Here is a 57516-nt window from a genome sequence, read left to right on the forward strand (position 1 = left end):
TCGCCAAGGCGCCTCCGTTCAGCCCCGGGTCAGTTTGCGGTGCGTCACTCGGTGCGGACGGGCCGCTTCCGCGCCCAGCCTATCGATCTTGTTCTGCTCGTAGCCCTCGAAGTTGCCCTCGAACCAGAACCACTTCGCCGGGTTCTCCTCATCGCCCTCCCAGGCGAGGATGTGGGTGGCGACGCGGTCCAGGAACCAGCGGTCGTGGGAGATGACCACGGCGCAGCCGGGGAACTGCTCGAGCGCGTTCTCCAGCGAGCTGAGGGTCTCCACGTCCAGGTCGTTGGTCGGCTCGTCCAGCAGGATCAGGTTGCCGCCCTTCTTGAGCGTCAACGCCAGGTTCAGCCGGTTGCGCTCACCACCAGAGAGCACGCCCGCCGGCTTCTGCTGGTCCGGGCCCTTGAAGCCGAACGCGCTCACGTAAGCGCGCGACGGCATCTCGACCTGGCCGACCTGGATGTAGTCCAGCCCGTCGGAGACGACCTGCCACACGGTCTTCTCCGGGTCGATGTTCGCCCGGTTCTGGTCCACGTAGGACAGCTTGACGGTGTCGCCGATCTTGACCGTGCCCGAGTCCGGCTCCTCCAGACCCACGATGGTCTTGAACAGCGTCGTCTTGCCGACACCGTTCGGACCGATCACGCCCACGATGCCGTTGCGCGGCAGGGTGAACGACAGGTCGTCGATGAGCAGCTCGTCGAAGCCCTTCTTGAGGTTCTCCACCTCGACCACGACGTTGCCCATCCGCGGGCCCGGCGGGATCTGGATCTCCTCGAAGTCGAGCTTGCGGGTCTTCTCCGCCTCGGCGGCCATCTCCTCGTAGCGGTTCAACCGGGACCGCGACTTGGTCTGGCGGGCCTTGGCGTTGGAGCGGACCCACTCCAGCTCGTCCTTGAGGCGCTTCTGCAGCTTGGCGTCCCGCTTGCCCTGGACCGCCAGCCGCTCGGCCTTCTTCTCCAGGTACGTCGAGTAGTTGCCCTCGTACGGGAAGGTCCGACCGCGGTCCAGCTCCAGGATCCAGCCGGCGACGTTGTCCAGGAAGTACCGGTCGTGGGTCACGGCGAGCACGGCGCCCGGGTAGTTGGCGAGGAACTGCTCCAGCCACAGCACGCTCTCGGCGTCCAGGTGGTTGGTCGGCTCGTCGAGCAGCAGCAGGTCCGGCTTGCTCAGCAGCAGCTTGCACAGGGCGACCCGGCGGCGCTCACCACCGGAGAGGTTCTTGACCTCCGCGTCCGGCGGCGGGCACCGCAGCGCGTCCATCGCCTGCTCCAGCTGGGAGTCCAGCTCCCACGCGTCGGCGTGGTCCAGGTCCTCCTGGAGCTTGCCCATCTCCTCCATCAGCTCGTCGGAGTAGTCGGTCGCGAGCTGCTCGGCGATCTCGTTGAAGCGGTTGAGCTTCTGCTTGATCTCCCCGACGCCCTCCTCGACGTTGCCGAGGACCGTCTTCTCCTCGTTGAGCGGAGGTTCCTGCTGCATGATGCCGACCGTGTAGCCCGGCGACAGGAACGCTTCGCCGTTGTTCGGCTGGTCGAGTCCCGCCATGATGCGCAGCACGGTCGACTTGCCAGCCCCATTCGGCCCGACGACGCCGATCTTGGCGCCCGGGTAGAACTGGATCGTCGCGTTGTCGAGGATGACCTTGTCACCATGCGTCTTGCGCACGTTTTTCATGGTGTAAATGAACTCGGCCATACCCCGAATCGTAGTTGCGGCCCGTGTCGGCCCGCGCACGCGGTCCCCAAGCGGTGCCCGGTCGATCACTGTCCCGCCTCTCCGCGATTCGCACAGGTGGTCGTGTTCGCTGTTCGTCTGGCGGTTTCGAGGCTTCTTGTGGCTGAGTTGCGTCACGGTCCCCTGAGGTGCGGTTGAGATGTGTCCCAACCGCTCCCAAAGTCGCTCATCACTCCGCCTCGTCGGCATTCCTGCTCCGACAGCGGCGGTCAACCGCCAGGTGACGCAACGCCCGCGGGTGCCAGCGCCCGCACCTCGGCCTGGGGCGGTGGCTCCGCGCGCGCCAGGTCCAGCCCGACCGCGCTCGCCTCCACCTCGACGGCGGTGCGCCACTGCCCGCCCGACTCGTACTCGCGGGTGCGCAGCCGACCGGTGGCCACCACCGGATCGCCCTTGGTCAGCGCCCCGGCCACCCCGTCGGCGAGCCGCCGCCAGCAGTTCACCGTGGTGAGGAAGCGGTCGCCGTCGACCCACTGGGCGGTCCCCTGGTCGAACCGGCGCGAGGTGGCCGCCACCCGGAAGCTGACCAGCCGGTTGCCGCCCGCGGTCTCGCGTACGACCGGTTCCGTGATGACGTAGCCGACCACGGTCACCTGGGTCTCGAACATCTCCGTCGCCCTCCGTTCCGCGCAGCGCTCGACCGGCGCTGCTGCCTCGGGAATTCGCGGCCGGTCCTCCGGCCACCACCCGAGGTTGCCGGAAGATCGCCACTCAGCGCGACGGATTTACCACCCTCCGTGCGGATTCCGGCCGATCGGCCAGGTCAACTACTCCGCTGGTTGTCCTTCTCGGCGAGTCGTCTGAGCATCTCGTTGTAGGCGTTCAGCTCCGCGTCGCCGTCCGCATCGGCCTTCCGGTCGATCCTGCGCGCGGCGCGGTTGTCCGCCCGCGACCACTGGACCAGCAGCGCGAGCATCACCACCACCAGCGGGACCTCGCCGGACGCCCACGCCAGCCCGCCGCCCAGCCGCTGGTCGGCGAGCAGGTCGGTCATCCACCCCAGGTCGAGGCCGCGGTAGAAGTCCCCGCCGATCACGGTGGAGGACATCATCAGCGCGATCCCGAAGAAGGCGTGGAACGGCATGGAGGCGAAGACCAGCCCGACCTTGCCCATCGGCGGCAGCGGCCGCGGCGCCGGGTCCACGCCGATCACCGGCCAGTAGAAGATGTAGCCGACCAGCAGGAAGTGCGCGTTCATCGCCAGGTGCGCCCAGTGCTGCGTCAGCGCGACGTCGAACAGGCCGGTGAAGTACAGGGCGTAGAACGAGCCCACGAACAGCACCAGGGCGACGATCGGGTTGGTCAGCACCCGCGTGACCGGCGAGTGCACGAAGGCCAGCAGCCACTCCCGCGGCCCCGGCGGCTGCTCCTTGCCCGCGGGCTTGAACACCCGCAGCGCCAGCGACGTCGGACCGGCCAGCACCAGGAACACCGGCGCCAGCATGGACAGCAGCATGTGCTGGCCCATGTGCACGCTGAACACCGCGGGCGCGTACTTGCCGATCCCGGACGAGGTCGCCACCAGCAGCGTCGCGCAGCCGCACAGCCAGGCGATGGTCCGCCCGACCGGCCAGCTGTCGCCGCGCTGCCGCAACCGGCGCACGCCCAGCAGGTACAGCGCGGCCAAGGCCAGCGCGAGCGTGCCGTAGACCAGGTCGAACCGGCCGTCGAACAGCAGCCGGAACGCGGTCGGCGGCTCCGGCAGCGGGTAGCCGATCAGCAGCTCGGCCCGGTCCGGGATGTCCCTGGTCACCCCGTCCGGCGGCGGGGTGCGCCCGAGCGCGACGGCGATGCCGATCGTGGCGAACATGACCAGCGCCTCGACCGCGCCGAGGCGCAGCAGCGCGGCCACCCCGGCGCGCTCCTCGATGCGCTGCACCGCGCTGCGCCGCTGGAAGTAGCCGAAGACGCCGAGCACCACCAGAGCGGCGATCTTGAGCAGCATCAGCAGGCCGTAGGTGGTGGTGAACAGCTGCTCCGGGGTCATCCGCACGAACGCGTTGATCAACCCGGACAGCGCCATCGCCACCCACGACACCAGCGCGATCAGCGAGTACCGCCGCGCGACCACCGGCAGGTGCGCGCCCCGGCGGGCGGCGTGCGCCACCAGCGCGACCAGGCCGCCGACCCACAGCGCCGCGCCGAAGAGGTGGAACAGCAGGCTGTTGGTGGCGACGTCGTGCGAACCGCCGGAAGCGGAGTGACCGGTGGCGACCACCGGGAACAGGGCCAGCAGGCTCAGGCCGAAGGTGACCACCGTCCAGCCCCACGACAGCACGGTCCGGCAGGCCAGCACGACCACGAACGCGACGACCGCGGTGATCAGCCACGCCTTGGCCTGCTCCAGCGCGTCCACCAGGCCGAACAGGACCTCGGTGTTGAGCACGTCGCCGACCGGCCGCCCGGTGGCGTCAGCGGCGAGGAACGGCACCACCAGGACCGCACCCACGCACCACACGGCGGCCGCCCAGCCCGCCGTGCGGACCGCGGCGTACCCGTCCGCGGCCAGCGCTCCCGAGCGCTGCGCGGGGATGCAGAACGCGGCGAACAGCAGCGACCCGATGCACACGACCGCGCCGGATTCGGCGATCACCCGGACGACCGGCAACCCGTACTGCGTCAGCGGCCCCGGATCCGGCAACCCCAGCAGGGCGTAGGAAGCGCCTGCGGAGAGAGCGGTGAGCGCGGCGGCGACGATGGCCGCCAGCACTGCGGCGGTGACGATCAGCACGCCCACGGAGCTGGACGGGCCGCGCCGTGCCGGTTCGTTTTCCAGAGCGGTCTCGGGTGGCACAAACCGAGCGTAACCGCCGATTTGAATCATTCAGTTCGCAGGCCGCCCGGTCGACGCGTGATCTCCGACCGGGGCGACCGCTACGGTTACGCCGTGACCGTCGTCCGTCGCTGTGCGCTCATGGCGCCGATGCTGCTCCTGTGCACCGCCACCGCCTGTTCCCCGCCGGTGCCCGGCGAGCCGGTTCCGGCCGCCGGGTTCCGCGACGAACCGACGACGAGCTCCGCCGGTCAGACCAACGTCACGTCCCCGCGCGATGCGGCCGGGATCGACCCGTGCACCCTGCTGACCCCGCAGGACCTGGCGGCGCTCGGCGGCCCCGTGGGCCCGCCCCACCCGGACCAGCCGGTGCCGGGCGCGTGCTCCCACGCGCTGACCAGCGGACCGGAGAACGCCGCCGCGGCGGGCTTCTACGACCCGCTCCGGGTGGTCGCCGAGCGCCAGCCGCGCGGGGTGGCGGTCGAGGTCGAGGGCCGATCGGCGTGGCTGTACTGCGAACTGGTCGACGCGCACCAGACGTGCACGGCGGCCACCGAGCTCGGACCGGACCGCTCCCTGCTGACCATGCTGACCCTCCGGGACGCCTCCGCCGCGGACACCACCGACCACCTGTTCGGGTTGACCACGGCGGCGTTGCACCGCCTTCCCAAGTCCTGACCTGCGGTAACGTTCGCCGTTACGGTTCCGGTTGTCGATCAGCTTGCCGTTCGGTACCGGCTCGGCAACGGTGCGGCGTCGATGCCACGGGCCCGACCGCGTACCGCTACCCTGCATGCTTGCAGCTCAGCGGAACATGCCCCCATAGCTCAGCTGGATAGAGCAAAGGACTTCTAATCCTTAGGTCGCAGGTTCGAGTCCTGCTGGGGGCGCACGAGCGGTGGGGGTTGATCCACTTCGGATCAGCCCCCTTCTTCGTGCGCGGAACATCTCGTCGGTGAAGCGGGTTCCTGGGTGTGAACGTTCGGGTCTCGGCCGGGCGCGGCGACCGCTGCGGGGCGATGGTCGAGGCGTTGCGCACCTGCCAGGAGGGCGATCATGACCGCTTCCCCGTTCGATCCGCGCGAGTTGCTCGCGGAGAGCCGACTCGGCGTGCTCGCCACGATCAAGTCCAGCGGGCTGCCGCAGCTCTCCCCCGTCATGCCCTACTACGACCCGCAGGCCGAGGTCCTGCTCATCTCGACGTCGGAGGGGTTGGCCAAGACGGCGAACCTGCGCCGGGATCCGCGGGCCGCGCTGGAGGTCACCAGCTCCGACGGGTTGTCCTGGGCCACCGCCGAGGGTTCGGTGACGCTCACCGGGCCGGGCACCGATCCGCACGGGCCCGAGGTCGGGGCGCTGGTGGACTACTACCGGCGCGCCGCGGGCGAGCACCCGGACTGGGACGAGTACCGGTCGGTGATGGTGGCTGACCGGCGGGTGCTGATCACCATGGCTGTCGAGCGCGTCTACGGCGCCACCATCCGCTGAGCATCGCTCAGGCGAACGGGAGACCGCCCCTGGAAGCCCGCTGCACGCATCGACGACCTACCGAACGGCGTAGGTGAGCTGCACCATCCCGTTGCTGAAGCGGCGCTCCCGCTCCAGGGCGAGGTCGATGCGGAGCCCGTCCGGCAGGACCGGTGCGCCTCCTCCGACGACGACGGGGCAGATCAGGAGCTGGACCACGTCGACGAGGCCGAGCCGGAGGGCGCTGTGGGCCAGGGTCGGTCCTTCCACCGTCAGGTCCCCGGGCGCTTCCGACCGGGCCTGCTCCACCACCTCGGGCGTCAGCTCCCGCTCCAGCCTGGTGCGCTCCGTCCAGACCTCGGGGAGGGTGGCGGAGAAGACGATCTTCTGCGCGGCCTGCCAGGTGGCCGCGAACACCGCCGACTCCGGGGTTTGGGCGGCGAAGGCGGGGTCGGTCTCCCAGCCCGCCATCTCCTCGTAGATCCGCCGCCCGTAGAGGTAGGTGCTCACCTCGCCCATGTCCGCGTTGATCGCCGCGATGACCTCCTCGCCCGGGTAGGCCCAGGAGTAGTCGCCCTGGGCGTCGGTGTTGTAGCCGTCCAGCGAGGACACGACCGAGTAGATGATCCGGGACATCGACGAACCCCTTCCGCTCGAACCGAGGAACCTGCAGTGCAGACCACCGCGGCGGGCGAAGGTCATCGGTCGGGTCAGAACGAGTCGAGCGCGGCGTCCAGTTCGGCGAAGCGGGTGACCTCTCGCATGTTACTGGACGGTAGCACCGCTGGTCAGAAGAGCGGCGGGACGCACGAGGCGCGCAGCTCCCCGCGGATCGAGATCTGCCCGTCCCTCCCGGCCACGAACACCATGCTCAGCGTCGGCGAGCCCGGTCCGGTTTCGGCCGGGCGGTAGTCGACTTCCGCCCACCGGGCCGATCCGTCGACCGCCCCCTCCCGGACCTCGAACCGCCAGTCCGGCCCAGCGGCGGCGCGCAGCCGTTCGACGGTTCCGCCGATATCGCCCCGCACCTCCCAGCCGGTCGGCTCCCCGAGGGACTTGCTCCAGCCGAGCCCGTCCTCCCCCGGTCATCACGGCAGCTGGGCGGGTCGAACCGCTCCCAACCGATCGGCTCGAACGACGGCGCGGGAACTCCCGACGCCGCGGCGAACGAGTAGGCAGCGGCCCGCCCCTCCGCAACCCCGTCCTCCAGCGTGCGACGCTGCACTTCGGTCCACTGCGGACCGTTGAACTCCGCGCTGATCGGGGACCGTCCGTGGTCGTCGACCTTGCACGAGGTCTCCGAGACGACCTCGATGCTGAGCCCGCCGGGGCGGGGAAGCGCCCACAGCGCGAGGTCGGTGGATTCCGGGGCCCGGCTCCGCTCGTCCGGGCTGACGCTCACCAGCACCGCGCCGTCGGGCTCGCTCGGCGTGTAGGGCTGCCAGCCCGCACGCATGCCCGCCTCGATCAGCGCTTCTGACAGCTGCTTCGGATCGCCTTGCAGTTCGGCGGAAGCATGCCAGTACCACGGTTTGTGGATGTCGGCGATGCTCGACCGGCAGTCGGTGCCCTGGAACTCCACCTCGACGTGCGGGGCCACCGGGCGCAGCGCCGCGAGCACCTTGTCCTGGACCTGCGGTGGCACATCGGGCGGGATCAGGCCGCACCCGGCGACCAGCGCACCGACCAGCACCACGACTCCGACGCATTCTCCCCCAGCTGTTCCCATCGCGCCGATTCTCGCCCGGAATCGGCGCGTGCACTGGCGTTTTCGCGGGAAGTCGACCGCGTATCCCGTCCGGCAGATGTGCCCGGCTCGGGTCTTCGGCGATGCTGGCGGGATGCGTGATGTTGTGCGCTGGTGGCGGCGGCTGACCGATCGCACCCAGGACGTCCTGCTCGCGGCCCTGGCCGCTGCGGTCTCGCTCTGCCTGCCGCTGCTCGATGCCACCGCGGACATCGGTTCCCTCGGCCCGACGTGGGTGCTGCTCGTGCTCGGGGCTTGCGCGCCGCTGGCCTTCCGCCGCCGAGTCCCGCTGACCGCCGCAGCGGCTTCCGCAGGCGTGGTGAGCCTCGGCGTCGTGCTGGACCAGCCGCAGACCGGCGTGGTGGTGGCGCTGGCCACTATCGGCTCAGCCGCGTACCGCCGGGAGGGGCGTCGACTGGTGCTCGCCGTCGGCGCGATCATCTGGCTGCTGTTCAACATCGTGCTGGCCTACGAGCCGCTGCAGCCGCTGGACCTGCTCGCCGTCGCTGGCACCGCTGTCGCGCCCGTCGCGCTCGGGTACGCGCTGCGGTTGCAGAAGAGCCGCGCCGAGCAGCTGGCGCGGCTCCGAGAAGCGCAGGTCAGGCAGGCTTGGGCGGAGGAACGCGCCCAGCTCGCCCGCGACGTGCACGACGTCGTCGGGCACCACCTGAGCGCGATCCGGATGCAGGCCGTCGGGTCCCGCAAGGCGCTCGCGGGCGCCGACGCGGAGGCGGACCGCGCGCTGACCACCATCGCGGAGCTGTCCGGCGAAGCGCTGCAGGAGATCCGCCAGCTCCTGGACGACAACGAGGAACCACCCGACCTGAACGCGCTCGTGGCCAGGCTGCCCGGCCCGCGGATCAACCTGCACGGCACCCTGCCAGCAGATCTCCCCCGCGACGTCCGGCACTGCGCCTACCGCATCGTGCAGGAGGCGCTGACCAACGTGACCAGGCATTCCGGCGCCGAGGAGGCCGATGTGCGCGTCGAGGACGGCGAGGACGATCTGGTGATCACAGTGGACGACGATGGCGGCGGTGGTCCGCCCAACACCGATGGGCGCGGGTTGCGCGGCATGCGGGAGCGCGTGGAGTCCCTCGGCGGCAGCTTCGCCGCGGGGCCGCGCGATCCGCACGGCTGGCGGGTGCGCGCCCGGATCCCGACGCGCGGAGGAGCGGCATGACCAGGGTGCTGATCGCCGACGACCAGGCACCGACGCGCGACGGCCTCCGGATGCTGCTGACCGGAGAACCCGACATCGAGGTGATCGGCGCGGCGGTGGACGGGGCAGATCTCGTCGCGCTGGCCGAACGCCGCAAGCCCGACGTGGTGCTCACCGACATCCGCATGCCGCGCATGGACGGCCTGGCCGCGATCCGGCGGCTGATGTCGCTCACCCCGTGCCCGGCGGTCATCGCGCTGACCACGTTCGACCTGGACGAGTACCTGTTCGGCGCGCTGCAGGCGGGCGCGGTCGGCTTCCTGCTCAAGGACAGCGACCCGGCGCTGTTCGTCGAGGCCGTCCGGGCCGCGGAGCGCGGGCAGGGGCTGATCGACCCGCAGGTGACCCGCCGCCTGGTGCACCGCTTCGCGGCCACGTCGCCGCGACCGGCCACGGCGGAGCTCGACGAGCTGACCGCGCGGGAGCGGGAGGTGCTGGTCGAGCTCGCGCGCGGCCTCAGCAACGCGGAGATCGCCGGAGTCCTGCACATCGCCCCGGGCACGGTGAAGATCCACGTTGCGCGCATCCTCGCCAAGCTCGGCCTGGCCACCCGCGTCCAGGCGGTGATCTACGCGCACCGGCACGGTCTGGTCACGTGGGACGACGTGTGAAGATATGCCCCGAGGCAGATGTCCGATCCGATTGCCACACCTAGCTTTTCCTCCTGAACGGACCAGAACTGCTTGGGAGGAAAGGGAATGAAACGAATCGTTATCGCCGGTCTGGCAGCGCTCTGCTTGACCGGGTGCGCATCCGCGACGGCGGAGCAGCAGCTGGCGTGGGAACCGTGCGGTGGGCCGCCCGGCTACGAGTGCGCGTCCGTGGAGGTCCCGGTCGACTGGGACGCCCCGGACGGGGCGAAGACGTCGCTGCGAATAGCGCGGCTGCCCAGCACCGACCCGGCGCAGCGGTTGGGATCGGTGGTGTTCAACCCCGGTGGCCCCGGCGCATCCGGCATCGAGGACCTCGCGGCCGGTGCCGAGAACGTCACCGACCTGCGGACCCGCTTCGACGTGGTGACCTGGGAGCCCCGAGGCTCCTGGCCGACCTGGACCGGAGCGCAGCAGGAGGCCTGCGCCACGACCGGCCCGGAGTTCAGCTTCCCGCGCAACCAAGCCGAGTTCGACGCCAAGGCGGCGGAGAACGCGGCGGTGGCCGACCGCTGCCGCGAGCTCGCGCCCGAGCTCTACGCCAACATGGACTCCGCCTCGCACGCCCGAGACCTCGACGCTATCCGCGAAGCGCTCGGCGAGGACCAGCTGAACTACTTCGGCCAGTCCTACGGCGGCGTGATCGGAGCGTCCTACGCACGGCTGTTCCCGCAGAACGTGCGCACGATGTTCCTGGACAGCATCGTCAACCACACGGCCGACGACGCACGCGCGGACGAGTTGCGGGCGGCGGAGCGCACTGATCTGTTCAACCGCTTCGTGACCTGGTGCGATGAGACGGACAGCTGCAGCATGCACGGCCAGGACGTGCGCGCGGTCTGGCGGACCTTGCTCGCCGAGGCCGACCGCCACCCGATCCCGGTCGCGGGAACCGACCTCAGCTACAGCGCCTTCGACCTGGAGAACGCGATGCAGCCGTTCCTCAGCGTGGCCCGCTACGCCGAGCTGGACAAGGCGATCGCCGATGCCCGCAACGGCGACGCGACCGCGTTCACGCTGCCGTCCCAGGGCCGAAAGGCGTGGCACCCCAACGCCCTGCTGGCAACCCAGTGCGCCGACGGCTTCACCTACCGGACGTACGAGGAGTTCGAAGCCGCCGCAGACCGAGCGCGCCGCCTGGCTCCGGACTTCCCCCACGCGCTGCCCGGCCTGCAGACGACGTGCCTCGGCTGGCCGGAGGTCACCAACCCGCGAGGCCCGCTGAATGGCACCAACCTCCCGCCGATCCTCGGAGCGGCCGGAGCGAACGAACGCCTGACCACCCGCGAGGTGACCTCCCACGTCCCCGGCTCAACGGTGATCGAGTTCCCGGGCGTCCACCACGGCCTCTACATGTCGGCGGGCAACCGCTGCGTGATCGCCCACGCGAACCGCTACTTCACCGACGGAACACTGCCTCCGGAGGGCACGATCTGCGAAGCCTGACCTGATTCAGCAGAGCGGCCCGGGTGCTGAGGCATCCGGGCCGCTCTCCAGGTCAGGGCAGGGTTGTGCTGTACATGATCCGTTTGCCCGGGTGTTCCGTCACCGTCCACAGGTCGTTCTGGCCCGGCCAGAAGGACAGGTCCTCCACACCGATCGCCACGTCGTGCTCCGGGCCATCCGTGGTCAGGACCCCCGAGCCCGTCGCCGCTTGCAGGTGGCCGGGGCCGGTGGTTCCGCCTCCGGTGCTGCTCAGGTACCAGCGGCCGTCGGTTGACAGCGCGCCTTGGACTCGGGGCTTCGGCAGGCGGTGGGCTGCCGTTGCTCGCCACATGCCGTCGCTGTCCAGCTTCGGCAAGCCGGTCGCCGCGTCCAGGGGCCACTGGGCCACTCGGCCGTTCAGGTTCACATCGCCCTGGTCCGCGCAGTACTCGCCCGTGGTCAGGGCGTCCGGGGTGGTGCTTCGGTCGAGGGCGAGGAAGGAGAACTTCTGGGGGCCGTCCGGGTTGCACTTGTAGTCCGGCGGGAAGGTCGCCAGGCCTCCCGGGTTGGAGTAGCCCGCGACCTGGGGCATCACGTAGCGGTAGCCGTAGCTGTAGTACGTGTTGTCGTGGCGGCCCATCTTCGTGCTGTCGGTGACGTTGCCGTTGGTCGCCGACTTGATGTCGAAGATGTAGCGCATGTCGAACACGCGGATTCCGCGGCGGGTGTCCACCACGTACAGGTAGTTGCCGTACCAGGCGATTCCGCCCGCGTGGACGCTGCTGCCGTCACCGGCCTGCGGGGTCGTCACCGGTTCGTAGCTCGGGTTGCCGTTGCTGTTGGTGTACGGGTAGGCCAGCAGGACGTGCTGGTAGTTGCCGGTCGACATGTCCAGGAACGACACGCGGACGCCCTTGACCGGGGCGGTCTGCTTGTCGTACCAGCTCACCAGGATCGCCTGCTTGGTCCCCCACTGCTGGTCGTCCTGGGCGTCGGCGACCGTGGTGATGCCCTGCGGGTACCACTCCTCGGTCCCGTTGTCGCCCGCGTTGAAGCAGAACTTGCGGACCACCGGGCGGGTCATCGTGTCGAACGCCGGGGACGTGCAGGCATCGCCCTTCGGGGCGTCGTCGCGGTTGGCCTGCGCCAGGATGTTCTGGACTCCGAGCTTGGGCAGCTGGGCGTCGAGCTGGTCGACGATGCCCTGCAGGTTGCCGTTGGTGGGTTCGAGCTGGAAGTCCGACAGCGCGGGCGGGGTCGCCGCCGCTGCTGATGCGGGGACCGCGGCTGTCATCATCGTCGCTGCCAGGGCCAGTGCGATCGGTAATCGTCGTTTCGCCACCTGGTTCTCCTCACTCCCGGGGCCGGAGTGATTTTGCGCAGAACTCCCGGAAAAAGCACTACCGCGGGCTGCGTCCGATCGGAGGACTCGGCGCGGGAACCTCCCCGCCCGCAGCCGCATCCAACGCACAGTGGGTCACCGAGGCAGGAAGGGGCGCGATGCCGGGCGAGCTCGACGAGGAGATCGCGCAGCGCTACGCCCAGCTCAGCGACGAGCTGGACGACGAGACCGCCTACCACCTGCTGGTGGAGCTCGCGGACCTGCTGCTCCAGCGGGCTCAGACCACCGGCGACGTGGACGAGGTGCTCACCGTCGCGGGCAACCTCCTCGACACCCTGGCCGACGACTCCCCCGCCCGCGCCGCGCCGCTCTACCAGCTCGGGCTCGCGCACACCTTGCGCGCCGAGCGCGGCGATACCGCCGAATTCCGCCCCGCAGTGGGCTATCTGCGGGAGCTGCGACCGCTGATCGACGATCCCGAGATCATCGGGCGGATCGGGTTGATCACCTGCCACGCGGTACTGGCTCTGGAGGCATTCGAGCACATCGACGCGGCACTGGCCGACCTCTGCACGGCCTACGACCGGCTCCCCGATTCACCGCTGCGCAACCAGGTCCGCTTCCGGCGTGGCTTGATGCACCTCGTCCGCTACCTGTCGAAAGGCGGCGACGAAACCGACCATTCGACCGCGACCGCGGATTTCACCGCGACGTTGCAGGGGGGCTCGGACACGCGGACCTCGGACGCCTGCCGGGCAGGCCTCGCCATCCTCCTCGCTACCGAGAACATGCCTGCCGAACTGCGCGAAGGGAAGATCGCGCCGGGCGTCATCGACAAGATGTCGCTGACCGTTCCCACCGAGGCGCTCGCCGAGGCGCACCAACACCTCAGCGCGCTTTCCCCCGCCACGGCCGAGGACGAGACCGTGGACGTCTTGAAGCTGCTGTTCCGCGCCGGGGCGAACCTCGACGGCTCGACGTCCGAGGACTGGTCGACCACCATCAGCCAGCTGGACCGCACGCGGGAGAACTGGCCCGACGACATGCCCGGCAAGCAGGAGCTCGCAGGTCTTCAGGCCAGCCTGACCGCCAAACTGGCCGAGACCAGCGGCAACCCCGAGGACACCGACGTCGCGGCAGCTCAGCTCGCCGCAGCCGCCGCTGCGCTCCCACTGGACAACCCCATGCGGTCCCTGCTGCTGACCGGGTTGCGCGCGACCGCGCGCGGCTTCACCGAGCAGTCCGAGGACAGCACGGCCGTGGTCCGGCGGCTCGAGCACGCGTTGGAGCACTTCGCCGACGACGATCCCAATCGCGCGGATGTGCTGAGGCCGCTGATGGGCGCGTTGCTCATGTCGGTCGCCACGAACCGCGACCAGTCGCCGGATCTTCTCGTCCGGGCCCGGGAGCTGACCGAGCAAGCGATCGAACGCGGCGTCGCCGATTCCGTCAACATGGGGATCAACCACTACTTCCTGAGCGTCGCCGAAGGTTTCCACGCGATCAACACCCGCGATGGAACGCTGCTGAACTCCGCAATCGCGAACCTCCGGCGCGCCGACGAACTGCTGCCACCGGACCACGACTCCCGCGCACTCCTCAAGCCCTGGCTGAGCGTCCTGCTCACCCAGCGGTTCATGGTCTTCGGCGGCAACGAAGACCTCGACGCCGCCAAGCACTTCTCGGGAGAACCCACCGGGGACGACCTGCACATGCGCTTCGCCGCCGCCTTCAGGCACGTCTCACCGCGCCTCGATGACGCCGAGGGACTGACCCGCGCCGCCGCCGAGCTCGAAGCGCTCTTGGCCGACATGCCGCCCGACCACTTTCTGCGTCCCAGAGCAGCGAGCTCGCTGGCGACCTTCCAGTTGTTCAGAAGAGCCCTTGATTCGGACCCGGGCCCGCACGATCACGACGAAATCCGCCGCAGCCTCCAGGACCTGGTCGACGCCGCGGAACAGGTGCCCGATCACCACATCGACAAGACGAACGAACTGCTCGGAGCTGCGAATGCCCACCTGGCCTCGGCGCTCGCGACGCAGGACCTGCCGCTGCTCAACCGCGCCATCCGCATGTTGATCGAGATCAGCGGGAAGACCGACCTGTTCCGGAGAGAGCGTCGGAACGCGCTGGGCACGCTGGCCATCGCGCTGCGGGCCCGCTTCGACTTCACCCGGGATCCGCGGGACCTCAGCAACGCCGCCAACCGGTTCGAGCAGATCCTCCGCGAGTTCGAGTTCGAGCCGGGCGAGTTCGAGAATGCGAGCGTGCTGAACTCGCTGGCCAACTGCTACTTCACCCGCGGCGACCGGATGCGCCTCGACCAGCAGCGGGCCATCTCGACCGGGCTCGACGGCTTGCGTGAACGCGCCCGCACCGTGCTGCTGCAGTCGAGTCCGCGGCGAGCGCTCGAAACCGCGAGCACCGCCACCGGCGAGGCCGCAGAGGTGAGCCGCTGGTGCCTCGCCGTCGGCCGACCGGAAGACGCCGTGCAAGCGCTTGAGCTGGGCCGCGGCATGGTCCTGCACGCCGCGACGGTCGACGCCGACATGCCTGCCCTGCTGCACGAGCACGGTCGTGCTGACCTCGCTGAACGATGGATTTCCGAAGCTGGGCAACAGCAACCGTGGGATGTCGGCGTTCCCGACGAGGCCGAGGTGGTGCTGCCCAGCGATCTGCGAGCGCAAGTGCTGCGGGCCTTCCACGGGACCGAGGTTGAGGCGCAGCTGCTTTCGCCTCCGCCGGTCGAGGAGATCGCCGCTGGGCTCCGGAAGTCGCAGACCCGGGCGCTCGTCTACCTGCTGCCCGGTGTCGCCGTGCTGGTCACCGCTGACGGCGAGGTTCGGCAGGTGATGTCTCCGCAGCTCAGCGAGGACGGGCCGGTCGCCCGGTTCGACCGGGCGCAGCGGGAGCGGGCGCGGGGCGAAGGCGACGAGGCGGAGTGGCAGGCGGCGTTGGAGGCCGTGTGCGACTGGGCCTGGTCGGCGGTGCTGAACCCGGTCCTGGACCTGCTGGCCGGTCCCCGGTTGCGGATCGTGCTGGTGCCGGTGGGCAAGCTGGGGGTCGTGCCCTGGCACGCCGCGCGGCGGCGGGTGCCGGGCGGGAAGGTCCGGTACGCCTGCCAGGACGCCGTGATCTGCTACGCCGCTTCGGCGCGGCAGTTCCTGGAGGCCGGTCGGCGGGAAACCCGGCCGTGGGACAGCGCACCCGTGCTGGTGCGGATGCCGGAGCTGCACTGGACCCAGCACGAGATGGGGCACATCCACCGCGCGCACTACCAGAACGGCTCCTACCTGGGGAAACCGCGCGATCCCCGGCGCCGCGACCGGCAGCCTCCGCCGAAACCCGACGACGTGCTGGCGCTGCTGCCCACCGCCTCGCTGCTGCACCTGGCCTGCCACGCCGCGCCCGGCGAGCTCCCGGTGGAGTCCGCGCTGCTGCTCGGCAGGCGGGAAGTGCTGCCGGTGCAGGACATCCTGCGGCAGGCGCGGAACAAGCCGCCCGCCGGAGCGCTCGTCGTGCTCGCGTCCTGCGCCAGCGACCTCACCGACCGGCAGCACGACGAGGTGCTGACGCTGTCCACCGCGTTCCTCGCCGCCGGGGCGGTCGGGGTGGTCGGCACCCGGTGGGAGGTGGTGGACCTGCCCACCGCCATGTTCATGATCGTCTTCCACCACCACCTCAACACCGGCTGCCCCGACCCGGCGAGCGCGCTGCGCGCCGCGCAGCTGTGGATGCTCGACCCGCGGCGCCGCCCGCTGCCCGGGATTCCCGAGGAGCTGGGGGCGTTTTTCGCCGAAGTCGACCCCGCGGCGCCGCAGCACTGGGCAGCATTCACCTATCAGGGCCGATGAAGAAGGGAACCCGATGGCGACGTTCGGCATCGACCTCGGCACGACGCACTCGTGCATCTCCTACGTCGACGAGTCCACCCGGCCGGTGATCGCCAAGAGCGCGGTCGGCGAGGACACCACGCCGTCGGTGGTGTACTTCGAGCGGCCCGGCAGCGCGCTGGTCGGCACCGCGGCGAAGAACTCCGCGCTGCTCGCCCCGCACTTGGTGGCGCAGCTGGTCAAGCGGGACATGGGACGCGAGGGCGTCGAGTTCACCTACCACCGCGAGCGGTACACGCCGGAGAAGATCTCCGCGCTCGTCCTGCGGGAGCTCGCCCGCGCCGCCGAGGAGAACACCGGCCTCGAGGTGCGGGACGTGGTGATCACCGTGCCCGCCTACTTCGGCATCGCCGAGCGCGAAGCGACCCGCCGGGCCGGGGAGATCGCCGGGCTGACCGTGCTGGACGTGCTGGCCGAACCGGTCGCCGCCGCGCTGCACCACCACGCGCTGGACGACGCACCGGGCACGCGGCACGTGCTGGTCTACGACCTCGGCGGCGGCACGTTCGACACCACCGTGATCCAGGTGTCCGGCGACGACATCCAGGTGGTGTGCACCGACGGGGACGGCGAGCTGGGCGGCGCGGACTGGGACCAGCGGATCGTGGAGCACCTGCTCAACGCATTCCGCGAGGCGCACCCGAAGCTGGACCCCAGCGCCGACGAGCTCGCGATGCAGGAGTTCGCCGACCGGGCCGAGGAGGTCAAGAAGGCGCTGAGCGCGACGATGTCCCGCAACGTCGCGCTGCGGGCCTCAGGTGCCGCGGTGAACGTGCCGTTCACCCGGGAGCTGCTGGAGGAGCTGACCGCCGACCTGCTCGACCGGACCATGACCATCACCGAGCGGATCATCGCCACCGCCCGCCGCAAGGGCGTCGACCGGTTCGACGAGGTGCTGCTCGCCGGTGGCATGACCCGGATGCCAGCGGTCGCGGCCGCGCTGGAGGAACGGTTCGGGTTGTCCGCGCGGCTGTCCGAACCGGACCTCGCGGTCGCCAAGGGGGCGGCGCTGTTCGCGGTGATCAAGCAGGCCAAGAGCGGCACCGCCCGCCAGCTGGGCATCACCGAGGCGGACGCCGCCGCGATGGCCAGGAAGCGGGTGGCGACCGTGGTGCCGCGGGCGTTCGGGGTCAAGGCCGTCGATCCGCGGGACCCGCTGGCGCTGACCGACCCGATGCGGGCCCGGCAGATGGTGGCGCACCTGCTGCAGCCCAACACCCAGCTGCCCGCCGACACCGGCCCGTTCCCGTTCCAGACGGCCGTCGACAACCAGCGGATGGCCGAGATCGAGGTGTGGGAGCAGGCCGGGCCGACGCCCTCCGAGGAGCTGGCCGACAACACCAAGGTCGGGCACGGCATGCTCACCGGCATCCCGGCCCGGCCCGCCGGGTGCCGGATCGAGATCACCTTCGCGATGTCCGAGACCGGCGAGCTCACCGTGCACGCCAAGGAACTGGAGACCGGCAACGATGTCCGCTTCGAACTCAACATCGGCGGCGCGGACCGCAGGTCCGTGGCCGCGGCCCGCACCGCCATCGCCGACCACACCGTCAGCGGGTAGGCGCGCAGTTTCAGTTGAAACTGTGGATCATCGGCGTGTCGGCGCCCGACACACCGGTGCCAGTGCGCGGAAATCCGCGATTTCAATGGAAATCGGAGGTCCGATTTCCATTGAACTTGTTCATGGACCGCAGCCGTGAAGGGCGAACTGCACCGGTCGGCAGGTGCCGCATGCGCCGCCAGGCGCATAACCCACCTTCGCAACCGGCACCGCCGCGGGTTCACGGTGCCCACCCCTCCGGGGTTCCTTCCGGCGAGGACGGCCCTGACGCCGTGTATTGGTGATACATCAGTCAGGGACCCCGCAGTCCAGGCGGGCGCTGAGGTTCCGCCACTTGCACCGCCACTCAGGACGAGGTTGGAAAAACCTCAATGGAAATCGCGCAGGAGGGGGTCGGATGAGCCAGCAGAAGATGTTGGACGTGCTCACGGCCGAGTGGGACGACGTGGCGGACCGGCTCGATCCGGAGACGTTCACCCGGCTCGTCTCGCTGGTCGCCGAGCTGCAGGACGCCGATGCGGACACCTCGGCGATGGTCACCGAGGACATCGCGATGCTGCTCGGCGACGTGCTGCCCGTGGAGCACCCGGTGCGGCGGGCGCTGGCCGAGCCGGTGTCGCGGTTCCGCCGCCCCGAGGTCGACTGGGAGCAGCTGAGCACCGGGCTGCGCGACCGGCTGACCGGCTCCGCGCCGATCCCCCGGCTGGACCGGCTGCGCGCGGCGGAATCGCTGGACGCGCAACAGCTCTCGGCCGCCGGCGTCGACCCGGCCGATCCGGACCTGATCCGGCTGCCCGGCGAGGACGGCGACCGGTGGCCCGCGTTCCAGTTCGACGCCGACGGCGCGCCGCGCGAGCTGGTGCGCACCGTGAACCGGCACCTCCAGGCCGCCTCGGACCCGTGGGGGGCGGCGGACTGGTGGCTCGGGCCGAACGACGGGCTCGGCGGCATCCCGGCGCAGCTGATCGGCCAGGTCGACGACGCCGCGCTGATCGAGGCCGCCCGCGACGAGTCGGCGGAGGTGTGAGCATGCCGCAGGCCACACCACCGCAGCAGTACGCGGCCACGCCGAACCGGCACGTCCTGCCCACCGACACCGCGCTGTTCCGGCTCCACGAGCGCAAGCGGCACGCCGCCGAGTTCAAGCCCGCCCACGTCAGCTTCGACTCGCCGGGCGGCCGGTTCGACGGCACCCCGGAGGACCCGTTCCCCAGCTACTACGCCGGTTTGCACGTGACGACGGCGCTGGCCGAGGTGCTGCTGCGCAACCTCGGGTTCGGCGGCGACGGGCAGCGGTTGATCCGCCGCGCGCAGATCGCCGGGCGGCGGTTCAGCGCGGTGCGCACGAACCGGGAGCTGACCCTGGTCAGCCTGCTGACCGCACCGGACCTGGCGGCGGTGGCGCAGGATTCCTGGCTGGTCGACGCCGAGGGCCGGGACGCCTACCCGCACACCCGCAGCTGGGCGGTGTGGATCCGCTCGCAGGCGAGCTGGGCGGACGGGCTGATCTGGCCGTCCAAGCGGGACACCGGCAAGCCCGCCGTGGTGCTGTTCGGCGACCGCTGCGCGGACGCGCTGGAGGGCGCGGAACCGGAGCTGCAGATCGACCTGGACACGCCGATCGGCGAGGCCTGGCTGACCAAGATGCTCGCCCCGTACCGAGCCGCGGTCGCCCCGAGCCCCAACTGACCGGGGCCGGGGTTCAGCGCTGGGACCAGGTCCCGCCGTGGCGGAGGTGCAGCCACTCGCGCTCCCAGGCGCGCATGCCGATGCGGCGGGCGAGGTTCTGGGTGGCCGCGATCAGGGCGAAGCAGGTCAGCTCCGCCACCAGGAGGACGAGGAGGGCGGCGAAGATCGCCGAGGTCAGGACCGAGCCGGGGCTGGCCGGGGGCGGGACGCGGTTGCCCGCCTGGTCGACCCACACCGTCACGGTCTCACCGGCGGTGGCGCTGGCCGGGACCTGGATGGTGGCGCTGTGCGTCCGGAGGCCGGTGCGCCACTCCGCGACCGCGGTGGAGCTGAGGGCGTCGTTGCTGTAGACCTCGGAGACCGGGATGTTCATCTCCGGGCCGGTGGTCAGCACCGCCTCCACCGGACGGGTGGTCGCCGCCGATTCCGCCGCGCGCTGCGCGAGTCCGGTGTGCAGCGAGGCGCCGAGCATGCCCGCCACCGGGACCGCGATCAGGGCTGCCATCAGCAGCAGGACCGTGATCCCCGCCGCGAGCCGGTCGATCGGCCTGCGCAACGGGTTCCGGGTCACGCCCAGTGCGTTCACCAACCATGCAGCGTGCGCTTTCAGCGCCGCGACCATGCCAACCTCCAGACTGCCGGTGCACCGTGCGCCGCGGACCACCGTCGTGGTCGTGCTCCGATGGTTGTGCGCGGCAACCTCCGAGTGAAGTATCCTCCGCGATCGCACCATTGTTACCACAACGTGACCATCCATACACCAACGGTGGAGCAGATCACGTTATTCACGCCGACGTTCCCACCGGCACCGGACATTTCCGGCTCAAGGACTGGTGAAAGCGGTGATGAACCCGTCGAGCAGCCCGTACGCGCTGAGCAGCAGGGCGACCGCGAAAGCCCCCACCAGCACCCAGCGGAAGACCCGGTACCCAGGAGGTGCAGTTCCCGCCTCTCCGCGATTCACAGTGGTCGTCCTTTGCGAGATCGATCTTGCGTATTCGGAGTTTCCGGTGGCTGGGTCGCGTCGCGGTCCCCCCGGCTGATCAGGGCACTGCTCATGCGGGCTCCGCCTTCTTCTCGTCGCCGAGCGGGAAGCCGCCGCGGCCCAGCAGCCAGCGGAACGGCGCGGCCGGGGTCATCCGGTGCCCGGGCCGGGTGCCGAGCACCGAGGACACCACGAAGAACCGGACCTCGGCGAAGTCCCGCTCCGCCGAGAGCACGAGGTTGTCCAGGCCCGCGGTGATCAGCCACTCGCGGACCGCGCCCGCGCACAGGTCGGCCGCCCACGGCACGTCGGTCAGCAGGTCGGCCTTGACCACGGCGACCGCCAGCGCGCGCTTGCCGGTCTCCACGCCGTAGTCGCGCAGCCGCCGGGCCGTGACGTGGTAGACCTGCTCGGGATCACCGCTGGCCGGGTGGGCTTCGGCGAGGCGGGACTGCAGGGTGCCGCCGAGCTGGTCGCGGACCCAGCCGATGGTGAACGGGTCGATCACGAACACCAGCCCGCCGGCGTGGTCGAGGAACTCCAGCTCGCTGTTGTCGTCGCGGTCCAGGAAGAACTCCCCCGCCGCGTCGAACAGGTGCAGCAGCGCCTGCCCGCGGGCCCTGGCCAGCTGCACGGTGATCGCCGCGGGCAGCCGCCCGGCCGGGGTCTTGGTGGTGTCGGCACCGCTGGTGATCAGCTGCTCGCCGTGCTCGAAGGCCTGCTTGCTGGTCTCGTCGACGAAGTCCAGCCGGACGCCTTCGGCGGCGGCCACGTCCCGCAGCGTCACCAGACCTGCGTGCACCAGGCGCGTCTTGCCCGCCGACACCGGGCCGAACACTGGCACCCGGATGTCGGTGACCGCACCGGAGCCGCCGCGCAGCGGCTGGTCGCAGCGCTGGCAGCGCGCTTCCAGGCGCCGGGAGGCGCGCAGCACCGTGGTCGGCAGGCGCTGGCCGCAGCCGCACGTCCGCCACACCGCGCCCAGCAGGCCGGGCCGGATGTCGTGGTGGACCGCTTGGCAGCGGCTGCACCGGTAGGCGGGCACGGACATCACGTGGTAGCAGGTCGCGCAACTGGCGCTGGCCCGCCGCAGCCCCCGCAGGACGTTGTCGTAGCCGCGCATGATCCCGATCGCCGCGCCCCAACCGAGCCAGCTCAGCAGCAGCACGACAGCACCGAGCAGCAAACCCAGGGCCGCGCCCAGCGCCGCGCCGCCCATGAACGCCGGGCCGAGGAAGACGACGACTCCGACGCGGAACCAGCGCTGCGCGCCGAGCTGCCCGCGGCCGAACGCCCACCGCCAACCGCGCGCGACCAGCCCTCCCCAGCCGCGGAAGATCGCCATCGCGTCGCGGCGCCACTGCGCGACCAGGTAGCCCGGCCAGGCGCGGTCGCGCGGGAACGGGCCGCGCTGGGCGCGCATCCCGGCCGTTCCGCCGACCACGTCGTCCGGCGTGACCAGGACCGGGCGCCGGGGGCCGCGGCCGAGCAGCGTCAGGGCCGCGACGACCAGGGCGGAACCCGCGCCGCCGAGCGCCACCAGCGGCGAGAGCGCGGTGATCACGGCGGACATCATCGCCAGCACGAACATCCCGCCGAGCAGCACCGCGACCGCGAGGACCAAGTACGGCATTCACCGCTCCCGTCTGCCGAACAGCCGCCGCGCGACCTGGCGGGTGCGCGCCGGTTTCGGCTTGCGCTGGGCGGCTTCCCGCAGCCACTCGTGCCAGACCGAGGCGGCGCCGGCGTCGACACCGCGCAGCAGCTTGCTGATCCGCCGGAAGTCGGCCTGCTTGTGCGCGTGCATCCACGCCTCCAGCTCGCGGTCGAAGGCCGCGCGCACGGTGCCGGTGGCGTTGTCCGACAAGGCGGTCACGACCGCCAGCACCACGGCGCGGTCCCGCCGGTCCTGCTCGGCGCTCTCGTCGTTCCACACCGCGGGCAGTTCGCGGACCAGGGTCTGCTGGAGCTGTTCGCCGCTGGCGACGGCCAGGTCCGCGGAGTCCTGCGGGGACGCGTCGAGCAGGGCCTCGACGATCTTGCCGGCGCGGGCGCCGAGCACCTCCTCGGAGATGTCGCCGGGGCCTCCCGCTTCCGCGCCCTTGCGGCGGAAGTTGGTCAGCCAGGCGCGCAGTCGGCCGTCGTCCTCCCACAGCTTGCGCAGGTCCTGCCGGTCGCCGAGGTGGTGGCTGAGCCCCCGCAGCACGTCGAGGTAGCGTCCGGACACTTTGGACTTCACCAGCACGCCGAAAGCGCGCTGCGCCAAGGCGTCCGAGACCGCGGTGGACGGCATCTCCGCGAGGAGGTCGGACAGCTCCACCAGCGTGGGCGCGGATTCGCCGAACAGCGCGTCGAACACCGCTTCCCCGGTGCCGGGCTGCTCGGGCTTGCGCAACCGCTCGCGGAATACCTCGATGGTCTCCTGCCGCGCCGACCCCCCGGCCGCCACGGCGGCTGCCGCGACCGCCGCGTCCAGCCGCATGAACGGATCGCTGACGGTCGGGGCGAGCAGCCGCCACCAGCGCTCCTTGATCGCCGCGCCGACCTCGTCGCGGTGCGGCCCGTCGAGCCGCCGGGCCAGCACGTCGCGCAGGAGGTCGATGAGCTCCGGGCCGCACGTCCAGCGCGCCGGGTCGACCCCGGCGTGCGGGTGGTGCGCCCACCACTCCCCGAACCGCCCGGCGGCCTCGGTGAAGTTGCCCAGCCGGGGCCGCACGTCGAACCGGGTCGCGGTGCGCAGCAACAGGTCCATCCGCTCCGGCTGCACCGCACCGGCGGCGCCCTCCACCAGCGCAGCGGCCTGCTCGGCCTCCTCCGGCCGCCACGGGCGGGCCCGCAGCGGCGCCCGGTCGTCCGCGGGCGTGCCGCGCACGATCTCGTCGATCTCCGCGCGCAGCAACGCGATCCGCACCTGCCCGGCCTGCTCCAGGTCGGTCTCGGCGAGCCGGGTCAGCACCGGAACGCCCGGTGCGGAGTCCAGGACCGCGGTCAGCACCGGCTCCAGCACGTCCGAGGCGGACACCGCGGGTGGGGCGGCCAGCCATTCCGCCAGGGCCATCGCCGGTTCCGGCCCGGTCACCTGCTCGTCCAGCGCCAGCACCCCGGCGGCCAGCCGGTCCGCCGTGCTCGGGCGGGCCGCGCCCCGGCCGCGGGCGAACTGGTGGGACAGCTCGACGGCGTCCACCACGTCGTAGGGGTCGGCGCGGAGGAAGCGCGGAACCCAGTGCAGCGCCGCGTCGCCGGGCTCGGTCTCCCGGCGTTCGCCGGTGGCGAGGTTGAACACCTCGAAGTCGGTGTGCCGCTCGGGTTCGGCCAGCGAACCCGCCCAGTCCGGGTGCAGCGCCAGCACTTCCTGCCCGCTGAACTGCGGGTTGGTGGCGAACACCCGGAACCCGACCTCCAGCGCCCGCTCCTGCGGCAGCAGCAGCGTGGCGGCGGCGATCCAGCGCACCACCGCGGCCGGGTCCTCGCCGACGAACACCACCCGCGGCGCGCCCTCGTCGTGCACCCTGTCGATCGCGGAATGCACTGCGAGCAGCCAGGATTCGCCGTCCTGCTGCCCCAGCACCCACTCCCGCAGCGCCTCCACCCCGAACGGCCCGGCCTCCGGTTCGGCGGGCACGGCGGGGCATTCGGTGCTCGACGCGGGTTCCTCCACCCACCACGGCGCGCCCCACAGCTGCGCCGGGCGGATCGGTCCGTACAGCTGGCCGTCGGTGGCGACGAGCGCGTGCGTGAACTGGTTTCCCTCCCGCACCCCGCCGGTCTCGGCGCCCAGGTAGACGCCGCGCGCCGTGGCGTAGACCCCGTTGTGCACGTGGACCAGCGACGGCGGGTACTCCTCGACGGGGCGCTTCTCGCGCATCCACCCGACCGGTGCCTCGTACAGCGCCGAGCGCTGCACCACGCTCATCATCTCGTCGGTGGTGCCCGGCGAGACCGCCTGGAACTGGAACCCGGCACCGCCGCGCAGGCCCTGGCCGGGGCTGCAGTCGGTGTAGTACAGCGAGTGGAACTCCCGCGCGCTCATGCTCGGCTCCGTTCGATGATCCTGAAGTGGCTGAGCAGCCACAGCAGCGGTTCGTCCACCCGGAACGGCCGCACCCCGGCCGGGTCGATCTGCTTGCTGCCGTAGTCCGGTTCCGCACCGAGCGCGGACACCGCGAAGTAGCGGAACGTCCGGTAGTGCGCCCGCAGGTGCCCGTCGATGTCGTCGGCGCCCAGCTCGGCGAGCAGCGCCCGCAGGTGCTCGTCGGTGTCCTGGCCGACGACCTCGTCGTACTCCGCCCCGGCGCGCGGCGGGCGCAGCAGCGGGTGGTTGTCGCCGAGCACCCGGAAGAACGCGTCGATCTTGGAGAACACCACGGCGATCGGGGTGCGCACCTGCCTTCCGTCGCCGAGACCGGTGCTGGCGCGCAGCATCTCGGTCACGCGGTTGAGGACGTTGATCGGCGGCTCGGCGTCCCGGCGACCCGCGTCGGGCACCGCGATGCGGTCCGCCGCGCCGGGCAGCTGGAACGGGTCGAGCAGCACGATCAGCCCGTCCGCCGAGGTCAGGTAGGCCTGGCTGTTGACGAACTCCTGGGTCGTCATGTCCTCGCCCGCCGCGTCGTAGAACGACAGGGTGGTCGTCCGGTGCACGCGCCTGCCCAGCTGGACGCGCGGCTGCCGCCACTGCACCACCAGCGGGGTCCGGATGCCGTCGGCGGAGCTGGCGGTGGACTCGAAGAGCGCCTGGTCGCCGAACAGCGCCTGCTCGTAGCGCTCCAGCCACTGCGCGGTGCCGAACCCGGCCTGCTCACCGGCGAAGGAGATGTCGGCGTCGAAGCGGCGGCGGATGTTGTTGCGCAGCTCGTGCACGAGGACCGTGGTGTAGACGGTCTTGCCCGCGTTCTTGCCGCCGACCACGCCGATCAGCGGGCTGTCGCCGTCGGCGAAGCTGGCGGGCAGCGGCGTGTGGCAGACCGGGCAGGCGCGGATCCCGCTGGGGGTGCCGCAGTCCGGGCACTCGGCCTTGCGCGGGCTGCGGAACCTGCTGCGCGGCTCGAAGACCGGCCAGGAAGCGGCCCCGTACCCGGTCAGCCGCTGCCGCATCGGGTCGACCGCCTTGCGGCACCTCTCGCGGCCGGGCGCGGGCCGACCGGTGCACTGGAACCACAGGTTGCCCACCGGGAACCGGTGGTAGCAGTAGGGGCACGCAACCTTGGCCATCTGGTCTTCCCCGTGCTCGTCGCGTCGTGATGGGTGCGATTTCCATGGAAATCGGCGGTGCGATTTCCATCGAAATCGCGGAAGTCGTCCACGACCTCCGGCGTGTCGTGACCCGGCAGTGCACATTAGGACACCTTGAGCTGCGCAACGGGCGGATCCACCAACTCGATACCGGACGTTTGCACGAAGCAGCGCAGCCAGAACGGCTTCCGCCGCGGCAGCTCGACGGTGATCTCCACGAGGTCGTCGATCCGGTGCACCTCCCGGTGCACGACCTGCCCGTCGTCCGGCCCGAGCGGCATGACGCGACCGGGCGCGACGACCACCACCACCTCGCACTCCGGCACCGGCTGGTCGCTGCTGAGCAGGATGCTCGCGGTGCGCGCCCCGAACAACCGGTTCCGCCGTTCGACCCGGTACTCGACCTGCGCGGGTGGCCCGGACACGGACAGCTCGCTGGGCTTGGACCGGTGCTCGCCGTCGTCGCCGGTGGCCAGCGAGGTGACCTGCACGCTCGCCTCGCCCGGCCCGGTGTCGATCCGGCAGCCGCCCTCGGCCTGGTACTGCTGCCGCGTCACCCGCCGCGACCCACCGGCCCAGGTCACCTCGGCCAGCCGCACCCCGTCCGGCCACACCCAGGACAGCACGAGCTGGCGCCCGAAGTGCCGCCCCTCCAACGAGGTCACGGGCGGCAAGGTCGGTGCGACCCGCGCGGTGTGCCGCACCGCGACGGCTTCCGCCCGGACCTCGGTGCCGTCCGCGCGCCGGTAGCGCGCCGCCAGCAGGTACGTGCAGTCCACCTTGACGTCCACAGTGGAGTCCCGGAACGAGGTGCCGCCGCTGGTGGGCACCGGAACCTCACCGGTCTCGTCCCGCCGCACCACGTCCACGCCGACGGCGTCGCGGTGCAGCTTCCACCGCCCCTCGACCGCGCCCCCGCGAACCGCGAGCCGCACCTCGTGCACCGGCGGCAGCACCTCGACGGTCCGCCCGACCGGCCGCGACCACACCCCGTCGGGCGCCGCGGCGAACACCGCGTACCCCGCGGTCCCCCCGGCCGCCGCGGCGGCGTCCACCACCGCGGTCTCCGCCCCCTCGGCGACGACGTCGCCGTCGGCGGCGTCGCCGGGCGTCCGCCCGGCCCGCCGCACCACCCGGTACCGGGTGCTCTCGTCGTGGTCGGGCTGCGCCCGCCACGACAGCCGCACCCCGAGCCCTTCCGGCTGCGCCGTCAGGTCCGCCACCGGGCTGACCGGGATGCGCCGCACCTCCGCCGCTATCGCGTCGTCGTCGGCGGCCAGCCGCGCTGCTTCGGTCAGCTGTCTCCGCGCTTCGCCTTCGGCTCCGCGCTCCAGCGCGCGGTGCGCGGCCTCGCGCAGTTCGCGGACCTGCGCCGCGTGCCGGTCGACCGCCGCTTTCGCGGCTGCGGCCTCCTCGGCGTCGGCGATGCCGACGAGGGCTTGCTGGGCGGCGACCAGCAGTCCCCCGGCGAGCAGTTCGGCGACCTTGGCCAGGCCGGTGACCTCGATCTTCGTCGCGCCCGTTTCGCTGAGCACGCTCACCACGGCCTGTCGTGCTTCGCCGTCCTCCAGCCCGGACTGGCGCAGCACGCGCAGCAGCGCGCTGGCCGGTGCACCGTTCTCGCGGAGTCTGCGCACGTCGTCGAGCAGGTGGTACAGCGCCAGGAGGCGGAGGTCGGTGCGCCCGGCCGCGGTGGTCACCAGCCCGAGGGCTTCGCGCGCGGCGCGGTTGCCGGAGCGGCGGTTCTCCCGGTCCACGGCCGCCTGAACGGCTTTCGCGCTCAGCCCGGCGGAATGCGCTGGGGTGCTGCGGAACTCGGTGAGCAGCGCGAAGCTGTCGAGCTTGCCGTGCAGCAGTTCGGGGATGCCGGTGACCTCGGCGTCCTTCAGCAGTTCCTTCAGGCGGCGGAACAGGGTGTCCGGCAGCCCGGAGGTCTTCGGCAGGTCCAGCGGGACCGCCGTGCGCACCCCGGCCTTGGCCAGCGCCTGGTCGACCTCGGGCGGGGCGAGCTGGCCGAACGCCTCGCGCATCGCCTCCAGCTGGCCCGGGGTGATCAGCCCGAGGTCGCCGAAGTTCGCCTTGAGCATCTGGGCGAGCTCGTCGATCTGGGCCCGCCCGGCCGCCGCCCGGTCGTCGTGCCGCGCGCGCCACCACGACATCCGCGACATGGCCTCGCCGTGCTCGCGGCGCAGCTCCTCGTCCTCGCGCAGGAAGGCCTTGTAGACGCTGGTGGTGAAGCTGGACTTCGCGGTGGACTGGGCGCTCTTGTTCCAGTGCGACCGGACCTGCGACAACCGCTGCGCCAGGTCGGCGTCGGAGAACTCCGGCCCGATCGCGTACCGGGTCAGCAGATCGTCCGGTAGTCGGCCGCTGCGCCCCCGCAGCGGCCGCACCACTTCACGCTCGTACGCCTTCGGATCGAAGGGTTCCATCAGATCCCATCCAGTACCGCCTCTCCGCGATTCGCAGTGGTGGTTGCGTTCGGCGGATGACCTTGCGCTTGGCGGTTTCTTGTGGCTGGTTTGCGTCACGTTCCCCTGAGGTGCGGTTGATTAGCACTCGGGTTGGCACTGCCGCTCAGTCAGCCGGACACGGTGATCCCCGCGACCTTCCGCGCCGCTTCTTCGACCTCTTCGTCGCTGCGCACGCTCACCCGCACCTTGATGTCCAGCGACTTGCCGGTGGACGGTTCGGTGGCGGTCAGCTCCAGCAGGCCCTCGTCGTCGACGGTCATGCGGATGTTCACCGGGGAGCCGGCGGGCAGCGGCGGCAGCCCGTCGATGGTCCCCTTGCCCTCGCTGATCTCCTTGTTCTCCGCCAGGTCCGGCCCGGCGACCACCCCGGACTGCTCGTAGAGCTCGATGTTCACCCCGGTCTGGCCCTCGTAGATGGTGGACGCCTCCAGGGTGCGCTCCTCGGTGGGCAGCGGGTCGTTGGCGTGCACCAGGTGCCGGACGAGGAACCGCTCCGGCTTGTTGCGCCAGTCCGGGTCGGAGGTGTCGACGAGCTTGACCCCGAAGGCCTTGGGCAGCACGTTCCGGGTCTGCTTCGCGGCCAGGTTCTCCAGCGCCCGCTCGGAGATCCCGGTCTGCTTGGCGACGGTGCGCACCGCCTCGGACACCCCCGAGCCGCCGTCCTCCGCGGCCTCCCGGTGCACCACCCGGCCCAGCGCGTAGAGCGCGGCGCCCTTGGCCACCGCCAGGTCCGGGTCGTGCAGCTTGGGGTCCCACCCGAACTCGGCGCGCAGCCGCTCGGCGACCGCGGGCATCTTGGTGGCCCCGCCGACCAGCAGGACCTCGTCGATCTTCGCGCCGGGCTGCTTGGACTCCAACGTGGCCAGGGTTCGCCTGACGATGTCGATCGTCTTGTCCAGCAGGTCCTGGGTCTCGGTCTCGAACTGCGCGCGGGTCACCTCCACCCGCGCGCTCACCCCGGCCCCGCGCAGCGCGACCGCGCGGGACTCCGCCTTGGACAGCTGCTTCTTGGTGTCCTCGGCGGTGGTGGCCAGCGACTGCAGGAACTCCTCGTCGTCCTCCACCTCGGTGCCGTCCGGGGCCTGCTCCTGGAACTTCGCCAGCAGGTGGTTGCGCAGCCGCAGGTCCCAGTCCGCACCGCCGAGGTGGTCGTCGCCGTCGGTGCACACCACCGCTATCTCGTCGGAGGACACCCGGATCACGGTGGTGTCGAAGGTGCCGCCGCCCAGGTCGTAGACCAGGATCGTCTTGTCGTCGGCCCCGGTGGTCGCCTCGTAGTGCAGCGCGGCGGCCACCGGCTCGGGCACGATGCCGATCACGTCGAGCCCGGCGATGGTGCCCGCCTGCTTGGTGGCGCTGCGCTCCTGCATGCCGAAGTAGGCGGGCACGGTGATCACCGCGCGGGTGACCTCGCCGCCGGTGTGCGCGGCGGCGTCCTGCGCGAGCTGCTTGAGGATCAGCGCCGAGATGGACTCCGGGGTGTAGGTGCTGCCGTCGAACTCGAACTCGGCGTCGCTGCCCATCTGCCGCTTGATCAGCGACACCACCCGGTCCGGGTCGATGATCGCGGAGTTCTTCGCCACCGAGCCGACGACCACGTTCGACGCGTTCTCGAAGAACACCACCGACGGGGTCGTCTCGCTGCTGTCGGTGTTGCGGCACACCGCGGGACGACCGGTCTCGTCGACGTAGGCGATGGCCGAGTAGGTGGTGCCCAGGTCGATGCCGAACACCTGCAGGTCGCGGTCAGACATCAGCGCTCATCCCCTCTGCTCGCGGGTCGTCCCCGGTGGTCGCGCTCCAGCGGTACACGTGCACGCGCGCGGGGACGGTCACGCGGTCGGTCGTGGTGTCGAGGTAGCCGTCGGAGAGCACGAGCGCGATCCGCTCGTGCTGGTCGGCTTCCGCGGCGGGCAGGATCTTGACGGCCCGGTGCTCGCGGGCGGAGAACTCCGCGCCGACCTCCGGCCGGATCGGCGTGCTGCCGCAGCGCTCCAGCGCCTGCTCCGCGCTGAGCGCGAAGGACTCCAGCAGGGCGGCGACCTGCTCCCGGCTGAGCTCGGGCGGCAGCGTGCGGGCCTGGTGCAGCAGGTCCTTGCGGAGGTTCTGCAGGTCGGTGGTGATCGGGCGCAGCAGCAGGTTCTGCTCCCCGGCGCGCAACCGCTCCACCTCGGCGTGCAGCTTGTCGATGACGCGTTCCCGCGCGGCGGCGCGGTCGTGGTGCTGGCGGACCTGCTCGGTGAGGGCCGAGACCGCGTCGGTCAGCTCGGCCAGCGGGTCCGGTTCGGGTAACTCCTCGACGGGTTCCGGCGCCTCGGCGTCGACCGGCGCGGGGCTCGCAGCCTCCTCGCGCTGGTCGTTCTGCTCTGGCTCGTCGCGCATCGCTTCGCCCGCCTCGCTGCTCGTCGTCATCGCACGGGTGACCGGCCGTGGGTGATCAGGATGATGATCACCCAGCCTAGCCCCGTCCCACCCGGAGTCCAGGGGATTCGGCGACTTCGACGGCGCAGCGGCGAGCACGGTTCCGCAGCGCGCTAGGCCGTTCCGGTGAACAGAGCCCGCGAGCACTTTCCGGTGCTATGGCACCAAAAGGTACTCACGGGCTCTGACGTGCGAAAGCGCGGCGGTCGGGGCGAAGGACCGCCGCGCTTCCGCTCGTGCTCACCGCAGGGCGAGCACGCCTTCGCGGTACAGCCGCGGTGCGATGCGCACGCCCTCGGCGAAGTTGCGCTCGACCTCGGCGATCTCCTCCGGGTTCGGCTTCGAGTTCTTGCACTGCGGACCCGCGCTGGCACCGGACATCAGGTCCTCGCACACGCCGGTGCGGTTGTCCGGCAGGCCCAGGATGTGCCCGAGCTCGTGCGCCGCGATGCGCACCGTGTCGTGCCCCTCGTTGACCGCCTGGCGCCCCATCCAGACCCGGCCCTGGCCGAGGCCGATCACCTCGGCCCGCGGCCAGCCGTCGTCGGCGAGCACGACGACGTCGGCGGCACCGCCGCTGGCCGGTTCGAACCGCACGTTCTGCACGTTGTCGTTCCACACCTGCGCCCCGGCGTCCACGGCGTCGCGGAACTCCGCGGCCTGGCTGGCGTCGTAGGTGACCACCCGCACGTTCTCCGGGGCGGCGGTGGCCACCACCGGAACCCCGAGCGCGAGCAGGAATGCGATGAGCACACCGAAAACGGGCCGCAGCGTCCTGGGCAGGATCATCTGCACCGACCTCCCTCAACCGTCCGGATCACGGTGCACCCGAACGTATTGCGGCCGGTCATCGCCGAGGTCGCGGTGGCGTAGAAATGCCACTGCGCGAAATTGCCGGATAGCGACCGGAAAAACCTGTGGAAGCCGGTCGAGGTCGGCTGCGAAGCTGGGCCCCCGACGCGCCGCCCGCGTGTCGTACCGCCCGGTTTCCGCTGGTGCGGGCCGCTCTTCCCAACCGGTCCGGGGAAACCGGCGGTCGCAGCGGACCGCACCGCGCCCGCTGCGCGACACTCGGACCACCCGCAGCGCGACCAGGAGGCGACCCGATGACCGATGAGCTCGAACCGATGCCGACGGACTGGCAGCGGGCGCTGGCGATCGTCGCGCACCCCGACGACCTGGAGTACGGCTGCTCCGGCGCGGTCGCGGCCTGGACCGCGTCCGGCCGCGACGTCGCCTACCTGCTGGTGACCCGCGGGGAGGCGGGCATCGACGACGTGCCGCCCGCGGAGGCCGCACCGCTGCGCGAGCTCGAGCAGCACGCGAGCGCGGCCAAGGTCGGCGTGCACTCGGTGGAGTTCCTGGACCACCGCGACGGCGTGGTCGAGTACGGCCCGCAGCTGCGCCAGGACCTGTGCCGCGCGATCCGGCAGCACCGGCCCGGGCTGGTGATCACGCTGAACCACCACGACTCCTGGGGTCCGGGCAGCTGGAACAGCGCGGACCACCGGGCGGTCGGCCGGGCCGCGCTGGACGCGGTCGCCGACGCCGGGAACCGCTGGATCTTCCCGGAGCTCGTCGAGCAGGGCTACGAACCGTGGCAGGGCGTCCGCTGGATCGGCGTCGCCGCCTCGCCGCACCCGACGCACGCGGTGGACATCACCGACTTCCTGGAGCACGGGGTGGCCTCGCTGGCCGCGCACCAGACCTACCTGGAGGCCCTGAGCGACGAGCCCGCCGAGGAGCACGCCCGCCACATCGTGGAGGAATCCGCCCGGCACCACGCCGACCGCTTCGGCGGCCGGGCGTGCGTGACCTTCGAGCTGATCGGAGCAGGATGATCGTCGACGCACTGGAGCAGGCCTGGCAGGTGTGGGCCGAGCTCGGCCGCGACCTGGACGAGGAGCAGTGGCGGCGGCCCACCCGGCTGCCCGACTGGACCGTCAAGGACGTCTACGCCCACCACGCCGACTTCCCGGCGGGGACCGCGGCGGGCGTCGCAGCGCCGGAGCCGGAGGCCCCGGTGACCCACGCCGACGCCGCCGCCCTGCTGGCCCACATGCAGCAGCCGGGCGGCATCGCCGACCAGACCAGCGAGGAGGTGCGCACCACCGCGCTCCAGCGGGCCGGGTCCCCGACCGGCGAGCTGGTCGCGCAGTTCACCGACCTCGCGCCGGAGGTGATCGCCAGCCTCCGCACCGCCGACCTGGACCGCAAGGTCGACTACGGCGGGTTCGCGGTGGTCCCGGCGGGCGAGGCCCTGCGGATCTTCCTGATGGAGGCGGTCGTGCACCACTTCGACATGGCCGCCGCGCTCGACCTGCCGATACCGGGCCCGATGGCCGGTGCCCCGGTCCGCGAGACGGTGCGGCTGCTGGCGGAGACCGCCGACCCGGTCGCGCTGATCGACGCCGCCACCGGCCGCGGCACCCCGCCGGTGTTCCCGGTCCTGCACTGATCAGGTATGACACCGGGTAGTAACGCCGGTAGCATCGCGGTATGAAGGTGAGTGTGAGCTTGAGCGACGAGGACGTCACCTTCGTCGACTCCTATGCCGAGCAGACCGGGGCGCGCTCCCGCTCGGCGGTGATCCACCAGGCGATCAACCTGCTGCGCACCGCCGAGCTGGAAGAGGCCTACGAGAGCGCCTGGGACGAGTGGGACAGCGGCGACGACGCGCAGCTGTGGGACGCGACGACGGCGGACGGCATGGCCGATGCGCCGAGGTGACCTCTACTGGGTCGACTTCGAGCCGATCCGCGGGGCCGAGGCGAACAAGACCCGCCCCGCGGTGGTGGTGAGCAACGACGCGGCCAACCGCAGCGCCCAGCGGGCCAAGCGCGGGGTGATCACCGTGGTCCCGGTGACCACCAACATCGACCGCGTCCACCCGTTCCAGGTGCTCCTCCGGGCGGCCGACTGCGGCCTCCCCCACGACTCCAAGGCCCAGGCCGAACAGGTCAGGGTGGTGGCGGTGAACCGCATCGGCAACCGGATCGGCGCCCTCCCCCGCAACACCCTCGCCGCCCTCGACAACGCCCTCCGCCTCCACCTCCGCCTCTGAGCAGCGCCGCACAAAGCGAACGGACCGCTCACCGCAGTGGGGCGAACGGTCCGTTCGGGGGTGTCGAGGTGGGGCTCAGCCCAGCACCGGGAGGCCGACCGCGGCGTCGATCGCGATCGCCACGAAGAGCAGGGCCAGGTACGAGTTCGACAGGTGGAACAGCTTCATCGGGTTGACGGCCCGACCGTTGCGGACCGCGCTGTGCAGGCGCTGCGCCACGATCAGGAACGCCGCCCCGGCCAGCACCGCGAAAGCCACGTAGACCCAGCTGGTCACCGGCACGAGCAGCAGCGTGCAGCCCACCGTCGCCCAGCTGTAGGCCAGGATCCGCGCCGACACCTGGCGGGTGGTGGCCACCACCGGCAGCATCGGCACCCCGGCGCGGGCGTAGTCGTCCTTGTACTTCATGGCCAGCGACCAGAAGTGCGGCGGCGTCCACAGGAACACCACGCCGAACATCACCAGCGCGGGCCACTCCACCTTGCCGGTGACCGCGGCCCAGCCGACCACCACCGGCATGCAGCCCGCGGCGCCGCCCCACACGATGTTCTGCGAGGTCCGGCGCTTGAGCACCAGCGTGTAGACGAAGACGTAGAACAGGATCGCGCTGGTGGCCAGCACCGCGGCCAGCAGGTTCGCCCCCAGCCACAGCACGGCGAAGGACACCACGCCGAGCACGATGCCGAAGATCAGCGCGTTGCGGCGCGGCACCTCGTAGCGCACCAGCGGGCGCTTCTTGGTCCGGTGCATCACCGCGTCGATGTCGGAGTCCGCGACGCAGTTGAGCGCGTTGGCGCTACCGGCCGACATGGCGCCGCCGACCAGCGTCACGATCACCAGCCACGGGGACGGGACGCCGCGCTGGGCGAGGAACATCGCCGGGATGGTGGTGACCAGCAGCAGCTCGATGACGCGCGGCTTGGTCAGCGCGAAGTAGGCGGCGACGACACCGCGCTTGCGCCCGGCGGGCGGCGCGACTTCGGCAGCGGCGGACTCGTGGGTTGCTGTCATGAGGCCGGCGATTCCTCCGCGGTCCGGGTGCGCGCTTCGGTCAGCGGCTTGCCCGCCAACCGCAGCTCGTGCCAGTGCGTCACCTTGCGCTCGGCGAAGAACGCGCCGAACGGGATGGTGCCCGCCAGCAGCACCAGCAGCATGCGACCGATCGGGACGCGCAGCTGGGTCGTGGCGACCACGGCGACGAGCAGGTAGACCATGTACAGCCAGCCGTGCGCGACACCGATCCGGAAGGTCCAGTCGGTGCCGAGCTGCTGGGTCGGGCTGCCCTCGTCCCAGAGCCCGGCGAAGTGGCCGTACTTGAGCACCATCGCGGCGCACAGCAGGATCAACAGCACCGCGGTGACGTACGCCATGATCCGGTAGAAGATCAGCACACCAGGCTTCACGCCAATCCCTCAATCCCGCCTCGTGCCTAAGAAACACCGGTGTCAATAGACCGTACGCCACGCGAAACCAGCGGCCGCGCCGGACCTCGACCAAGAGTGGCGCCGCCCACCTTGCCCGGGCTCGAACCGCTGGTCCGCGGCGCCTCAGATCATCCGGTAGGCCTTGGCGACCAGTTCGAACGAGTGCAGCTTGGTGTCCCGGTCCGGGACGTTGGCGGTCAGCATCAGCTCCTGGACACCGGTGCGCTCGCGCAGCTCGTCCAGCTCGGCGCGGACCTTCTCCGGCGATCCGTACACGGCGTCGGCCAGCCAGCTGTCCACGAAGCTCTGCTCCAGCTCCGTGTAGGCGTACTCGCGCGCCTCCTGCCGGGTTGGCTGCTTGCCGGGCATGCCGCGGCGCAGCCGGAGCATGCTCAGCGCGACCGGGCGGATGATGTCGAGCGCTTCCTCGTCGGTGTCGGCGGCCACCGCCTGCACCCCGATCAGCGCGTACGGCTCGTCCAGCACCGCGGAGGGCTGGAAGGACTGCCGGTACAGGTCCAGCGCGGGCAGCGTGTTCTGCGCGCTGAAGTGGTGGGCGAAGGCGAACGGCAGGCCGAGCGCCCCGGCCAGCTGCGCGCTGAAGCCGCTGGAGCCGAGCAGCCAGATCGGCGGCACCGGCCCGTTCGGGACGGACTGGATCGCCGCGTAGGGGTGGTCGATCGGGAAGTCGTCGCCGAGGAAGGCCATCAGCTCGCCGAGCTGCTGCGGGAAGTCGTCGGCGGACAGCGGACCGGTGGTGCGCCGCAGGGCGCGGGCGGTGGCCTGGTCGGTTCCGGGGGCGCGGCCGATGCCGAGGTCGATGCGCCCGGGGTGCAGCGCCTCCAAGGTGCCGAACTGCTCGGCGACGACCAGCGGCGCGTGGTTGGGCAGCATGACGCCGCCGGACCCCAGCCGCAGCGTGCTGGTGTGCGCGGCGAGGTGCGCGATCACGACCGCCGGGGCGGAGCTGGCGATGCCGGGCATGCCGTGGTGCTCGGCGACCCACATCCGCTGGAAGCCCCAGGCCTCGACGCTGCGGGCCAGCTCGGTGGTGGTGCTCAACGCGTCGGACGGGCTGTGCTGCGCACCGACGGTGGACAGGTCGAGCACCGACAGCGGCACCGGCGAGTCACCGCGCGCAACGCCCTTGATCTGATCGGCCTGATCGGCGGTCGCGCTACCGGCCTCGGCGCGCTCCGGAGTCGCATTGGTGTCCATCGACCCCTGCAACCACCCGAACCCCGACCTTGTTCCCGCCATTGAGGTTATTCCAGTCTCGTTTTGCGTGGCGGTGCAAGTGGCGGAACCTCAGCGCCCGCCTGGCTGTGGGTGCCCGGCTTTATGTATGACCAATACACGGCAGCCGGGCCGTCCTCACCAGGCGGACGCTGAGAACCCGCGGCGGTGCGAGTTGCGAGGGTGGGTTATGCGCCTGGCGGCGCATGCGACACCTGCCGGTCGGTGCCGGTCGCCCGTCGCGGCCTCTGTCCGCAGACAGGATGGAAGAAGTTCAGTGAGGTGATCTCAGTGACGGTCCTCGGCCCACCGGCGGTGCCTGGGTGTCAGTTTTGCCTATAACTGACACCGGCCGGTGCCCGAGGTGCCGTGTCAGTTTTAGGCAAAACTGACATCCCGCCCGACACGCGGACGACCGGCCCGTTCCACCCGGATCACCCCCTGAGACCACCTCAATGGAAACTGTGAATCGCCGTGCGCGGGAATCGCCGTTTCCATTGAAACTGCAGGTCGGCAGCCCGGACGCGCCCGAGGTCAGGCGTAGCTGACGGCCCGGTCCGGCTCGGCGGCCGCCGTCCGGCTGCGGCGGGTGAGGATCGAGTCTCGGATCTCGCCCGCGCGGACCGCGCCGTTGGACAGCAGCGACGAGGTCAGGCCGTGCGTGTGCTCGGTCCCGCCCTGCAGGTAGATGGCGCCCGGGAGGTCGGCGCTGGTGCGCAGGCGGTAGTCGCGCTCCACCTGGAGACGGCCCCGCTCGTCCCGCTCGCAGTCCTGCGCGGCCTCGCCGAGCAGCGGCAGCGGGTCGCGCGGACGGCACCCCGTCGCGTACACCAGCAGGTCGGCGGCCAGCTCGGCGCGCTCGCCCGAGGGCAGGTGCTCGACGGTCACCGACACCCCGCCGTCGCGGGTCGCGACGTCGCGGACGCGGGAGGCGTTGAGGATCCGCAGCCGCTGCTCGCCGCGCACCTTCTCCTGGTAGGCGCGGGCGTAGAGCTCCTCGATGAGGTCGAGGTCGACCACCGAGTAGTTGGTGTTGCGGTGGTAGTCCAGCAGCTGGTCGCGGACCTCGGGCGAGGCGGTGTGGAAGTCGTCCACCGCCTGCGGGTCGAAGATCCGGTTGGCGAACGGGCTGTCGTCGGCCGGGCTGTAGCCGTACCGGCTGAACACCGCGCACACCTCGGCCGCCGGGAACGTCCGGTGCAGGTACTCGGTGACCTCGGCGGCGCTCTGCCCGGCGCCGACGACCACGCAGCGGCGCGGCGCCTCGGTCAGCTCGTCGACGCGGTGCAGCAGGTCGAGGTTGTGCCACACCCGGTCGCCGAGCTCGGCACCGGCGGGCACGCTCGCCTCCAGCCCGACCGCGAGCACGACGTTGCGCGCCCGGTGCACCTCCAGCTGCCCGCCGCGGCGGACGACGGCCTCGAAGTGCTCCCCGGCGCGGTGCAGCTCGACGACCTCGGCGTCGTAGCGCACCTGGTCGGCCACCCGCGCGGCCGCCCACTCCAGGTAGTCGTGGTACTCGACGCGGGTCGGGAACATCGTCTTGTGGTTGATGAAGTCCACCAGCCGCTGCTTGGCGTGCAGGTAGCTCAGGAAGGAGAAGTCGCTGGCCGGGTTGCGCATGGTGACCAGGTCCTTGAGGAACGACACCTGCATGGTGGTGCCCTCGATCAGCATGCCCCGGTGCCAGCCGAAGGCGGGTTTGCGCTCGAAGAACACCCCGGAGAGCCGGTCGGCCGCCGGCGCGGTGCGGTTGTGCTCCTCCAGCGCGATGGCCAGCGCCAGGTTGGACGGCCCGAAGCCGATCCCCAGGACGTCGTGGACTTCTTCCTCGCTCGGTACCGCGGTCACGTTGTCCCCTCGCGTCGCTGGTGCCCCGTTCGCGGGCACGCGCATACACCGGCGCAAGCCGCTCGCTCGCGCCGGACCCGGTCCACGTCGGTCAGTCCCGGTCGTGGTTGTGCTTGTCGTGGTATTCGGTCTCGGCCAGCCCGTACTTCCAGTAGCCGATGGCGAGCACGGACTTGGCGTCCATGCCGCGGTCGTTGCGCAGGTGGCGGCGGATGCCGCGGACGATGCCGGACTCCCCGGCCACCCAGGCCGAGACGTCCACGTCAGCGGGCACGTCCAGCTGCTGGACGGCGTCGACCAGCTGCTGCGAGCGCCCGGCCGCGACGCCGTCGCGGTGCAGCCAGGTCCAGCGCAGGTCCGGCGGGCATTCGACGTGCTGCTGGTCGGTGGCGTCGCCGATCTCGACGAGCACCTGGCCGCGCGCGGTGGGCGGCAGGCCCTCGACGATGCTGGAGATCGCCGGCAGCGCGGTCTCGTCGCCGACCAGCAGGTAGTAGTCGGCCGCCCGGCAGGTCTTGCCGCCGGGGCCCATCACGCCGAGGTGGTCGCCGGGCCGGGCGTTGCGCGCCCAGTTGGAGGCCACCCCGTGGGCGCCGTGCATCACGAAGTCCACGTCGAGCTCGCCGCGGGCCTCGTCGTAGCGGCGGACGGTGTAGGTGCGCATGGTCGGCCGCTCGTGCAGCTCGGGCCAGCGGTAGCGGCCGGTCTCCTCGTCCAGCACCGGCAGCACCGGTCGCTGCTGGCCCTGCCGGGGCACGAACACCTTGATGTTCGGCCCGGTGTGCTGGTCCAGGAAGCCCTCGAGCTCCTCGCCGCCCAGGGTGATCCGCCGCATCGACGGGCTCAGCTCAGCGGTGCGCAGCACCTGGAGATTGCGCGCTGGGGGCCGGCTGTGCCGGAGTCGGTCCGCGGTACCCATCGACCATGCGTTCCTTCCTGTCCACCAACGATCATGTCAGTTAAGGCAAGCCTAACCATATAACCACCGCGTTGTCTGCCCCGCGGTGGCTCAGATCTCTCAGCGCCCCACCGCGACCGGTTGCCGCACCGGGGCGATTTCCTTGATGCGCACGGCAAGAAGCATTCCGACCAGCGCGAATCCGGCCGACACCAACATCGCCAGGTGGTAGCCGCCCAGTCCGGGCGCACCGGCCAGCACGCACGCGGTCAGCGCCACGCCGAGCGCGGAACCGACCTGCCGCTGCACGTTGAACAGCGTCGACGCCCCGCCGGTCGCCGATGCGCTGATCGTGGTGAAGGCGATGACCTGCAGCTCGGCCGAAGCCGCGCCCACGAAGAACCCGGTGAGCAGCTGCACGAACGCGGCGAACCAGAAGTCGCCCGCGCTGATCGCGTTGAGCAGCGCGAACGACACCGCAGCCCCGAACATGGCGGTCGCGATCACCCGGCGCGGCCCGAACCTGCGGTGCGCCCAGCCGATCAGCTGGGAGGCGATCATCAGCCCGATCGCCTTCGGCAGCGTCACCAGCCCGGTCTCCCAGGCCGACGCGCCCAGCCCCTCCTGGAACATCAGCGTGAACCCGTAGAGCGTGCCGAGGAACCCGGCCACGCACAGGAACAGGATCCCGCTGGCGCGGCGGAACGAGGCGTCGCCGAACAACCGCAGGTCCAGCATCGGTTCCCGGGCTCTGAGCTGGGTCCGGACCAGCAGTCCCAGGCAGACCAGCCCGGCGATCCCGCTGGCCCAGAAGTGCGGCGAGCCCGGCCCGGCCTGCGCGACCGATTCCAGCGCGTACATCACCAGCCCGAGCCCCGGCGCGGCCAGCGCGAAACCGAGCGCGTCGAACCGCTTCTCGCGCGCCTCGACGTGCTCGACCAGCAGCAGCGCGCCGAACACCAGCGCCAGCACGCCGACCGGCACGTTGACGTAGAAGCCCCACCGCCAGGTGAAGTTCTCCACGAAGAACCCGCCCAGCACCGGCCCGAGCGCCGGGGCCACCGCGGTCGGCAGCAGCAGCACCCGGGACAACCGGATCCGCTGCTCCGGCGGGTAGGCGCGGAACAGCATGGTCAGCGCGACCGGGCTCATCACCCCGCCGCCCGCGCCCTGCAGCACCCGCGCGAGGGTCAGCTGGGTCAGGTCGGTGGCCAGCCCGCACAGCGCCGATGCCAGCACGAACATCCCGAAGGCACCGAGGAAGACCCGTTTCGTGCCGAACCGGTCGCCGAGCCAGCCGGACACCGGGATGCACACCGCGAGGCTGACCAGGTACCCGACGTTGACCGCCGAGGTCGTGCTGGCCGGGACCGCGAACTCGTCGGCGATCGCGGGCAGCGCCACGTTGACGATGGTGGCGTCCATGCCGTTCATGAACATCGCCGCGACGTAGCAGACGCACACCGCGACCTGGGGGCTCACCTGGCGAAGCATCGCGGTCAGCGCGCGGGCCGCATGTCGGTCCAGTTCGCCTCGATGTGGTCCACGCAGGACTCCCGGTCGGCCGGGCCGTGCGCGACGCTCCACCCGGCCGGCACCTCGATCGCGCTCGGCCACAGCGAGTACTGGTCCTGGTCGTTGATCAGGGCGTAGTACTCCGCGGCCGGATCCTCGAACGGGTTGGTCATCCTCGTGCTCCTTCGGTGTTCACCCCTGCGAGCCGGTCGGCCTCGCCGAGCTCGCGGTCGACGACCGCGGCGATCTCGGCGAGCGGCCCGGGTTGGGTCATGTCCTTGTGCTCGCAGGCGACGTCGTGGTTGCGCACCTCGCCGTCGACGTAGGGCTGCCACATCTGCGCGGTCAGCGACGCCTTGGCCGGGTTGACGGTGGCGGTGAAGAACAGGACGTCACCGCGGAACTTGTCGTGGTCGGCCTCGTTCTCCAGCACCGCGCAGTTGGCGAAGTTGTCGATGATCGCGGTGATGCTGTGCGGTTCCAGGTTGGCCAGTGCGCTGCCCTCGGCGGACAGGATCGCCATCACGTCCGCCCTGGTCAGCGGCCCCTCGCCGAGCTCGGCCAGGTCGTAACCGGCCATGTAGAGCAGCGCCTTGAGCGCTTCCTCCTCGGTCGGCAGCTCGTCCCACACGTCCTTGGGGTAGGAGTCGAGCATGCACAGGAAACGCACCTCCTCGCCCTGCTCCTGCAGGTGGGTGCTCATCTCGTGCGCGACCACGCCGCCGAAGGACCAGCCGAGGAAGTGGTACGGCCCGTGCGGCTGGACCTGCCGGATGTGCTCGAGGTACTCGGCGGCCATCTCGGACAGGCTGGCCGCGACCGGTTTCGGCTCGGCGAGCCCGCGCGACTGGATTCCGTAGATCGGCCGCTCCTCGTCGATGTGCTTGAGCAGCCCGGAGAACGGCCAGGCCAGCCCGGCGGCGGGGTGCACGCAGAACAGCGGCGGCTTGCTGCCTTCGGTGCGCAGCGGCAGCAGGATCTCCAGCGCGTCCCGGCCGCCGCCGCTGTGCAGCCGCTCGGCCAGGCCGACCACGGTCGGCGCGGCGAACAGGCTGCCGACGTTGACCCGCACGCCCAGCGCGTCGCGGATGCGGCCGATGAGCTTGGCCGCCAGCAGGGAGTGCCCGCCGAGGTCGAAGAAGCTGTCCTCGGTCCCGACCCGCGGCAGCCCCAGCACCTCGGCGAACAGCCCGCAGAGGATCTCCTCGGTGGGGTTGCGCGGCATCGTGTTGCCGACCGCTTCGCCCAGGTCGGGCGCGGGCAGTGCGCGGCGGTCGAGCTTGCCGTTGGGCATCAGCGGCAGTGCGTCGACGAACACCACCGCGGCCGGGACCATGTAGTCCGGCAGCGCGTCGGCCACGTGGCGCCGCAGCTCGGCCGCGTCGCCGCCGCCCACCACGTAGGCCACCAACCGCTTGTCGCCGGGGGTGTCCTCGCGCACCACCGCCGCGACCTGCGCGACGTCCGGGTGCTGGGCCAGCACCGCCTCGACCTCGCCGAGCTCGATGCGGAACCCGCGGATCTTGACCTGGTCGTCGGCCCGACCGGCGAAGTCCAGCGTCCCGTCGGAGCGCCAGCGCACCAGGTCGCCGGTGCGGTACATGCGGGAGCCGGGCGGTCCGAACGGGTCGGCGACGAACCGCTCGGCGGTCAGCCCCGGCCGGTTGAGGTAGCCGCGGGCAAGCCCGAGCCCGGAGACGTAGAGCTCGCCGACCACCCCGGGCGGGGTCGGCTGGAGCTGCGCGTCGAGCACGTGGAGCCGGGCGCCGGGATCGGGCACGCCGATCGGCACCGAGCTGCCCACGGCGTCGGGATCGCAGTCCCACAGCGTGGAGTTGACGGTGGCCTCGGTGGGGCCGTAGCAGTTGAGCATCCGCCGCCCGCGCGCCCAGCGCAGCACCAGGTCGGACGGCACCTTCTCGGCCCCGCACAGCAGCGTCGCGTCCGGCGGGAGCTCGGTGTCGGCGGGGAACATGCCCATCATCGACGGCCCGATGGCCAGGTGCGTGACGCGGTGGCGGCGGGCGTACTCGGCCAGCGGTTCCCCGGGCACCCGCCGGTCGGCGGGCACCACGACCAGCGTGCCGCCGCTGAGCAGGCCCATGCACATCTCCCAGAACGCCACGTCGAAGCTCGGCGAGGCGAACTGCAGCACCCGGCTGTCGGCGGTGATGCCGACCCGCTCGGTCTGGGTGGCCAGCAGCTTGGCGATGCCGCGGTGCGGCACGACCACGCCCTTCGGGGTGCCGGTGGAGCCCGAGGTGTAGATGACGTACGCGGCGTCGTCCAACTGCGGGGTCGGCAGCTGCCAGCTGCCCTCCGGCCGGTCGTGGCAGCTCAGCAGGGTCGTCGGCAGCTCGGCGCCCAGGTCGTCGGTGAGCACCAGGCGCGGCCGGGCGTCGTCGACCATGTGCCGCAGCCGCTCCACCGGGTACTCCGGGTCCAGCGCCAGGTAGGCGGCCCCGGCGCGCATCGCGGCCAGCAGCCCGATGATCAGCTCGGGCGAGCGCGGCAGCAGCACGCCGACGATGTCGCCCGGCCCGACGCCGTGCTCGACCAGCAGCCGCGCCTGCTCGGTGACCCGCCGGTCGAGCTCGCGGTAGCTGAGCTCGACGTCCTCGAAGATCAGCGCGGTCTTGTCCGGGTCGCGCTCGGCGCTGCGCGCGAACAGCTCGGGGAAGGTCCCGGCCGGTTCCACCGATCCGACGGCGTCGCCCCAGCTCAGCACGCGCTGCCGGGCCTCCTCGCCCAGCACGTCCAAGCGGCCGATCGGGGTGGTCGGGTCGGCCACTGCGGCGGTCAGCAGCTGGACGAATCGCGCGGCCAGGTCCTCGACGGTCTGCCGGGTGAACAGGTCGGTGCTGTACTGCACCAGCCCGTCGACCCCGCCGTCGGCGCGTTCGCCGAGGCTGAACGCCAGGTCGAACTTCGCCGCCCCGGCGGCCATCGTGTCCACAGTGGTCCGGAGGCCGGGCAGGTCCGCGGTGACGGTGTCGGTGGCGCCCCAGTAGGCCAGCATCACCTGGAACAGCGGGTGCCGGGACAGCGAGCGCGCCGGGTTGAGCACCTCCGCGAGCCGCTCGAAGGGCAGCTCGGCGTTGTCGAAGGCGGCCAGGTCGGTCTGCCGCACCCGGTCGACGAGCTCGGCGAACCCGGGCTCGCCCGAGGTGTCGGTGCGCAGCACGAGGCTGTTGACGAAGAACCCGACGAGGTCGTCCAGCGCGTCGTCGGCGCGACCGGCCACCGGGGAGCCGATGGGGATGTCGGTGCCCGCGCCCAGCCGGGTAAGCAGCGCCGCGAGTCCGGCCTGCAGCACCATGAACACGCTGGCCTGGTGCTCCCCGGCGAGCTGCCGCAGCTGCTGGTGCAGCTCGGCGCCGAGCTCGAAGCGCACCGATTCGCCGCGGTGGCTGGACACGGCCGGGCGCGCGAAGTCGGTGGGCAGCTCCAGCTGGTCGGGCAGCCCGGCGAGCGCGTCGCGCCAGAACTCCAGCTGCCGACCGGCCAACCCGGCCGGGTCGGACTCCTCGCCGAGCAGTTCCCGCTGCCACAGCGTGTAGTCCACGTACTGCACCGGCAGCTCGTCCCACTCCGGCGCCGCACCGCGCAGCCGCGCGGCGTAAGCGGTGGACAGGTCGCGCACCAGCGGCCGGATGGACCACTCGTCACCGGTGATGTGGTGCAGCAGCACCAGCAGCACGTGCTCGTCGCCGGTCTCGAAGAGCACGGTCCGGATCGGCAGCTCCGCAGCCAGGTCGAACCCCTGCCGCACCGCCTCCTCCAGCGCAACGTCCACATCGGACGTCCCGCTCTCGGAGCCGCGCGATTTCAATGGAAATCGCACGTCCGATTTCAATGGAAATCGCGGATCCCCGGACCGGGGAAGCTGGACCACGGTCAGCTCCGGAACGGCGTCGAGCACTTCCTGGCGCGGTTCGCCGAGCTCGTCCGGGAAGATCGTGCGCAGGCTCTCGTGCCGCCGCACCACGTCGCCGAGCGCAGCCCGCAGCGCCGCCACGTCCAGATCACCGGACATGCGCAGCACCAGCGGCATGTTGTAGGTGGCGCTGGGACCTTCCAGCCGGTTGAGGAACCAAAGCCGCTGCTGGGCGAAGGAGAGCGGGATCCGCTCGGGCCGCTCGACGCGCCGCAGCTCCGGTCTCCGGTCGACCGCCCCGAGCTGCTCGGCGAGACCGGCGACGGTCGGGTGGTCGAAGAGAGCGCGGATGGTCAGCTCGGCGCCGAGCTCGGCGCGCACCCGCGCCAGCAACCGCGCCGCCAGCAGCGAATGCCCGCCGAGCTCGAAGAACCCGTCGTCGATGCCGACCTCGCGCACCCCGAGCACTTCGGCGAACAACCGGCACAGCTCGGCCTCGACAGCGTTGCGCGGCTCGCGCCCGGCGGCGTCGCCGCCGAACTCGGGCGCGGGCAGCGCGCGCACGTCGAGCTTCCCGTTGGCGGTCAGCGGGATCTCGTCCACGGACACGAACGCGGCGGGCACCATGTAGCCGGGCAGCCGCGCGGCCAGGTGCGACCGCAGCTCCGCCGCCCCGGCCTCGCCCGCGGTGTAGCCGACCAGGCGCTGGTCGCCGGGCTGGTCCTCGCGCACCACCACCGCGGCCTGCCGGACCTCCGGGTGCGCGGCCAGGTGCGCCTCGATCTCGCCCAGCTCGATGCGGAACCCGCGCACCTTGACCTGGTGGTCGGCGCGGCCGATGAACTCGATGCTGCCGTCCGGCCGCCACCGCCCCAGGTCGCCGGAGCGGTACATGCGGGTCCCCGGCGCGCCGTGCGGGTCGGCGACGAAGCGCTGCGCGGTCAGCCCGCGCCGCCCGAGGTAACCGCGCGCCAGGCCCTCCCCGGCCACGTACAGCTCGCCCACCACGCCGGGCGGCACCGGCTGCAGCTGCGGGTCCAGCAGGTAGACCCGCAGGTCCGGGATGCCGCGACCGATCACGCTGCCGTCGCGCCGGGCCACCAGCTCGCGGTCCAGCTCGACGTAGGACACGTGCACGGTGGTCTCGGTGATCCCGTACATGTTGACCAGCTTGGGCGTCTCGGGGTGCCGCTGGTACCAGTCGTCCAACCTGGACAGTTCCAGCGCCTCGCCGCCGAAGATCACCACCCGCAGCGCCAGCTCGCCCGCCGGGTCCTCCCGGTCGGCCTGGATGAGCTGGTAGAACGCCGACGGCGTCTGGTTGAGCACGGTCACCCGCTCCCGGACCAGCAGCCGCCGGAACTCCCGCGGCGAACGGCTGATCTCGTGCGGGACCACCACCAGCCGACCGCCGTGCAGCAGCGCGCCCCACAGCTCCCACACCGAGAAGTCGAAGGCGTAGGAGTGGAACAGCGTCCAGACGTCGTCGCCGCCGAAGGAGAACCACGGGTCGGTGGCGCGGAACAGCCGGACCACGTTGTGGTGCGGGATCGACACGCCCTTGGGCTGCCCGGTCGAACCGGAGGTGTAGATGACGTACGCGGCGTGCTCGGGCGTCAGCGGCCCGCGCTCGCCGGACTTGGGGTCGCGCTGCGAGTGCCGGGCGACCTCCGCCTGCGCGGTCGGGTCGTCCAGCAGCACCCGGGTGAGCCCGGCGGGCAGGTTGGCCGCGTGCTCGGAGTCGCTGATCAGCACGCTCGGCCGGGCGTCGCCGACGATGTAGGCGATCCGCTCGGCCGGGTGCCCGGGGTCCAGCGGCAGGTACGCCGCACCGGACTTGAGCACCGCGAGCAGCGCCACGACCAGGTCCGCCGAGCGCGGCAGCGCCAGCGCCACCAGCTGCTCGGGCCCGATGCCGAGGTCGATCAGGTGGTGCGCGAGCTGGTTGGCCCGCGAGTTGAGCTCCTCGTAGGTCAGCTGCTGCGCGCCGAAGGTGACGGCGACCGAGTCCGGCGAGCGCTGCGCCTGCTCCTCGAACAGCTGGGGCAGCGTCGCGGCGGGCAGGTCGGGAACGTCGGCGATCGGCGCGTTCCACTCCTCCAGGATCCGGGTGCGCTCCTCCGGGGCCAGCAGCTCGACCCGGCCCACCGGGGTGTCCCCGGAGCACTCCGCGAAGTTCCCGAGGAACCGCAGGAACCGCTCGCGGTGCGCGGTGAGCTCGTCCTCGCCGTAGCGGTCGGGGTTGGCGTCGAACTCGAACCGCAGCTGCCCGTCCTCGTGGTAGACCGCGACGGTCAGGTCCTCGACCGGTCCGGCGGCGAGGTTGTGCACGGTGGCCGGGCTGTCGCCGAACCGCAGGTCGTAGTCGAAGGCCTTGATGTTGAGCATCGGCCCGAACAGCGGCCGGTCCGAGCCCAGCAGCTTGAGGTCGCGGCGCAGGTCCTCGCTGCGCGTGCGCTGGTGCTTGCGCAGGTCCCGCACGGCCTTGGCGACCTGCGAGATCAGCTCCGCGCGGGTGGTCGAAGCGGTGATCCGCAACCGCAGCGGCAGCACGTTGACGACCATGCCCGGCACCCGCAGCGCGACCGAGCCGAGCCGCCCCATCACCGGCAGGCCCAGCACCACGTCGGTGGCCCCGGTCATCCGGTGCAGGTAGGCGCCGAAGGCGGCGATGAGCGCGTCCGACCAGATCGTGCGGCCCTCCTCGGCCGCCGCGGCCAGCGCGCGCCCGGCCGCCGACTCGGCGGTCTGCCTGCGGAAGTCGTGCGCGGTGGGCCGCGAGCTCCCGGTCAGCGACACCACGTCCGGCCGGTCGGCGAAGAGTTCCTGCCAGTACCGGGTGTCGCGCTCGAACTTCGCCGACTCCCGGTACTCCTGCTCGTCGGCCAGCAGCGCCGACAGCGGCCCGAACGGCGACGGACCGGCGTCGAGGTCGGTGTAGAGCTCGGCGACCCGGCGGATGAGGATCGAGAAGCCGTAGCCGTCGATGGCCACGTGGTGGATCCGCTGGTACCAGCACCAGCGCCGCTCGCCGAGCTTGAACAGCGCGGCGCTCCACAGCCGCCCGGCCTGGCCGCGCGTCAGGTCCACCGGTTCGCGCAGGTCGGCGCGCATCCAGGCGAGCGCCCGCTCCTCGGGGTCGGCGGCGGTCGTGCAGTCGACGACCGGCAGGTCGAGCTCGGCGGGCTCCTCGACGACCTGCCCCAGCTCGTCCCCGTCGTCGCGGACCCGGATGCGCAGCGCCTCCACCTCGGCGACCGCCCGCCGCAGCGCGACGGCGAACCGCTCCGGCTCCACGGGTCCGTCGATCACCACGCGTTCGGCGGTGTTGAAGATCGGGTTCGCCTGGTCAAGCTGTTGGGCGAACCAGATCCCCGCCTGCGCGGCCGACAGTGGCAACAGCTGGTCAGCTCGGCCCGGCATCGCTCTCCCCACGATCAACAAGGTAAGTAAGGCTTACCTTAGTGCGCTGTCGATCGGGAGTACAGACACCCGGCACCGGCGATGGAGTGGGTCTGCTCACCCGCGTTCGAAGATCATGAGCGCGGAGTTCTTGTTCGGCAACCCGACCTCGCCGGAGCGGCCGAACCCGGCCTTGCCGAACGCGCCCACCGAAGCTCCGTTGTGGACGTTGGGCTCGGCCACCACCCGACGGCACTCCCGGTCGGCCGCCAGCAGACCACCGGCCACCGCCCGCAGCAGCGAAGACCCGACCCCGCGACCGATCGCGTCCGGCTCCCCGATGGCGATGTGCACCCCGAGGTCGTGCGGATCGTGCGAGTAGCAGCGCGCGAGCTTGTCCCGCTGCACCCGGTACAGCTCCAGGTAGCCGATGTCGCGGCCGTCGCGCCCCGCGATGCACGGCACCGAGTGCTGCCCGCCGAGCTGACCGGCCAGCTCCGCGCGCCACTGCGCCAGCGGCCACGCCTGGTTCCAGTTCACCGCGACGTGCTCGGCGTTCATCCAGCGGTGCACCAGCGCGACGTCCGGCCCGCCGTCGTCGCCGACGACCTCCACCGGCCGCAGCGACCAGCCCTCCCCCAGCTCCGGGATCGGCACGCCCGGTGCTTCCGCCGCCCCGGACCACAGCGGGTTCGGCGCCTCGAAGGGCACCGGCCGCACCTCCACCCGCCCCGAGTCCGCCCGGTAGCGCAGGTCGGAGCCGTTGAGCGCGGCGAGATCGGTCAGCGTCGGGCTGGTCAGCCAGTGCTCGACCAGCCACCCGGACGCCGGGTGCGCCTCGGCGACCCCGCCCAGCCACTTCCGCAGCTCGGCGAGCAGGTCCTCCTCGTGCACGACCCCGCGCCGCCCGAGCAACCCGATGACCGCCAACGGCCCGCGGGTCAGCAGCTTCACCGTCGCGGCGGCGACGTCCTCGCCCTCCCAGCTCAGCACGGCGGGCAGCAGCCGCCCCTCGACGTGCGCGGCCAACCAGCGCCGCGCCTCCGCCGCGTCGGACACCGAGCGGGCCACGGCGACCAGGTCGTCCGGCAGCGCGAGCGGATCGAGCTCGCGCCGCGGCAGCGCGTGCAGCAACCAGTCCACCAGCGAACCGGCGTCCGCGGAGTTGATCGGCGCCCCGGGCAGCGCGCGGGCGCGCGCATCGGCCGAGCAGGACGCGGCGAGCAGGCCGGGATCGGCGACCGCCACCGGCTCGTCGGAGTCGTCGAGCACGTGGATCGCCCCGAACCCGTGCGCACCGGTCGGCGAGCTGTACACGACGTCGGTGCCCAACCGCAGCGCTCCGACGGTCAGCCGCAACGGCCCCTCGGCGACCGGCGTGTGCGTCTCGGCCAACCAGCGCCGCAGCAGCACCGAGGCGCACTGGTGCGCCTGCCCGGCAAGGTCCACTCCACTCGTCACGCGATGCTCCTCGAACCTCGGATCCGTGAGCGGAGCCTAACCTAACTAACAACCCCAACGGCAGGGGCGCCGAACCCCCTGGTACGACACCGTGCACTGTGGACGAACCGGACCGGTCGTCACGCAGCGCAAGCTGGGCGCGCAACAAATCGATCATGACTACCTGATCCGGTGATGATCGTTGTGTTTCGCTGGGCGAACGCAGACCATCACCCCTACTCTCCGAGCTATCGAATCGGCCCACCGCCCGGAGAGGAGTTCACCCATGGATGACGCCGACTCCGTCGTTCCGCTCCGGCCGGGATTCGACATCCAGGTCCGCGGCTTCAACCGCAGCCAGGTCATCGACCACATCGAGCTGCTGGAGGACCAGCTGCGGCTGGTCACCATCGACCGCAACGAGGCCGCGCAGCTCAACACCGACCTGCGCAAGCTCTGCGACGACACCCGCCGCAGCCTGGACGCGGCCGAGGAGCGCCTCCGGCGCATCGAGTCCTCCGACACCGGCCTGCCCGCCGCCTCGCAGCGGGTGCAGAACATGCTCTCGATCGCCGAGGAGGAGGTGCAGACCCTCCGTGACCAGGCCCGGCGGCAGGCCGAGATCATCCGCGGCACCGCCGAGACCGAGGCGCGCGAGCTGATCAGCGAGGCCGAGCGCAACGCGAGCGAACTGCGCGAGGAGTGCAGCCAGCTCATCTCCGAGGTCGAGGAGCGCCGGGCCCGCCTGCACCGCGAGCACGACCAGAAGGTCAGCGAGCTGCGCTCCCGGGAGCACCGGATGCGGCAGAACATCCGCGCCGAGTACAAGCGGATCATCGCCGCTGCGCAGGAGGAGGCCGACGAGCTCATCGCCCAGACCCGGCGGCAGTGCGGCCAGTGGGACGCCGAGACCGAGCAGATGCGCCTGGAGGCGCTGGAGGAGATCCACGCCCAGCAGCGCCGCCTGGAAGAACTGCGCGCCGCGGTGCTGTCCTCGATGGACCAGGCCCACCGCGCGCTCAGCGCCTCCGTCGACGAGCTCCGCGCTCACCCCCCGGCCGTGGAACCGGCTCCCGAACCCGAGGACCAGCTACCGCTCCAGCTGCCTTCGCAGCGCGAGGACGTGCAGACGTTCCTCATCCCGATCGACGGTCAGCACCCGAGCACCAACGGTGCGACCCCGCAGCCCGGACCTGCCAGACAGAACTGATCGGAGCACCACGTGGAACTGCTCGTGCTGATGTTCGTCACCGGATTCGCACTGGCCACGCTGATCTTCTGGCCGCTGCTGCACCGCGCGAACCGCCAACTCGGCGAGCAGGAAGCCGCCCCGCGCGGAAAGCACGCGCTGCGCACCCCGGCCCCGGCGCCGCCGACGGTCACCCGCCGGACGACCGCCCCGCAGCAGCCCACCCCGGAGCCCACCGAGCCCGAGCAGCCCGCCGCCGAGACCAAGCAGTCCGCCGCCGAGGCCGAGCAGCCCGCCGCCGAGGCCGAGCCGAGCGAGTCCCCGGCAGTCGCACCGGCGCAGCGCACGGCGGAGCCCGTCGAGCTCCCCGAACTGCCGACCGACCTGTACGAGAAGCACTTCGAAGCCAAGTTCAACCGCTCCCGCCAGCGCCTCGCCCGCCTCCGCACGGAGATCAGCAAGGAATGACAGCCGCCGGTTCCAGCAGCTGTTATTAGTCAGTCGTCGGAACCGGCGGGTTGTTCGGTCTCGCCCCCCTGGCCCTGCAGCTGCTGCTGTTCGGTTCGGCGTTCAGCCCAGTAGAACGGCGCAGCAGCAAGCACGGGCACCAGCATGCCCAGCAGAACGATCAGAAGCGAAGTGCCCACGGCGCCTGAAACCCCGATTACGGTGGGAAGAATCCACGCCCGAACGGGCGTGTCGCTGAGCACATCGCTCCGGCTCTCGGCATTCGTTACGCGGCCGATCATGTGCCCCGGATCACATTTCCGCGAGCGTCTTTCCCTTGTCCCGCAACGGGTTTCGGCGCCGCCTACCGGAGGTACTGCGCGGTCGGCCAGGCCTCCTTCGTCCACGCGCTGTTCCAGAACAGCCACTCGTACTCGGTGGCCCGGGTGAACGCCGCCAGCATCCGCTGCCGGGTCTCGTCGTCGGCGCTCGCGGCGACCCGGTCGACGAGCTCGCGGGCGGTGAGCACCGCGGCGGCGAACTCGTCGTCGGCGTAGGTCTGGATCCACGCCCGGTACGGGTGCTCGTCCGCGCCGCCGGTGGCCTCCAGGATCGTGGTGCCCACGTGCTGGTACACCCAGAAGCACGGCAGGATCGCCGCCAGCAGCACCGGGTAGGGCTCGGTCAGCGCGGTCGCGCGCAGGTACGAGGTGTAGGCCAGGCAGGACGGCGAGGTGCCGATCCCGGCGATCTCCTCGTCGGACAGCCCGAACTCGGCGACGTACCCGGCGTGCAACCGGCGCTCCTCGACCAGCGCGCCCTGGGCCGCACCGGACAGGAACGCGGCGTCCTCGGCGTTGTCGGCCCGGGTCGCCGCGGCCGCCAGGGCCTGCGCGAACCCGACCAGGTAGCGGGCGTCCTGCACGATGTAGAAGGCGAACACCTCGCGGTCCAGGGTGCCGTCGGTGAGCGCGGCGTTGAACGGGTGCTCGACGATCGCCTGCTGCAGGTCGGCGGTGTGCGCCCAGGCCTGCGCGCAGAAGCCGTCGGCGGGCGGTGCGGGCAGCTTGCTCATCGAAGTCCTCGTCTCCAGATCTCGGGGAACGCGACTTCAATGGAAATCAGGCGCGCGATTTCCATTGAAATTGCGGGAGTTGTCCACAACAACCGGCGTGCCGCGAGCACGACGCGCCGGGGTATCGCCCGTTGGCCGGGGTTGGTCACCACCAGCGGTGGAAGTGGTGCACCGGACCGTGGCCGTGGCCGACGTCCAGGCGCTCGGACGCGCGCAGCGCCTCGGTCAGGTAGTCCTTGCTCTCGCGCACCGCCGTCAGCCAGTCCGCGCGCTGCGGGCGCAGCGCCGCGATCGCCGCCGAGAGGGTGCAGCCGGTGCCGTGGTCGTTGCTGGTCACGACGCGCTCGCTGGTCAGGAACTCGGCGATCCCGTCGCCGTACAGCAGGTCCACACTGGACTCGCCCGCCAGGTGACCGCCCTTGAGCAGCACCTGCTTGGCGCCGAGCCCGGCGAGCCGCTCGGCCTGGGCGGGCATGCCCTCGACGTCGGTGAGCTCCGGCTCGCCGAGCAGGTCCGCCGCCTCCGGCAGGTTCGGGGTGATCAGGTCGACCCGCGGCAGCAGCTCGTCGCGCAGCGCGCCGACCGCCTCCGGCGCGAGCAGCCGGTCACCGCTCTTGGCGACCATCACCGGGTCCAGCACCACGTGCGGCGGCGCGTAGCGGTCCAGCACCTCGATCACCGCGCGGATCACCTCGGCGTTGGCCAGCATGCCGATCTTGACCGCGTCCACCCGCACGTCGTCGAGCAGCGTGACCAGCTGCGAGGTGATGAACTCCGGCGGCACCTCGTGGACCTCGGCCACCCCGGTGGTGGTCTGCGCGACGAGCGCGGTGATCACGGACATGCCGTAGGCGCCGTGCGCCGAGAAGGTCTTCAGGTCGGCCTGGACACCGGCGCCACCGCTGGGATCGGTGCCCGCGATGGTCAGCACGTTCGGAACCATGACGTCCCTCCGCTAGTACGAGCTAGGTCAGGTTCAACGGGTCTGTTCTCAGCCCGGCAGCCCGGGCACCCCGCGTCACTCGCCCCAACCTAACCCGAACCGCACCGGTCAGTCGATGAGCCCCACGACCGCACCCGCGCTGAGCACCTCACCGGGCCGCACCTGGTGCCAGAGCGTCCCGGTGGCCAGCGCCGGAACCCACCCGACCGCGCCACCGGCCGCCCGGACCTCGGCCAACCGGTCGCCGACGTGCACCGCGCTCCCGTCGGCGGCCAGCCACCGCACCAGCACCCCGCGCACCGGAGCCCGCCCGGCCGGACGACGCCCCAGCTCGGGGAACAACAACTCGGTCATCCCGCCCCCCCTCCGCGAACACCCCAGCATCGCTCCGGCCGCCCGCACCAACAAGACCGCCGGAGCGCCACCCTCCCGATGGCCCACCGGGAACCGGGGCAAACCGCGCAACACCGACCGCGGCTAGCTCGCCAGGTGGCGCCGGAACCACGCGGTCAGGCCCGCGTCCACCTCGCGGGCCAGGGGGCAGCTGAGGCGCGGGCTCCTCCGCGAGCGGGTGCGCCAGCCCGGGGATCGGCAGCAGCCCGGCGGAATCGCTTTTGCGACCGGCGAGATCAGCGCGGACCTCCGCCCGCGCCCGGCGGGAAAGGGCCCCGCCGCCGGAAAAGCAGCCGAAAGCGATCGATTTCACAGCGTGAAGGGGCCCACCGGTAGGCAAGGTAACCCTTCCTCGCGGACTAAACTCGGCGACGATGGAAACCACGACCGATGCTCCGAGCTTCGCCCGTTCCCGGCGGCCCCGCCGACCGGAGGATCCCGCGCGGATCTGGGCTCCGCTGGCGGACCTGACCGAGGCCGCCGTCGCGGCCGCCGGATCCGGGACCGTGGCGATCACCCGCGGCTTCGACCGCAACAGCCGCCAACGCGCCAAAGCCCTGCGCGAGCTGCTGAACCAGCAGGACGTCCCCGCGATCGAGGTGACCCCGGCGCCGGGCAGCGACCGGCTGCTGGCCGACGTCGACGTCACCGCGGTGGTCAACCTGATCGGTGCCGGCTCGTGGCAGCCCTACCGCGTCGCCGCGCAGCTGCGCGCCCCGGTGCTCACCCCGAAGCCGGGCGACGCCGCGGCCGAGCCGGTCACCCGCGACGTGATCGCGCTGGTCGGCGACGAATCGGGCAAGCGCGACGTGGCCCTCTCGCACGTCGCGGTGCGCTCCGAGGACCCGGCCGCCAGCCGACTGGTCCTCACCCACGACGGCGAGCAGCTGACCGTGGCCGGCGGCTGGCTGACCGTGGCGGTGCAGGGGCACGAGCTGCAGGTGCAGGTCGGCGGCGCGGACGCCGCCGAGCGGACGATCACCACCGGCGAGATCCGGGTCGAGGCCTTCGACGCGCCGCACCGGCTGGTGCGCGACGAGCTCCCGATCGCCGACTTCGAAGGTGCGGTCACCTTCACCGCCGAGCCCGAGGGCCTCGTCGTCCGACCGGTCTGATCGCTGCCGATCACCACGAGGCGCCGGGCGATCGCCCGGCGCCTTCTCGGTTCTTGAACTGGGCTTTCGGCATATTCCGAAGAAACCCCCGCCAACCGCCGTCACGCCCGGTGCGCTGCGGCGTCCCTCGATCAACACCGCGCGGGATGCGCGAACTGCACAGGGAGGCTGGGGATCGTGGAGCCCACCAAGGAGTGGCACGTGAGCTGCCGCGATGTCGCCGGGAGGCGACGTGACTTGTCGGTGTTCATCAACCAGGGCGACGTCGTGCTGGTGGCGCCGCCCGGCGAGACGGCGGTGCTCTCACCGCTGGAGGTGGGGCGGCTGCGGGCCGTGCTGCGCGACGCGGTCGTGTCGGCGGCCGATCAGGGCTGACCGGTCCGCGCCCCTTTCCAGTTCCGATCTGTTTGGGTAAGTATCTACTCTCGAGTAGCTCGCCGACCGAGAGGTGGATGCGTGAGCGTGTTGAGGCAGCGGACCGCGGCCGTGCTCAATCGCGCGGCCCCGAGCGCGCACACGGCGTTCGTGCTGGCCAAGCAGGGCGTGCTCCGCCCCTTGCGCCCGGACAAGGTGCTGCGGATCCTCCGCGCCTGGCGCCACTGGGGCATCACCCCGCCGATGGGCTTCGCGGTCGGCGCCGTGCGCCACCCGGACCGCCCGGCGGTGATCGACGAGCGGGGCGCGCTCAGCTACGCCGAGCTCGAACAGCGCACCTCCCGGCTCGCCAACGGCCTGCGCAAGCGCGTCAAGCGCGGCACCCGCATCGGGGTGCTGTGCCGCAACCACCACGGACCGGTCGAGACGATCGTCGCCGCGGCCAAGCTCGGCGTGGACGTGGTGCTGCTCAACACCGGGCTGAGCGGTCGGCAGCTCGCCGACGTGATCGCCGAGCAGCAGGTCGGCGTCCTGGTCCTGGACGCCGAGTTCCGCGCCCAGCTTCCCGAGCTGCCCGCCGAGGTCGACCAGGTGCTGGCCTGGACCGACGGCACCACCCGGCGCGACACGCTGGAGCACCTGATCGCCACGTCCTCGCCGCGGCGCCCGGCCAGACCGCGCAGGCACGCCCGGATGATCGTGCTCACCTCCGGGACCACCGGCACGCCCAAGGGCGCGCGTCGCCCGGACCCGCCGAGCCTGTCCCCGGCCGCCTCGATCCTGTCCCGGCTCCCGCTGCGCAGCGGCGAGCGGATGCTGGTCAGCGCACCGCTGTTCCACACCTGGGGGCTGGCCGCGTTCCAGCTGGGCGCCGTGCTCGGCGCGACGCTGGTGCTGCGCCGCAAGTTCGACCCCGAGCAGGCGCTGGCCTCCGTGCAGCGCAACAGGTGCACCGCGCTGTTCGCCGTCCCGGTGATGCTCCAGCGCCTCCTGGACCTGCCCGAGCAGGTCCGCGACCGCTACGACCACAGCACGCTGCGGATCGTGGCCAGCAGCGGCTCGGCGCTGCCCGCGGACCTGGCCACCCGGTTCCAGCGCGCCTTCGGCAACGTGCTCTACAACCTCTACGGCTCCACCGAGGTGTCCTGGGTGAGCATCGCCAACCCGCAGGACCTGCGCGCGGCACCGGCCTCCGCGGGCCGCCCGCCGCGGGGCACGACGGTGCGCATCCTCGCCGAGGACGGCACCGAGGTGGCGCGCGGCGAGACCGGGCGCATCTTCGCGGGCAACGACATGCTCTTCGAGGGCTACACCAACGGCAGCCGCCGGGAGGTCCGCGACGGCCTGATGTCCACCGGCGACCTCGGGCACGTCGACGCGTCCGGGCGGTTGTTCGTCGTCGGCCGCGAGGACGACATGATCATCTCCGGCGGCGAGAACGTCTACCCGAAGGAGACCGAGGACGCCATCGCCCGCCTGCCGGAGGTGGCCGAGACCGCCGTCATCGGCGTCGACGACCCGGACTTCGGCCAGCGGCTCGCCGCGTTCGTGGTGCTGCGCCCGGGCCAGGAGCTCGACGCCGAGCAGGTGCGCGACCGCATCCGCGACCGGCTGTCGAAGTTCGCCCTGCCGCGCGACGTCGTGTTCCTGGACGAGCTGCCGCGCAACGCCACCGGCAAGGTCGTGCCCCGCGAGCTGCGCGAGCGGCTGGGCGCATGACCGAGACGGATGCACGATCACGCCTCGTGGCGAGTTAGGCTGCCTCGGGTGAATGACCGTCTAGTGTGGATCGACTGCGAAATGACCGGTCTCGATCTCGGCAAGGACGCCCTGATCGAGATCGCCGCCCTGGTCACCGATGCCGACCTGAACATCCTCGGGGAGGGCGTGGACATCGTCATCCACGCCGATGACGAGGCCCTGGCCGGGATGCCCGACGTGGTCCGCGACATGCACGACCGCTCCGGGCTCACCGAGGAGGTGCGCCGCTCCGCGGTGACCCTGGCCGAAGCCGAACAGCAGGTGCTGGACTACATCCGCCAGTACGTCCCGGACGGGCGGTCGGCCCCGCTGGCGGGCAACTCCATCGCCACCGACCGCGGTTTCATCGCCCGCGACATGCCGCGGCTGGACGCCCACCTGCACTACCGGATGGTCGACGTGTCGTCCATCAAGGAGCTGTGCCGGCGCTGGTACCCGCGGATCTACTACGCGCAGCCGGAGAAGGGCCTGGCGCACCGCGCGCTGGCCGACATCCGGGAGTCGATCCGCGAGCTCGCCTACTACCGGCGCACCGCGTTCGTCCCGCAGCCCGGCCCGACCAGCGAGCAGGCCCAGGCGGTGGCGGCCGAGCTGCTCGCCGAGGACGGCGTCGGGGGCACCCGGAAAGCGGCCGAGCAGCAGTCGGAAAACGGCCGCTGACCAGCTGCGTCGGCGATAACCGGAGCCCGCGGAAAACGGCGTGACAGCGCACGCTAGTATATGAGCGTTGCTCCGGAAGGCGGTCCTCCGAGACCCGGTCCGGGCGACCGAGGTGGGTGTAGCTCAGTCGGTAGAGCACTGGGTTGTGGTCCCAGGTGTCGCGGGTTCGATTCCCGTCACTCACCCCAAATGCCGAACGAGGCCTGATTCCCGCGGGAATCAGGCCTCGTTCGCGTTTC

At 71.6% G+C, this 57516-nt stretch carries 47 protein-coding genes, 2 tRNA genes and 1 riboswitch; of the genes, 21 read left to right on the forward strand and 28 right to left on the reverse strand.

Translation table 11 applies throughout. The features are described 5' to 3' along the window. Window positions 1-18 precede the first annotated feature (18 nt). The 3 genes from ettA to F1721_RS27555 all read right to left on the reverse strand — a co-directional run bounded on the left by ettA (window position 19) and on the right by F1721_RS27555 (window position 4525). Window positions 19-1692, reverse strand: a complete 1674-nt coding sequence (ettA, locus tag F1721_RS27545; RefSeq protein ID WP_150069703.1) for an energy-dependent translational throttle protein EttA — start codon at window positions 1690-1692, stop codon at window positions 19-21. A 248-nt stretch (window positions 1693-1940) separates the two neighbouring features. After that, window positions 1941-2339, reverse strand: coding sequence for a single-stranded DNA-binding protein (gene ssb / locus F1721_RS27550; RefSeq protein ID WP_150069704.1), 399 nt, complete (start codon window positions 2337-2339; stop codon window positions 1941-1943). A gap of 155 nt (window positions 2340-2494) precedes the next feature. Further along, on the reverse strand, window positions 2495-4525 hold the full coding sequence (locus F1721_RS27555; protein WP_425474422.1) for a bifunctional copper resistance protein CopD/cytochrome c oxidase assembly protein: 2031 nt from the start codon (window positions 4523-4525) through the stop codon (window positions 2495-2497). A 93-nt stretch (window positions 4526-4618) separates the two neighbouring features. Here F1721_RS27555 and F1721_RS27560 point away from each other — a divergent pair, with 93 nt between their 5' ends. From F1721_RS27560 to F1721_RS27570, 3 genes are all read left to right on the forward strand, one after another. After that, the gene (locus tag F1721_RS27560; protein ID WP_246155344.1) at window positions 4619-5182 is read left to right on the forward strand and encodes a DUF3558 family protein; all 564 of its coding nucleotides are present in this window, start codon (window positions 4619-4621) and stop codon (window positions 5180-5182) included. Between the two features lie 138 nt (window positions 5183-5320). Continuing rightward, window positions 5321-5394, forward strand: a tRNA-Arg gene (locus tag F1721_RS27565). Between the two features lie 166 nt (window positions 5395-5560). After that, window positions 5561-5992, forward strand: coding sequence for a PPOX class F420-dependent oxidoreductase (locus F1721_RS27570; RefSeq protein WP_150069706.1), 432 nt, complete (start codon window positions 5561-5563; stop codon window positions 5990-5992). A gap of 57 nt (window positions 5993-6049) precedes the next feature. Here F1721_RS27570 and F1721_RS27575 read toward each other — a convergent pair whose 3' ends face one another. Next, window positions 6050-6607: a dihydrofolate reductase family protein gene (locus F1721_RS27575; protein ID WP_150069707.1), complete on the reverse strand. Its 558-nt coding sequence runs from the start codon at window positions 6605-6607 to the stop codon at window positions 6050-6052. 235 nt (window positions 6608-6842) lie between these two features. Beyond that, window positions 6843-7700 (reverse strand): hypothetical protein, encoded by an 858-nt coding sequence (locus F1721_RS34605; protein ID WP_170301621.1) that lies wholly within the window; start codon window positions 7698-7700, stop codon window positions 6843-6845. Between the two features lie 112 nt (window positions 7701-7812). Between F1721_RS34605 and F1721_RS27590 the strand changes: the two genes are divergently transcribed. From F1721_RS27590 to F1721_RS27600, 3 genes are all read left to right on the forward strand, one after another. Beyond that, window positions 7813-8901, forward strand: a complete 1089-nt coding sequence (locus tag F1721_RS27590) for a sensor histidine kinase (protein WP_170301622.1) — start codon at window positions 7813-7815, stop codon at window positions 8899-8901. Further along, a complete protein-coding gene (locus F1721_RS27595; RefSeq protein ID WP_150069711.1) occupies window positions 8898-9551 on the forward strand; it encodes a response regulator in 654 nt (217 codons plus the stop codon). The genes F1721_RS27590 and F1721_RS27595 overlap by 4 nt, the downstream gene beginning before the upstream one ends. An 87-nt stretch (window positions 9552-9638) precedes the next feature. After that, window positions 9639-11036, forward strand: coding sequence for an alpha/beta fold hydrolase (locus F1721_RS27600; protein ID WP_150069712.1), 1398 nt, complete (start codon window positions 9639-9641; stop codon window positions 11034-11036). 52 nt (window positions 11037-11088) lie between these two features. Here F1721_RS27600 and F1721_RS27605 read toward each other — a convergent pair whose 3' ends face one another. Continuing rightward, window positions 11089-12312, reverse strand: a complete 1224-nt coding sequence (locus tag F1721_RS27605; RefSeq protein ID WP_150069713.1) for a hypothetical protein — start codon at window positions 12310-12312, stop codon at window positions 11089-11091. Here F1721_RS27605 and F1721_RS27610 point away from each other — a divergent pair. The 4 genes from F1721_RS27610 (at window position 12288) to F1721_RS27625 (ending at window position 19500) form a co-directional block, all read left to right on the forward strand. Continuing rightward, complete coding sequence (locus F1721_RS27610) at window positions 12288-16211, forward strand: CHAT domain-containing protein (protein WP_150069714.1); 3924 nt, start codon at window positions 12288-12290, stop codon at window positions 16209-16211. The two genes, F1721_RS27605 and F1721_RS27610, sit on opposite strands and share 25 nt — an antisense overlap. A 13-nt stretch (window positions 16212-16224) precedes the next feature. After that, window positions 16225-17811 carry an Hsp70 family protein gene (locus F1721_RS27615; RefSeq protein ID WP_150069715.1) on the forward strand — a complete coding sequence of 529 codons (1587 nt, stop codon included), beginning with the start codon at window positions 16225-16227 and terminating at the stop codon, window positions 17809-17811. 397 nt (window positions 17812-18208) lie between these two features. Further along, window positions 18209-18838 (forward strand): hypothetical protein, encoded by a 630-nt coding sequence (locus F1721_RS27620; protein ID WP_150069716.1) that lies wholly within the window; start codon window positions 18209-18211, stop codon window positions 18836-18838. Between the two features lie 2 nt (window positions 18839-18840). Then, window positions 18841-19500, forward strand: coding sequence for an RES family NAD+ phosphorylase (locus tag F1721_RS27625; protein WP_150069717.1), 660 nt, complete (start codon window positions 18841-18843; stop codon window positions 19498-19500). 13 nt (window positions 19501-19513) lie between these two features. On the opposite strand, the gene F1721_RS27630 is transcribed toward F1721_RS27625, so the two are convergent. The 9 genes from F1721_RS27630 to F1721_RS27665 form a co-directional block, all read right to left on the reverse strand. Continuing rightward, window positions 19514-20086, reverse strand: a complete 573-nt coding sequence (locus F1721_RS27630) for an Rv1733c family protein (RefSeq protein WP_425474423.1) — start codon at window positions 20084-20086, stop codon at window positions 19514-19516. Window positions 20087-20323: 237 nt separating this feature from the next. Further along, window positions 20324-20464 carry a hypothetical protein gene (locus tag F1721_RS34610; RefSeq protein ID WP_170301623.1) on the reverse strand — a complete coding sequence of 47 codons (141 nt, stop codon included), beginning with the start codon at window positions 20462-20464 and terminating at the stop codon, window positions 20324-20326. Between the two features lie 91 nt (window positions 20465-20555). Then, a complete protein-coding gene (locus F1721_RS27635) occupies window positions 20556-22118 on the reverse strand; it encodes a TRAFAC clade GTPase domain-containing protein (RefSeq protein WP_150069719.1) in 1563 nt (520 codons plus the stop codon). Beyond that, window positions 22119-24515, reverse strand: coding sequence for a GTPase-associated protein 1-related protein (locus tag F1721_RS27640; protein WP_150069720.1), 2397 nt, complete (start codon window positions 24513-24515; stop codon window positions 22119-22121). Then, entirely contained in the window at window positions 24512-25696 is a 1185-nt protein-coding gene (locus F1721_RS27645; RefSeq protein WP_150069721.1) for a zinc ribbon domain-containing protein, read from the reverse strand. The genes F1721_RS27640 and F1721_RS27645 overlap by 4 nt, the downstream gene beginning before the upstream one ends. Before the next feature lie 125 nt (window positions 25697-25821). Then, window positions 25822-28149: a SaeA-related protein gene (locus tag F1721_RS27650; RefSeq protein ID WP_150069722.1), complete on the reverse strand. Its 2328-nt coding sequence runs from the start codon at window positions 28147-28149 to the stop codon at window positions 25822-25824. Between the two features lie 149 nt (window positions 28150-28298). Then, window positions 28299-29945 (reverse strand): Hsp70 family protein, encoded by a 1647-nt coding sequence (locus tag F1721_RS27655; protein ID WP_150069723.1) that lies wholly within the window; start codon window positions 29943-29945, stop codon window positions 28299-28301. Further along, window positions 29938-30603, reverse strand: a complete 666-nt coding sequence (gene grpE / locus F1721_RS27660) for a nucleotide exchange factor GrpE (RefSeq protein WP_150069724.1) — start codon at window positions 30601-30603, stop codon at window positions 29938-29940. The genes F1721_RS27655 and grpE overlap by 8 nt, the downstream gene beginning before the upstream one ends. Before the next feature lie 249 nt (window positions 30604-30852). Next, window positions 30853-31401: a snapalysin family zinc-dependent metalloprotease gene (locus F1721_RS27665; RefSeq protein WP_150069725.1), complete on the reverse strand. Its 549-nt coding sequence runs from the start codon at window positions 31399-31401 to the stop codon at window positions 30853-30855. Between the two features lie 317 nt (window positions 31402-31718). Here F1721_RS27665 and F1721_RS27670 point away from each other — a divergent pair, with 317 nt between their 5' ends. From F1721_RS27670 to F1721_RS27685, 4 genes are read left to right on the forward strand one after another with little or no spacing between them, the layout of a single operon-like run. Beyond that, window positions 31719-32453 (forward strand): PIG-L deacetylase family protein, encoded by a 735-nt coding sequence (locus tag F1721_RS27670; RefSeq protein ID WP_150069726.1) that lies wholly within the window; start codon window positions 31719-31721, stop codon window positions 32451-32453. Next, window positions 32450-33070: a maleylpyruvate isomerase N-terminal domain-containing protein gene (locus F1721_RS27675; RefSeq protein WP_150069727.1), complete on the forward strand. Its 621-nt coding sequence runs from the start codon at window positions 32450-32452 to the stop codon at window positions 33068-33070. Before F1721_RS27670 ends, F1721_RS27675 begins: the two co-directional genes overlap by 4 nt. A 41-nt stretch (window positions 33071-33111) precedes the next feature. Next, complete coding sequence (locus F1721_RS27680; RefSeq protein WP_150069728.1) at window positions 33112-33342, forward strand: ribbon-helix-helix domain-containing protein; 231 nt, start codon at window positions 33112-33114, stop codon at window positions 33340-33342. Further along, a complete protein-coding gene (locus F1721_RS27685) occupies window positions 33329-33676 on the forward strand; it encodes a type II toxin-antitoxin system PemK/MazF family toxin (RefSeq protein ID WP_150069729.1) in 348 nt (115 codons plus the stop codon). Before F1721_RS27680 ends, F1721_RS27685 begins: the two co-directional genes overlap by 14 nt. A 75-nt stretch (window positions 33677-33751) precedes the next feature. On the opposite strand, the gene F1721_RS27690 is transcribed toward F1721_RS27685, so the two are convergent. The 9 genes from F1721_RS27690 to F1721_RS27730 form a co-directional block, all read right to left on the reverse strand. Further along, window positions 33752-34687, reverse strand: a complete 936-nt coding sequence (locus F1721_RS27690; protein ID WP_150069730.1) for a heme o synthase — start codon at window positions 34685-34687, stop codon at window positions 33752-33754. Next, window positions 34684-35079, reverse strand: a complete 396-nt coding sequence (locus F1721_RS27695) for a DUF3817 domain-containing protein (protein WP_150069731.1) — start codon at window positions 35077-35079, stop codon at window positions 34684-34686. Before F1721_RS27695 ends, F1721_RS27690 begins: the two co-directional genes overlap by 4 nt. A gap of 144 nt (window positions 35080-35223) precedes the next feature. Beyond that, window positions 35224-36318: an LLM class flavin-dependent oxidoreductase gene (locus tag F1721_RS27700; RefSeq protein ID WP_150069732.1), complete on the reverse strand. Its 1095-nt coding sequence runs from the start codon at window positions 36316-36318 to the stop codon at window positions 35224-35226. Between the two features lie 552 nt (window positions 36319-36870). After that, the gene (locus F1721_RS27705) at window positions 36871-38187 is read right to left on the reverse strand and encodes a lysine N(6)-hydroxylase/L-ornithine N(5)-oxygenase family protein (protein WP_246155345.1); all 1317 of its coding nucleotides are present in this window, start codon (window positions 38185-38187) and stop codon (window positions 36871-36873) included. Window positions 38188-38278: 91 nt separating this feature from the next. Next, the gene (locus F1721_RS27710; protein WP_246155346.1) at window positions 38279-39052 is read right to left on the reverse strand and encodes a siderophore-interacting protein; all 774 of its coding nucleotides are present in this window, start codon (window positions 39050-39052) and stop codon (window positions 38279-38281) included. 153 nt (window positions 39053-39205) lie between these two features. Further along, complete coding sequence (locus tag F1721_RS27715; protein WP_246155347.1) at window positions 39206-40567, reverse strand: MDR family MFS transporter; 1362 nt, start codon at window positions 40565-40567, stop codon at window positions 39206-39208. Window positions 40568-40584: 17 nt separating this feature from the next. Further along, window positions 40585-40773: an MbtH family protein gene (locus F1721_RS27720; protein WP_150069736.1), complete on the reverse strand. Its 189-nt coding sequence runs from the start codon at window positions 40771-40773 to the stop codon at window positions 40585-40587. After that, a complete protein-coding gene (locus F1721_RS27725) occupies window positions 40770-47900 on the reverse strand; it encodes an amino acid adenylation domain-containing protein (RefSeq protein WP_150069737.1) in 7131 nt (2376 codons plus the stop codon). Before F1721_RS27725 ends, F1721_RS27720 begins: the two co-directional genes overlap by 4 nt. Before the next feature lie 96 nt (window positions 47901-47996). After that, window positions 47997-49340, reverse strand: coding sequence for a GNAT family N-acetyltransferase (locus F1721_RS27730; RefSeq protein ID WP_246155348.1), 1344 nt, complete (start codon window positions 49338-49340; stop codon window positions 47997-47999). Between the two features lie 265 nt (window positions 49341-49605). Between F1721_RS27730 and F1721_RS27735 the strand changes: the two genes are divergently transcribed. Together F1721_RS27735 and F1721_RS34615 are read left to right on the forward strand one after the other, a co-directional pair. After that, window positions 49606-50529 carry a coiled-coil domain-containing protein gene (locus F1721_RS27735; RefSeq protein ID WP_150069738.1) on the forward strand — a complete coding sequence of 308 codons (924 nt, stop codon included), beginning with the start codon at window positions 49606-49608 and terminating at the stop codon, window positions 50527-50529. A 12-nt stretch (window positions 50530-50541) separates the two neighbouring features. Continuing rightward, window positions 50542-50976, forward strand: coding sequence for a hypothetical protein (locus F1721_RS34615; RefSeq protein ID WP_170301624.1), 435 nt, complete (start codon window positions 50542-50544; stop codon window positions 50974-50976). A gap of 29 nt (window positions 50977-51005) precedes the next feature. Here F1721_RS34615 and F1721_RS27745 read toward each other — a convergent pair whose 3' ends face one another. The 4 genes from F1721_RS27745 to F1721_RS27760 all read right to left on the reverse strand — a co-directional run bounded on the left by F1721_RS27745 (window position 51006) and on the right by F1721_RS27760 (window position 53327). After that, entirely contained in the window at window positions 51006-51257 is a 252-nt protein-coding gene (locus F1721_RS27745; protein ID WP_150069740.1) for a hypothetical protein, read from the reverse strand. A gap of 62 nt (window positions 51258-51319) precedes the next feature. Next, on the reverse strand, window positions 51320-52030 hold the full coding sequence (gene tenA, locus F1721_RS27750) for a thiaminase II (RefSeq protein WP_150069741.1): 711 nt from the start codon (window positions 52028-52030) through the stop codon (window positions 51320-51322). Window positions 52031-52175: 145 nt separating this feature from the next. Next, a complete protein-coding gene (gene thiD, locus F1721_RS27755; RefSeq protein ID WP_150069742.1) occupies window positions 52176-52973 on the reverse strand; it encodes a bifunctional hydroxymethylpyrimidine kinase/phosphomethylpyrimidine kinase in 798 nt (265 codons plus the stop codon). Then, window positions 52961-53056, reverse strand: a riboswitch (TPP riboswitch). Its footprint overlaps the gene before it by 13 nt. Before the next feature lie 25 nt (window positions 53057-53081). Further along, a complete protein-coding gene (locus F1721_RS27760; protein WP_150069743.1) occupies window positions 53082-53327 on the reverse strand; it encodes a biotin/lipoyl attachment domain-containing protein in 246 nt (81 codons plus the stop codon). Between the two features lie 413 nt (window positions 53328-53740). Between F1721_RS27760 and F1721_RS27770 the strand changes: the two genes are divergently transcribed. The 5 genes from F1721_RS27770 (at window position 53741) to F1721_RS27790 (ending at window position 57465) form a co-directional block, all read left to right on the forward strand. Further along, the gene (locus F1721_RS27770; RefSeq protein ID WP_150069744.1) at window positions 53741-54481 is read left to right on the forward strand and encodes a hypothetical protein; all 741 of its coding nucleotides are present in this window, start codon (window positions 53741-53743) and stop codon (window positions 54479-54481) included. A 177-nt stretch (window positions 54482-54658) separates the two neighbouring features. Next, window positions 54659-54856 (forward strand): hypothetical protein, encoded by a 198-nt coding sequence (locus F1721_RS27775; RefSeq protein WP_150069745.1) that lies wholly within the window; start codon window positions 54659-54661, stop codon window positions 54854-54856. An 81-nt stretch (window positions 54857-54937) separates the two neighbouring features. Next, entirely contained in the window at window positions 54938-56575 is a 1638-nt protein-coding gene (locus F1721_RS27780) for an AMP-binding protein (RefSeq protein ID WP_150069746.1), read from the forward strand. A 48-nt stretch (window positions 56576-56623) separates the two neighbouring features. Then, window positions 56624-57277: an oligoribonuclease gene (gene orn, locus F1721_RS27785; protein WP_150069747.1), complete on the forward strand. Its 654-nt coding sequence runs from the start codon at window positions 56624-56626 to the stop codon at window positions 57275-57277. A 112-nt stretch (window positions 57278-57389) separates the two neighbouring features. Further along, window positions 57390-57465 (forward strand) — tRNA-His (locus tag F1721_RS27790). Window positions 57466-57516: the final 51 nt, after the last annotated feature.

Source organism: Saccharopolyspora hirsuta (assembly GCF_008630535.1).
Lineage (GTDB): Bacteria > Actinomycetota > Actinomycetes > Mycobacteriales > Pseudonocardiaceae > Saccharopolyspora > Saccharopolyspora hirsuta.

Excerpts from the sequence above, each read along its gene's own strand:
- ettA (WP_150069703.1), bottom strand. The coding sequence starts at position 1,692 with ATGGCCGAGTTCATTTACACCATGAAAAACGTGCGCAAGACGCATGGT.
- ssb (WP_150069704.1), bottom strand. The coding sequence starts at position 2,339 with ATGTTCGAGACCCAGGTGACCGTGGTCGGCTACGTCATCACGGAACCG.
- F1721_RS27570 (WP_150069706.1), top strand. The coding sequence starts at position 5,561 with ATGACCGCTTCCCCGTTCGATCCGCGCGAGTTGCTCGCGGAGAGCCGA.
- F1721_RS27575 (WP_150069707.1), bottom strand. The coding sequence starts at position 6,607 with ATGTCCCGGATCATCTACTCGGTCGTGTCCTCGCTGGACGGCTACAAC.
- F1721_RS34605 (WP_170301621.1), bottom strand. The coding sequence starts at position 7,700 with ATGGGAACAGCTGGGGGAGAATGCGTCGGAGTCGTGGTGCTGGTCGGT.
- F1721_RS27590 (WP_170301622.1), top strand. The coding sequence starts at position 7,813 with ATGCGTGATGTTGTGCGCTGGTGGCGGCGGCTGACCGATCGCACCCAG.
- F1721_RS27595 (WP_150069711.1), top strand. The coding sequence starts at position 8,898 with ATGACCAGGGTGCTGATCGCCGACGACCAGGCACCGACGCGCGACGGC.
- F1721_RS27600 (WP_150069712.1), top strand. The coding sequence starts at position 9,639 with ATGAAACGAATCGTTATCGCCGGTCTGGCAGCGCTCTGCTTGACCGGG.
- F1721_RS27610 (WP_150069714.1), top strand. The coding sequence starts at position 12,288 with ATGCGGGGACCGCGGCTGTCATCATCGTCGCTGCCAGGGCCAGTGCGA.
- F1721_RS27605 (WP_150069713.1), bottom strand. The coding sequence starts at position 12,312 with ATGATGACAGCCGCGGTCCCCGCATCAGCAGCGGCGGCGACCCCGCCC.
- F1721_RS27615 (WP_150069715.1), top strand. The coding sequence starts at position 16,225 with ATGGCGACGTTCGGCATCGACCTCGGCACGACGCACTCGTGCATCTCC.
- F1721_RS27620 (WP_150069716.1), top strand. The coding sequence starts at position 18,209 with ATGAGCCAGCAGAAGATGTTGGACGTGCTCACGGCCGAGTGGGACGAC.
- F1721_RS27625 (WP_150069717.1), top strand. The coding sequence starts at position 18,841 with ATGCCGCAGGCCACACCACCGCAGCAGTACGCGGCCACGCCGAACCGG.
- F1721_RS27635 (WP_150069719.1), bottom strand. The coding sequence starts at position 22,118 with ATGCCGTACTTGGTCCTCGCGGTCGCGGTGCTGCTCGGCGGGATGTTC.
- F1721_RS27640 (WP_150069720.1), bottom strand. The coding sequence starts at position 24,515 with ATGAGCGCGCGGGAGTTCCACTCGCTGTACTACACCGACTGCAGCCCC.
- F1721_RS27645 (WP_150069721.1), bottom strand. The coding sequence starts at position 25,696 with ATGGCCAAGGTTGCGTGCCCCTACTGCTACCACCGGTTCCCGGTGGGC.
- F1721_RS27650 (WP_150069722.1), bottom strand. The coding sequence starts at position 28,149 with ATGGAACCCTTCGATCCGAAGGCGTACGAGCGTGAAGTGGTGCGGCCG.
- F1721_RS27655 (WP_150069723.1), bottom strand. The coding sequence starts at position 29,945 with ATGTCTGACCGCGACCTGCAGGTGTTCGGCATCGACCTGGGCACCACC.
- grpE (WP_150069724.1), bottom strand. The coding sequence starts at position 30,603 with ATGACGACGAGCAGCGAGGCGGGCGAAGCGATGCGCGACGAGCCAGAG.
- F1721_RS27665 (WP_150069725.1), bottom strand. The coding sequence starts at position 31,401 with ATGATCCTGCCCAGGACGCTGCGGCCCGTTTTCGGTGTGCTCATCGCA.
- F1721_RS27670 (WP_150069726.1), top strand. The coding sequence starts at position 31,719 with ATGACCGATGAGCTCGAACCGATGCCGACGGACTGGCAGCGGGCGCTG.
- F1721_RS27675 (WP_150069727.1), top strand. The coding sequence starts at position 32,450 with ATGATCGTCGACGCACTGGAGCAGGCCTGGCAGGTGTGGGCCGAGCTC.
- F1721_RS27680 (WP_150069728.1), top strand. The coding sequence starts at position 33,112 with ATGAAGGTGAGTGTGAGCTTGAGCGACGAGGACGTCACCTTCGTCGAC.
- F1721_RS27685 (WP_150069729.1), top strand. The coding sequence starts at position 33,329 with ATGCGCCGAGGTGACCTCTACTGGGTCGACTTCGAGCCGATCCGCGGG.
- F1721_RS27690 (WP_150069730.1), bottom strand. The coding sequence starts at position 34,687 with ATGACAGCAACCCACGAGTCCGCCGCTGCCGAAGTCGCGCCGCCCGCC.
- F1721_RS27700 (WP_150069732.1), bottom strand. The coding sequence starts at position 36,318 with ATGGACACCAATGCGACTCCGGAGCGCGCCGAGGCCGGTAGCGCGACC.
- F1721_RS27720 (WP_150069736.1), bottom strand. The coding sequence starts at position 40,773 with ATGACCAACCCGTTCGAGGATCCGGCCGCGGAGTACTACGCCCTGATC.
- F1721_RS27725 (WP_150069737.1), bottom strand. The coding sequence starts at position 47,900 with ATGCCGGGCCGAGCTGACCAGCTGTTGCCACTGTCGGCCGCGCAGGCG.
- F1721_RS27735 (WP_150069738.1), top strand. The coding sequence starts at position 49,606 with ATGGATGACGCCGACTCCGTCGTTCCGCTCCGGCCGGGATTCGACATC.
- F1721_RS27745 (WP_150069740.1), bottom strand. The coding sequence starts at position 51,257 with ATGATCGGCCGCGTAACGAATGCCGAGAGCCGGAGCGATGTGCTCAGC.
- tenA (WP_150069741.1), bottom strand. The coding sequence starts at position 52,030 with ATGAGCAAGCTGCCCGCACCGCCCGCCGACGGCTTCTGCGCGCAGGCC.
- thiD (WP_150069742.1), bottom strand. The coding sequence starts at position 52,973 with ATGGTTCCGAACGTGCTGACCATCGCGGGCACCGATCCCAGCGGTGGC.
- F1721_RS27760 (WP_150069743.1), bottom strand. The coding sequence starts at position 53,327 with ATGACCGAGTTGTTGTTCCCCGAGCTGGGGCGTCGTCCGGCCGGGCGG.
- F1721_RS27770 (WP_150069744.1), top strand. The coding sequence starts at position 53,741 with ATGGAAACCACGACCGATGCTCCGAGCTTCGCCCGTTCCCGGCGGCCC.